Annotated in this window: 49 protein-coding genes (1 of these 49 only partly in view); 43 read left to right on the top strand and 6 right to left on the bottom strand. The window is 27.0% G+C overall.

Annotation, left to right across the window (positions count from 1 at the left end):
• Window positions 1–75 precede the first annotated feature (75 nt).
• The 5 genes from JNUCC81_RS16195 (at window position 76) to JNUCC81_RS16175 (ending at window position 5069) form a co-directional block, all read left to right on the top strand.
• Window positions 76–2097, top strand: a complete 2022-nt coding sequence (locus tag JNUCC81_RS16195; RefSeq protein WP_454094410.1) for a beta-galactosidase — start codon at window positions 76–78, stop codon at window positions 2095–2097.
• Window positions 2098–2320: 223 nt separating this feature from the next.
• Window positions 2321–2536 carry a DUF3955 domain-containing protein gene (locus JNUCC81_RS16190; RefSeq protein ID WP_454094409.1) on the top strand — a complete coding sequence of 72 codons (216 nt, stop codon included), beginning with the start codon at window positions 2321–2323 and terminating at the stop codon, window positions 2534–2536.
• A gap of 112 nt (window positions 2537–2648) precedes the next feature.
• A complete protein-coding gene (locus JNUCC81_RS16185) occupies window positions 2649–2780 on the top strand; it encodes a hypothetical protein (protein WP_454094408.1) in 132 nt (43 codons plus the stop codon).
• A gap of 259 nt (window positions 2781–3039) precedes the next feature.
• Entirely contained in the window at window positions 3040–3750 is a 711-nt protein-coding gene (locus JNUCC81_RS16180; protein ID WP_454094407.1) for a LytR/AlgR family response regulator transcription factor, read from the top strand.
• A gap of 257 nt (window positions 3751–4007) precedes the next feature.
• Entirely contained in the window at window positions 4008–5069 is a 1062-nt protein-coding gene (locus JNUCC81_RS16175; RefSeq protein ID WP_454094406.1) for a GHKL domain-containing protein, read from the top strand.
• An 88-nt stretch (window positions 5070–5157) separates the two neighbouring features.
• Here JNUCC81_RS16175 and JNUCC81_RS16170 read toward each other — a convergent pair whose 3' ends face one another.
• On the bottom strand, window positions 5158–6051 hold the full coding sequence (locus tag JNUCC81_RS16170) for a LysR family transcriptional regulator (RefSeq protein WP_454094405.1): 894 nt from the start codon (window positions 6049–6051) through the stop codon (window positions 5158–5160).
• Between the two features lie 128 nt (window positions 6052–6179).
• Here JNUCC81_RS16170 and JNUCC81_RS16165 point away from each other — a divergent pair, with 128 nt between their 5' ends.
• Complete coding sequence (locus JNUCC81_RS16165) at window positions 6180–7103, top strand: carbon-nitrogen hydrolase family protein (protein ID WP_454094404.1); 924 nt, start codon at window positions 6180–6182, stop codon at window positions 7101–7103.
• Between the two features lie 168 nt (window positions 7104–7271).
• Here JNUCC81_RS16165 and JNUCC81_RS16160 read toward each other — a convergent pair whose 3' ends face one another.
• Window positions 7272–8543 carry a sensor histidine kinase gene (locus JNUCC81_RS16160; protein WP_454094403.1) on the bottom strand — a complete coding sequence of 424 codons (1272 nt, stop codon included), beginning with the start codon at window positions 8541–8543 and terminating at the stop codon, window positions 7272–7274.
• 8 nt (window positions 8544–8551) lie between these two features.
• Window positions 8552–9253 (bottom strand): LytR/AlgR family response regulator transcription factor, encoded by a 702-nt coding sequence (locus JNUCC81_RS16155; protein WP_454094402.1) that lies wholly within the window; start codon window positions 9251–9253, stop codon window positions 8552–8554.
• Window positions 9254–9487: 234 nt separating this feature from the next.
• Between JNUCC81_RS16155 and JNUCC81_RS16150 the strand changes: the two genes are divergently transcribed.
• The 3 genes from JNUCC81_RS16150 to JNUCC81_RS16140 all read left to right on the top strand — a co-directional run bounded on the left by JNUCC81_RS16150 (window position 9488) and on the right by JNUCC81_RS16140 (window position 12966).
• Window positions 9488–10243, top strand: coding sequence for an ABC transporter ATP-binding protein (locus JNUCC81_RS16150; protein ID WP_454094401.1), 756 nt, complete (start codon window positions 9488–9490; stop codon window positions 10241–10243).
• Window positions 10236–12335 (top strand): FtsX-like permease family protein, encoded by a 2100-nt coding sequence (locus tag JNUCC81_RS16145; RefSeq protein ID WP_454094400.1) that lies wholly within the window; start codon window positions 10236–10238, stop codon window positions 12333–12335. The genes JNUCC81_RS16150 and JNUCC81_RS16145 overlap by 8 nt, the downstream gene beginning before the upstream one ends.
• 157 nt (window positions 12336–12492) lie before the next feature.
• Entirely contained in the window at window positions 12493–12966 is a 474-nt protein-coding gene (locus JNUCC81_RS16140) for a L,D-transpeptidase (protein WP_454094399.1), read from the top strand.
• A gap of 579 nt (window positions 12967–13545) precedes the next feature.
• Here the strand turns inward: JNUCC81_RS16140 and JNUCC81_RS16135 are convergent.
• On the bottom strand, window positions 13546–14499 hold the full coding sequence (locus JNUCC81_RS16135; RefSeq protein ID WP_454094398.1) for an ABC transporter substrate-binding protein: 954 nt from the start codon (window positions 14497–14499) through the stop codon (window positions 13546–13548).
• A 138-nt stretch (window positions 14500–14637) separates the two neighbouring features.
• On the opposite strand from JNUCC81_RS16135, the gene JNUCC81_RS16130 reads away from it, so the two are divergent.
• From JNUCC81_RS16130 to JNUCC81_RS16100, 7 genes are all read left to right on the top strand, one after another.
• A complete protein-coding gene (locus JNUCC81_RS16130; RefSeq protein WP_454094397.1) occupies window positions 14638–15642 on the top strand; it encodes a FecCD family ABC transporter permease in 1005 nt (334 codons plus the stop codon).
• Window positions 15642–16667, top strand: a complete 1026-nt coding sequence (locus JNUCC81_RS16125; protein WP_454094396.1) for a FecCD family ABC transporter permease — start codon at window positions 15642–15644, stop codon at window positions 16665–16667. The genes JNUCC81_RS16130 and JNUCC81_RS16125 overlap by 1 nt, the downstream gene beginning before the upstream one ends.
• Window positions 16668–16669: 2 nt before the next feature.
• Complete coding sequence (locus tag JNUCC81_RS16120; protein WP_454094395.1) at window positions 16670–17440, top strand: ABC transporter ATP-binding protein; 771 nt, start codon at window positions 16670–16672, stop codon at window positions 17438–17440.
• 228 nt (window positions 17441–17668) lie between these two features.
• Window positions 17669–17929 (top strand): pirin-like C-terminal cupin domain-containing protein, encoded by a 261-nt coding sequence (locus JNUCC81_RS16115; protein WP_454096412.1) that lies wholly within the window; start codon window positions 17669–17671, stop codon window positions 17927–17929.
• Between the two features lie 20 nt (window positions 17930–17949).
• Window positions 17950–18672: a DUF434 domain-containing protein gene (locus JNUCC81_RS16110; RefSeq protein ID WP_454094394.1), complete on the top strand. Its 723-nt coding sequence runs from the start codon at window positions 17950–17952 to the stop codon at window positions 18670–18672.
• 87 nt (window positions 18673–18759) lie between these two features.
• Window positions 18760–19356: an FMN-dependent NADH-azoreductase gene (locus tag JNUCC81_RS16105; protein WP_454094393.1), complete on the top strand. Its 597-nt coding sequence runs from the start codon at window positions 18760–18762 to the stop codon at window positions 19354–19356.
• Window positions 19357–19460: 104 nt separating this feature from the next.
• Window positions 19461–20327: a GNAT family N-acetyltransferase gene (locus tag JNUCC81_RS16100; protein WP_454094392.1), complete on the top strand. Its 867-nt coding sequence runs from the start codon at window positions 19461–19463 to the stop codon at window positions 20325–20327.
• A gap of 89 nt (window positions 20328–20416) precedes the next feature.
• Here JNUCC81_RS16100 and JNUCC81_RS16095 read toward each other — a convergent pair whose 3' ends face one another.
• Window positions 20417–20854: a hypothetical protein gene (locus JNUCC81_RS16095; protein WP_454094391.1), complete on the bottom strand. Its 438-nt coding sequence runs from the start codon at window positions 20852–20854 to the stop codon at window positions 20417–20419.
• 283 nt (window positions 20855–21137) lie between these two features.
• Here JNUCC81_RS16095 and aspD point away from each other — a divergent pair, with 283 nt between their 5' ends.
• The 17 genes from aspD to JNUCC81_RS16010 all read left to right on the top strand — a co-directional run bounded on the left by aspD (window position 21138) and on the right by JNUCC81_RS16010 (window position 43150).
• On the top strand, window positions 21138–22766 hold the full coding sequence (gene aspD, locus JNUCC81_RS16090) for an aspartate 4-decarboxylase (protein ID WP_454094390.1): 1629 nt from the start codon (window positions 21138–21140) through the stop codon (window positions 22764–22766).
• 192 nt (window positions 22767–22958) lie between these two features.
• Window positions 22959–23345: a hypothetical protein gene (locus tag JNUCC81_RS16085; RefSeq protein ID WP_454094389.1), complete on the top strand. Its 387-nt coding sequence runs from the start codon at window positions 22959–22961 to the stop codon at window positions 23343–23345.
• Window positions 23346–23622: 277 nt separating this feature from the next.
• On the top strand, window positions 23623–24465 hold the full coding sequence (licT, locus tag JNUCC81_RS16080; RefSeq protein WP_454094388.1) for a BglG family transcription antiterminator LicT: 843 nt from the start codon (window positions 23623–23625) through the stop codon (window positions 24463–24465).
• Between the two features lie 28 nt (window positions 24466–24493).
• Window positions 24494–24991 (top strand): PTS sugar transporter subunit IIA, encoded by a 498-nt coding sequence (locus JNUCC81_RS16075; RefSeq protein WP_454094387.1) that lies wholly within the window; start codon window positions 24494–24496, stop codon window positions 24989–24991.
• 64 nt (window positions 24992–25055) lie between these two features.
• Complete coding sequence (gene nagE / locus JNUCC81_RS16070) at window positions 25056–26534, top strand: N-acetylglucosamine-specific PTS transporter subunit IIBC (RefSeq protein WP_454094386.1); 1479 nt, start codon at window positions 25056–25058, stop codon at window positions 26532–26534.
• A 207-nt stretch (window positions 26535–26741) separates the two neighbouring features.
• Complete coding sequence (locus JNUCC81_RS16065) at window positions 26742–29240, top strand: heavy metal translocating P-type ATPase (RefSeq protein ID WP_454094385.1); 2499 nt, start codon at window positions 26742–26744, stop codon at window positions 29238–29240.
• 140 nt (window positions 29241–29380) lie between these two features.
• On the top strand, window positions 29381–30898 hold the full coding sequence (locus tag JNUCC81_RS16060; RefSeq protein ID WP_454094384.1) for an FAD-binding protein: 1518 nt from the start codon (window positions 29381–29383) through the stop codon (window positions 30896–30898).
• Window positions 30899–31027: 129 nt separating this feature from the next.
• A complete protein-coding gene (locus tag JNUCC81_RS16055; RefSeq protein ID WP_454094383.1) occupies window positions 31028–33124 on the top strand; it encodes an SNF2-related protein in 2097 nt (698 codons plus the stop codon).
• 102 nt (window positions 33125–33226) lie between these two features.
• Complete coding sequence (locus tag JNUCC81_RS16050) at window positions 33227–33634, top strand: PH domain-containing protein (RefSeq protein ID WP_208333710.1); 408 nt, start codon at window positions 33227–33229, stop codon at window positions 33632–33634.
• Between the two features lie 294 nt (window positions 33635–33928).
• Window positions 33929–34759, top strand: a complete 831-nt coding sequence (locus tag JNUCC81_RS16045; RefSeq protein ID WP_454094382.1) for an ABC transporter permease — start codon at window positions 33929–33931, stop codon at window positions 34757–34759.
• A gap of 1 nt (window position 34760) precedes the next feature.
• A complete protein-coding gene (locus tag JNUCC81_RS16040) occupies window positions 34761–35543 on the top strand; it encodes an ABC transporter permease (protein WP_208333708.1) in 783 nt (260 codons plus the stop codon).
• Window positions 35544–35578: 35 nt separating this feature from the next.
• A complete protein-coding gene (locus tag JNUCC81_RS16035; protein WP_454094381.1) occupies window positions 35579–36610 on the top strand; it encodes an ABC transporter ATP-binding protein in 1032 nt (343 codons plus the stop codon).
• A gap of 17 nt (window positions 36611–36627) precedes the next feature.
• Window positions 36628–37674: an ABC transporter substrate-binding protein gene (locus JNUCC81_RS16030; RefSeq protein WP_454094380.1), complete on the top strand. Its 1047-nt coding sequence runs from the start codon at window positions 36628–36630 to the stop codon at window positions 37672–37674.
• Window positions 37675–37692: 18 nt separating this feature from the next.
• A complete protein-coding gene (locus JNUCC81_RS16025) occupies window positions 37693–39405 on the top strand; it encodes an adenine deaminase C-terminal domain-containing protein (protein ID WP_454094379.1) in 1713 nt (570 codons plus the stop codon).
• A 73-nt stretch (window positions 39406–39478) separates the two neighbouring features.
• Window positions 39479–40813 carry an amidohydrolase gene (locus JNUCC81_RS16020; protein ID WP_454094378.1) on the top strand — a complete coding sequence of 445 codons (1335 nt, stop codon included), beginning with the start codon at window positions 39479–39481 and terminating at the stop codon, window positions 40811–40813.
• Between the two features lie 198 nt (window positions 40814–41011).
• Window positions 41012–41896: a DMT family transporter gene (locus JNUCC81_RS16015; RefSeq protein WP_454094377.1), complete on the top strand. Its 885-nt coding sequence runs from the start codon at window positions 41012–41014 to the stop codon at window positions 41894–41896.
• A 90-nt stretch (window positions 41897–41986) separates the two neighbouring features.
• A complete protein-coding gene (locus JNUCC81_RS16010; RefSeq protein ID WP_454094376.1) occupies window positions 41987–43150 on the top strand; it encodes a class I SAM-dependent methyltransferase in 1164 nt (387 codons plus the stop codon).
• Between the two features lie 47 nt (window positions 43151–43197).
• On the opposite strand, the gene JNUCC81_RS16005 is transcribed toward JNUCC81_RS16010, so the two are convergent.
• Window positions 43198–44013, bottom strand: a complete 816-nt coding sequence (locus tag JNUCC81_RS16005; RefSeq protein ID WP_454094375.1) for a MerR family transcriptional regulator — start codon at window positions 44011–44013, stop codon at window positions 43198–43200.
• Between the two features lie 137 nt (window positions 44014–44150).
• Here JNUCC81_RS16005 and JNUCC81_RS16000 point away from each other — a divergent pair, with 137 nt between their 5' ends.
• The 10 genes from JNUCC81_RS16000 to JNUCC81_RS15955 all read left to right on the top strand — a co-directional run.
• A complete protein-coding gene (locus JNUCC81_RS16000) occupies window positions 44151–45524 on the top strand; it encodes an MATE family efflux transporter (RefSeq protein WP_454094374.1) in 1374 nt (457 codons plus the stop codon).
• Window positions 45525–45726: 202 nt separating this feature from the next.
• Window positions 45727–45921: an aspartyl-phosphate phosphatase Spo0E family protein gene (locus JNUCC81_RS15995; protein WP_454094373.1), complete on the top strand. Its 195-nt coding sequence runs from the start codon at window positions 45727–45729 to the stop codon at window positions 45919–45921.
• A 336-nt stretch (window positions 45922–46257) separates the two neighbouring features.
• A complete protein-coding gene (locus tag JNUCC81_RS15990) occupies window positions 46258–46962 on the top strand; it encodes a LytR/AlgR family response regulator transcription factor (protein ID WP_208333207.1) in 705 nt (234 codons plus the stop codon).
• Between the two features lie 62 nt (window positions 46963–47024).
• On the top strand, window positions 47025–48719 hold the full coding sequence (locus tag JNUCC81_RS15985) for a GHKL domain-containing protein (protein ID WP_454094372.1): 1695 nt from the start codon (window positions 47025–47027) through the stop codon (window positions 48717–48719).
• Window positions 48720–49082: 363 nt separating this feature from the next.
• Entirely contained in the window at window positions 49083–51701 is a 2619-nt protein-coding gene (locus JNUCC81_RS15980; protein WP_454094371.1) for a cation-translocating P-type ATPase, read from the top strand.
• A gap of 117 nt (window positions 51702–51818) precedes the next feature.
• Window positions 51819–52142: a CGGC domain-containing protein gene (locus tag JNUCC81_RS15975; RefSeq protein ID WP_454094370.1), complete on the top strand. Its 324-nt coding sequence runs from the start codon at window positions 51819–51821 to the stop codon at window positions 52140–52142.
• Window positions 52143–52247: 105 nt separating this feature from the next.
• On the top strand, window positions 52248–52493 hold the full coding sequence (locus JNUCC81_RS15970; protein ID WP_208333210.1) for a (2Fe-2S) ferredoxin domain-containing protein: 246 nt from the start codon (window positions 52248–52250) through the stop codon (window positions 52491–52493).
• A gap of 12 nt (window positions 52494–52505) precedes the next feature.
• On the top strand, window positions 52506–54218 hold the full coding sequence (locus JNUCC81_RS15965) for a [Fe-Fe] hydrogenase large subunit C-terminal domain-containing protein (RefSeq protein WP_454094369.1): 1713 nt from the start codon (window positions 52506–52508) through the stop codon (window positions 54216–54218).
• The gene (locus tag JNUCC81_RS15960; protein ID WP_454094368.1) at window positions 54218–55378 is read left to right on the top strand and encodes a SpoIIE family protein phosphatase; all 1161 of its coding nucleotides are present in this window, start codon (window positions 54218–54220) and stop codon (window positions 55376–55378) included. The genes JNUCC81_RS15965 and JNUCC81_RS15960 overlap by 1 nt, the downstream gene beginning before the upstream one ends.
• 156 nt (window positions 55379–55534) lie before the next feature.
• Window positions 55535–57671 carry the 5' portion of a ligand-binding sensor domain-containing protein gene (locus JNUCC81_RS15955; protein WP_454094367.1) on the top strand. It continues 1076 nt past the right edge of the window, so 2137 of the gene's 3213 nt are visible here — the first part of the coding sequence; it begins with the start codon at window positions 55535–55537; the stop codon falls past the right edge of the window.

Raw genomic sequence — 57671 nt, 5'->3', positions numbered from 1 at the left:
TATGGTTAAGGATTTAATTTTAAATAAATTAAAAATCCATTGAAGTTTAATTAACTATATAAGGGAGAATAAAGTATGAATAATATTATAAATAAGTTTTTGCACGGTGCAGATTATAATCCAGAACAATGGCTAGATTATCCTGAAATATTTAAGCAAGATATAGATTTAATGAAAAAAGCTAAGTGTAATGTTATGTCAATTGGGATTTTTTCATGGGCCAAACTTGAACCAAAAGAAGGATTTTTTGATTTTGAATGGTTAGATAATGTTATAAATACACTTTATGAAAATGGAATAAATACTATATTAGCAACACCTAGTGGGGCAAGGCCAGCATGGTTATCGCAAAAGTATCCAGAAGTTTTAAGAGTGGAAGCTAATAGAGTTAGAAACTTACACGGATTTAGGCATAATCATTGTTATACATCTCCAATTTATAGGGAAAAAATAAAAATATTAAATGAGAAATTAGCAAAACGATATGCAAATAATCCAGCAGTTATAATGTGGCATATATCTAATGAGTTTGGTGGTGAATGTCATTGCGAGCTTTGCCAAGAAGAGTTTAGAAATTTTCTTAAGAAAAAATATAAAACATTAGATAATTTAAATAAAGAATGGTGGACTACTTTTTGGAGCCATACATATACATCATGGTCACAAATTGAAAGTCCATCTCCTATTGGAGAAAATCAAATACATGCACTTAATTTGGACTGGAAGCGATTTGTAACCAATAGAACTATAGATTTTATGAATCATGAAATTAGTGTAGTCAAAGAGTATAACCCTAATATTCCAGCTACAACTAATTTTATGTTATACTTTGAAGGTTTAAATTATTTTAAATTTAAAGATCATATTGATATTATTTCAATCGATTGCTATCCAGAATGGCATAGTGAAAATAATATTGAGGTTGGATATAAAACAGCTGCATATTATGACATTATGAGAAGTATAAAAGATAAACCTTTTATGCTTATGGAAAGTACACCAAGTATGACAAATTGGCAAAGAGTTAGCAAACTTAAAAAGCCTGGCATGCATAAACTTTCATCTCTTCAAGCTATTGCACATGGATCTGATACTGTTCAATATTTTCAATGGAGAAAAAGTAGAGGTTCTAGTGAAAAGCTTCATGGTGCAGTAGTAGATCATTATGGAAAAGAAGATACTAGAGTGTTTAAAGATGTTGCGAATTTAGGTGAGATATTAGAAAAGTTAGAATTAGTTTGTAATAGTAAAACAAAATCTAAAATAGCCATTGTTTATGATTGGGAAAATTTATGGGCTTTAAATGATGCTCAAGGCCCAAGAAATATTGGATTAAATTATAATGATATAGTTATGGAGTACTATAAGATATTTTGGGAATTAGGTATAAATGTAGATTTTGTAGATATGGAATGTAATATAGATAAGTACGATTTAGTAGTTGCACCTATTTTATATATGACTAGGAATAGATATCAAGATAAAATAAGAACATTTATAAGTCAAGGGGGGAATTTTGTATTAACTTATTTTTCAGCTATAGTTAATGATACAGATTTATGCTACTTAGGTGGATTTCCTGGAGATTTGATGGATGTATTTGGAATAAGAAGTGAAGAGGTAGATGCACTTTATGATAATGAAGTAAATACCATAAAAAGATATAAAGACAATAAATTATATAAATGTACGCATATATGTGACCTAATTCATGCAAATGAAGCAAAGGTATTAGCGGAATATAGTAGTGATTTTTATAAAGGAAGGCCGGCGCTTACTGAAAATGAATATGGGAAAGGTAAGGCATATTATATTGCTTCTAGGAATGAAGATGAATTTAATAGAGATTTTTTAACAAACTTAGTAGATAAAATAGGGATTGAACAAAATTTAGATACTGCAATTCCAGAGGGGGTTACTATTTCTAAAAGAGAAGATGATAATAATGAGTATTTATTTATACAGAATTACTCGGATAAGGATAAAGAAGTATTATTAAACAAATCTAAATACTTAAATATAATTACAGGAAGATATATTGAAAAAAGTATTATAGTTCCAAGCTATGGAATAGAGATTATAACAAGGAAAAAGTAATAAAAACATAAGATATATAGAAAGCTATTGAAATTTAATCAATAGCTTTTTATATTATGATGATATTAAATTGAAATGTATGATTAATAATAAAATATTATTGAAAAACGATAAAAAAATATTGACTTATATAAAAAAAGATATTATAATTAATTCAAATATAAACATTGTTTATGAAATAAATAAAACTTAAAATATAAATTTTATTAATGGAGGAAATGAAATGAAAAAATATATTTTAGCTTTAATGCCTTTTATAATAGGGATAGGATGCTTTATAGCTTTTAGTATAATAGGAAGTGAGGTTGCTCCTGATGGGACTCTTGTTGAACCATTCTTCTTAGTTCCAATTGGATACTTATTCCTTTTTACCGGAATAGTTGGACTAATAGTTACTGGGATAAAATCTTACTTTAGTTATAAGGCATCTGATAGATAATTAAAATAAAGTTTTTTTATTATAAAATTAGATATAAAAATACAAAGCTTACCATATATTTTAAAAAGGATTTACAGGAACTAATGGTAGAAAATATGGTAAATCAACTGGTATGGGGTTATATATATGTAAAAAACTTGTAACTAAGTTAGGTTTAGGCATAATATTAAGTTCTAGAGAAAATATAGGAAGAAAAGTTAATATAGTTTTTCCACTTGGAAAAATAACTATATTAGAGTCATAATTATTTATGGCTCTTTTTTATTTTAAGATATAAATTATATAAGTATATAATATTTAAATGAAATGATAACGTATTCCAGCTACTATAAATTTAAAATCTATGCAGTTTTATGGAAAAATATGGTAAAAATGTTAAAATAGTGTTAAATTTTGTTATAATTTAAAATAGAAACTTTATAAGTCTGGAGATTTAATATAAATAATATACTTACGTATATTTATTAAAAGGGAATAATTGTTTGTTAGGAGGGTATATTTTTATGGTCCTTAATATAGCTATTTGTGATGATGAGCCTATACATAGGCAGATTATATCAGATTATTTAGATAGAGCATTTCCTAATAGATGCTATAAGTTAATGGAATTTGATAGTGGGGAAGAATTATTAGAAGATTATCCTGAAAAACTTGATATATTATTACTAGATATTCAAATGGTGGGGATGAATGGGGTTGAAACTGCAAAGAAAGTAAGAAGATTTGATACAAATGTAGTTATAATATTTACTACTGCTATTATAGATTTCATGCAACAAGGGTATGAAGTAAGAGCATTTAGGTATTTGTTAAAACCTATAGAGTATAGTGATTTTTCAAAACATTTATTAGAATGTGAAAAAGACATCATAAATAATAATAAAAATTATTTGACTATTAAGGATGATACAGAAGGAAATATTATTATCATACCGATAGAGTCTATATTATATATGGAGACAGAATCTAGATGTGTATTAATACATACAGATACTCAATCATACCGGACAAAAGTAAAGATTAATAAATTTGAAAATGATCTAAAAGATAAAAAGTTTTATAGGTGCCATAGATCGTATTTAATAAATCTAAATAAGGTAAGATGTATAAGTAAGGATTCGGTTTTAATTAAAAATAATGAAATATTAGTTAGTAGATATAAAATAAAAGACTTAAGAATAAAAATAACTAATATATTAGGGGATTTATTATGATAGACATACATGATTATTTTACATGTATCATAAGTTTTATGAATATATTTACATATTTAATTTTATTTAAATATATATTGGACTATTTCAGTCAGAAAAAGTTTGATAATAAGATTATTTATGGGGTAATGATTGCAATTTCTATAGTTATATTTATATTTGAGTTTGAGAGTCCTATAGTATTTGTATTAATCTGTTTTATTTTTTATAAAATTAATTATAATGAGAGTATTTTAAAGTGTATTTTAGTTAGCTGTATGTATTGGTTTTGTGTATATATACCTATTGAATATATTAGTTTGGATTTAGCTTTTATTATAAATTTTAATGATTTAACTAAAGACTACTATATAAACCCTAATAAAGTTGAGTTAGAAAGTATGATAATTCAATTTGTATTTATGTTATCGTCATTATATACTTTCATATATGCACAAAACTTTTATAAATTTAAAAAAATATCAGATATATTTATATGTATCCCAGTCATAATAAATATTTTGACTTTAATAGTAGCTTTTAGACTAATTGCAATAGATAGAATATTTTTTAAAGTTGATATTTTAATTTTAGTATGTATGCCTGTTCTAATATTAATTTCTAATATATATTTCCTTAATATGATGAAAAAAATTATAAAAGGTTACAAAGTAGAACATGAAAATAAAACTCTTAAAGAAAATATATTTAAAGAGTATAATTATTATTTAAATATAAATAAAGAAAAGGATAAAGTTAAAAGTTTATATCATGATACTAAAAACCATATGATATGTATAAGGCATTTATGTAAAACTAATGATACAGAAAAGATAATAGAATATATAGATAGTATGAAAACTAATATAATAAAATATAATAAATATAAAGAGGAGTTTAATACAGGAAATATGATATTAGATTCAATATTGATAAATAAAAAATCAATATGTGTTGAAAAACAAATTGATTTTGATATTAATATAGATTTTTCAAAAAATGATTTTATGGATATGATGGATGTATGTACCATATTTTCTAATTTAATAGACAATGCCATAGAGGCTTGTGATAAGATAAATAAATCTAATATAAACAAAAAAATAAAGCTAGAAAGTAAATATATAGACCAATTTTGTATTATTTTAATTGAAAATACTAAAATAAATGAGATTAAAATAAGAAAAAATTTATTTATAACTAGTAAAAAGAATTCATATATCCATGGAATAGGCTTAAATAATATAAAAAGTTCAGTTGAAAAGTATTTAGGAGAAATGGTTATTAATCATTCTGAAAATAAATTTATTGTTAAGATTATGATACCTTGCAAAGGATGAAAATAAAATAAAGGTTAAAAATATTAATAAAAAACTGACAATTAATTCTTGTCAGTTTTTTTATCAATAAATAATAATATAGGTTAACTTAAATATTATTACATAGAACTTTATTACTCAATGAAAAGAATGCTTGCATTGATGGAGACAGCCATTTATTTTTTTTATAAATTAACTGAGTATACATAGGAATACTACAATTTGGTACAGAAAGTATATGAATATCATTTTTATATACAGACTCTACAAGAGTTACCTTAGGTAAGAATGATATGCCAAGATTTTCTTTTACATATTTTATTATAATATCTGTATTTTCAATTTCTAAAGAGGAAGTAACCGAAAGATTTATTTTATTAAGCATTTGTTCAAAGGATTCACGATAGTTACATTCCTTTTCTGTTAAAATAAAGTTTTCATTAATTAATTTTTGTAAAGGGATTTCATCATATTTTGCAAGAGGATGCTTATTAGAGCAAAAGAAAGAAATGGCTTCTTCTTTTTCAAAAACTGTAACCCAATTAGGATTATTAATTTTATTATCTAAAGCTACAATAAAGTCAACTTGGCTTTTATTTAACATCTCCATAATTTCGGATGTAGTACCTATCTTTATTACAAGTTCAACTTTAGGATAGATTATTAGAAATTCTTTAAAAATATCTTTAAATATAGATGTACAAAGTGATTCTACAATACCAATTTTGAGAACACCAGAAGGTTCTTTATTACCAGACATAGCCTCTAGAGCTTCTGAAGTACATTTTGTAATAGCATAAGCATAGTCTAGAAACTCAATACCTTTATTAGTGAGAGATATCCTTTTTCCAATTCTTTCAAAAAGTAAAAATCCAAGTTCATTTTCTAGTTGTTTAATTTGCATAGTAACAGTTGATTGAGCGTATTTTAATTGATCAGCAGCCTTTGAAAAATTCTGAAATTCAGCCACTTTAATAAAGGTTTCAAGATGTCTAAGTTCCATAAGATCTCCTTATCATAATTTATAATAAAACATATCATATAATTCAATTTTACTGATATGAAATTTTAGACTACAATAACTTTAGGATACCGTAGTTTGAAATTTATTTCAAGGAGGAGAAAATAAGTATGAAAGATTTAGAGAAAATATGTAAAATAGCTGTTGTACAAGCATCACCAGTTTTATTTAACAAAGAAAAAACAATAGAAAAAGCAGTAATGCTTATTAAAAAGGCATCTGAAAACGGTTCCAATATAATTGTTTTTCCAGAGGCTTTTATACCTGCATATCCTAGAGGATTTTCTTATGGGTATATTGTAGGAAGTAGAACTATGGAAGGTAGAGAAGATTGGAAAAGATATTATGATAATTCAGTTATTGTTCCAAGTTGTGATACTGATATTATTGGAGAGGCAGCTCGTGAAGCAAATGCATATGTATCTATGGGGATAACAGAAAGAGATCCGATAAATTGTACTTTATATTGTACTCAACTTTTCTTTGGGCCAGATGGGAGTTTATTAGGAAAACATAGAAAGTTAAAACCAACAGGAACAGAAAGATGTATATGGGGAGAAGGAGATGGAAGTGGACTTACTACTGTTGATACTGAATTTGGTACAGTAGGAGCATTAATTTGTTGGGAAAATTATATGCCATTAGCAAGAGTTGCTATGTATCAAAAAGGAGTATCAATATATTTAGCTCCAACGGCTGACTCAAGAGAAGAGTGGCAAGCTACTATGAAGCATATTGCTTTAGAAGGTAGATGTTTTGTAATTGGTTGTAACCAGTACGTTACTAAAAGTATGTACCCAACTGATTTTAAATGCCAAGATGATATCGAAAAATGCCCAGAAGACATGTGTCCTGGTGGTAGCTGTATTATTGATCCATTTGGTAAATATATCGCAGGGCCTGTATGGAATAAGGAAGAAATTTTATATGCTGAGTTATATATGGACCAAGTTGTATTAAGTAGAATGGATTTTGACCCAACTGGTCATTATTCTAGACCAGATGTATTTAAGCTAAGTATTAATGAAGATTAGAGAAAATCGTTTTTATAATAATTTAATATCGTTATAAAAATAAAATGAATAATATATAAACAATTTGAAAAATTAACATAAACAGACTATTATTTATAAATCATGCAAAACCTATATTAAGATACGATGATATAAAGGTATCTTAATATAGGACTTTTTTATTTTTGCCTAAATTTTTATTATAATTAATACACTAAATTCAAGGTCAGAATAAGTAATATTAAGTGTACCATTATATCTTCTTACTATGTCACCTATATTTTCAAGCCCAAAACCGTGCATTTTATTATCTGATTTAGTTGAGATATACTTTTCATTATTAAGCTTAATATCACCGTTGTAATTATTAGTAATAGAGTAGCTAAAATATCCTTTATCACAGCGTGCTTTTAAAGAAATTTTTCTGCTTGATATATCACCTATTTTTTGTGAAGCTTCAATAGAGTTATCAAGTGTATTTGCAAAAATAGAACACAAATCAATATCTTCTATTGGAAGAATATTATTTATATCAATATTAAAAAAACAATCAATCTTATTTTCAATTGCTAAATTATACTTTGAATTTATTACTGCATTTACTATACTATTTTTACAAAACACCCTATTACTTAACCTAAACTTATTTGAAAGCCCATTAAAATAATCCTTAGCACCATCTAAATTATCATATTCTAAAAACGAATATATTACAGATAAATGATTATTCATATCATGATGAAGTTTTCGTATTCCAAGTTGGTTTTCTTCAAGTTCTTTATAGTAGCTATATTCAAGTTTAAAATTTTGAATTTCAAGTTTATTTTTAACGCTTTTAACAATGTACTCAATAAGAAAAATCATACTAAGGCTTGTTGCTATACATGCAATTGCAATTGGGTATGCTTGAAGTACATTTGAATTAGGAGTATTTATAATTGTTACTATAATCGAAATGAAAGGGGCTATGCATATAATATCAATCATAATCCATGTTTTTATATCAATGTATCTGCTTATATTATTAAGCTTATCTTTTGAAAAATTATAAATTAAACACCATGTAAGAGCAATAATGCCCATTTCAAGAGTAGTAGTAAAGTAATCTATAAACAATGTTTCGTCTAAAAAAAAGTATATTTTTCCATGAATATCTTTTACAAGCAAGTTTAAGGATACTACAATAGGATAAAAAATCATTACAACAGAAATATTTTTAATATAGCTACCTTTATAAAAAATAACCATCATTAAAATAAAACCAATCATAGTATAACCTACATTTACAATATCAGAAGCATAAATAATTACATTTGGAATAAAATAAGCTCCAATTAAAGAAACTAATTTAGCAATTTTACTATCTTTAACATCACAAAAGCTATTAATTACTTTATAAAAGTAAAAACTTGTAATAAAATAAGATACTAACCAATTGAGATTTTCAATTATAAGGTTCATAATTACACCTACCTTAACATTATTTTTGCAAACTCAACCATAAATGAATTATACCTACCACGACTTATAGGTAAGTTTTCACCGTTTATAGTTAAACTATTAGATTCAACAGAAGAAACAAAGTTAATGTTTACAAGATAACGTTGATGTATTCTTACAAAGAAAGAAGGTAGACTATTTTCAAGAGCATCTAACTTATCATAAAAATCTATATTCTCAGTTAAAGTAAATGCGTTTACTTTACGTTTATCACTTGTAAAATAAATAGTATTATTTAAATTTATTTTTTTAGTTCCTGATTTTAATTCAACAATATAAAATTTATCTTTAATATAATCTAATTCTTCAAGAGCAGATTCTAAAACTTGTCCTATTTTTTCAGACTTATAAGGCTTTAATATATAATTAAAAGCTTTAACATCATATCCTTGGAAAACAAAATCAGGATATGCAGTAACGAATATAATGACAGACTTTTTATTGTGTATTCTTATATTTTTGGCTGTTTCAATACCATCTAAATTTTTCATTTCTATATCTGAAAATATAATATCGTAGTTTTCATTATTTATAGAATCAATAAGATCTTCCCCAGATTCAAACTCATAAATTTTATAATCTAACCCCTTTAAGTCCATATGTATAGATAATATATTTTTTAATAAATTAAGCTGAGACTTTTCGTCATCACATATTGCAATTTTTAGCATTAACTCTACCCCCTTATATTTTAAATTATATCATTTGAAATAGTAGCTTTCTATTATAGATGAATTCATTTACCGAAAATTACAATATAAGTACCAAAGATTACATTTAGGCTAATATTTAATTTATATAGATTACCTTACAATTAATATATAAAGAAACTCAGTAAGAATTATTTTAAGTGATGACTTATTTGAGATACATAATAAAAATTATAAATATTAGGAGGTAAATTTATGCTTAAAGTAAAGAATTTATATAAAAGCTATAAAACAGGAAATGTAACTTATGATGTATTAAAAAATATATCTTTTGAGGTGAAAAAGGGAGAGTTTGTAGCGGTTATGGGACCATCAGGAAGTGGTAAGACAACTCTTTTAAATAGTATTTCTTGCTTTATACCATTTGAAGAAGGCGAAATATTACTGGGAGGAGAAAACATATCTGGACTAAATGAAGAAAAACTTGCAGATATTAGAAACCAAAAACTTGGATTTGTTTTTCAAGATTTTATGTTATTAGATGGATTAAGTGTAATAGAAAATATATGCTTACCACAAATTATAGCAAATAAAGATGTTGTTAAAATGGAAGTACTTGCAAATAAGCTTTGCAATACTTTTGGAATTTCACATATTAAAGATAAGTATCCAGCAGAAATTTCAGGTGGAGAAAAGCAACGTAGCGCTGTTGCAAGAGCACTTATTAATAATCCATATGTTATTTTAGCTGATGAGCCAACAGGAAACTTAGATAGTAAATCGGCTAGAGCAGTTATAGATTCATTTGTTCAAGCTAAATGTAAGCTTGAAGCAACTGTATTTATGGTAACTCATGATAGTTTTGCAGCATCATTTTGTGATAGGGTTATAGTTCTTAAAGATGGGAAAGTATACACTGAGCTTACAAGAAGCGGAAATCGTATAGAGTTTATGGATAAACTTCTTGATACATTAAAAAAACTAGGAGGTGATGATAGTGACAATGAATAAGATTATATCAAAGCTTAGAAAAAACAGTATAAAAAATTACTATATACTTGTATTTTGTATAACTTTATCAGTGTTACTTGTTACTTCATATGCTTTAATGTTTTTTAGCCCTACGGTATTAAACATTTTACCAGCAGGTGGAGACAGTAGAAAACAAGGTTTTATGATATTTTCCATAGCTATTGTTGGATGTGCAGTATTTACAACTTATGCATCTTCTTTATTTTTTAAATATAAAAGCCGTGAGTTTGGAATTTTAATGGCATTAGGAGAAAGAAAATCAAAGCTTAAGAAATTACTTCTAAAAGAACTTATATTTATTATTCCTTTATGTTTGGCTTTAGGAGTAATTCTTAGTATTCCAACATCATATGGAATATGGAAACTTTTCCAAATATTTATTGTAGACACTAAAGAAATGGCATATCAGTTTGGAGCTACAGGTCTTGTATTTGGAATTGGATTTTGTATTTTTGTAACACTTTGTATTTTTATAAATGGAACAAAGTTTATAAAAAGAAGTAATATTATGGATGTTATATATGAACAACGTAAATCTGAAGTTGTTAAAGATATTAAACCTTGGTGTGGTATAGTTGGTTGGATTCTAGTTATTAGTGGTATATTTTTAGGATATTTAGTTCCAAGTATAGTAGTTAGGGTGTTTGGATATCTTATGCCGTCTATATGGAATGTAGTATACATATTATCACTTGTAGGTATTTATATGATAATGCTTCATGCAGTAACTTATAGTAAAAAAGGAAAGAATCCAAAAAAATATTATAAAAATATTATATCAACAAATATGATGAGATTTTCAGGAAGACAAACTGTTAAAAATATGTGTGTTATCACATTTTTAATTGCAGGAGGATTGTTTGCATCATTTTACGTACCAACAATGATTTCTAACTTAATTGTAGACATTAAAAATAACCCAATAGATTATTCTTTTTATTATAAAGGAAGTGAAAATCAAATAAGTAAAGATGAGATATACTCACTTGCTAATGATAATAATGTTTCAATAACTGATTATTATGAAACAGATGCAATATCACTTGTTACAAATGGTTACTATAGAGAGTCTGATGAAAATAATATGCTTACAAACGATTATGTTGAAAAAAGGCAGCACAATGAGTTTTTTAAAGAAAGTGAATTTAATAGAATTTCAGGACAAAATGTTGATATAAAACAAGGAGAATACAAAAGAATTATACTTGATGGAGATTCAGAAAGTATTTGGAATAAATGGGATGACCTAGACCTAATAACTCACCCAGTTACAGGAAAATCAGAAAAAGTAAAATTTGCAGGAACTACATCATTTAGACCTTTTGTATCTGAATATTATAAAGAAAAATATATAATATCAGATGAAGATTATGAAAGACTTTCGAAAGATTTGCCAGACCAAAAATATGATAAATATGTATTATTTAATGTAAAAAATCCGGAGGAAACATATTTATTTGCAAAAGAATTAAAAAATGAAATTCTAAAAAGAAGTTCAGATGATGTTGCTTTTGATACAATTTATGATGAATACAAAGAGAAAGTAGCAAAAGAAAAAGGTGATGAATACTACTATGGAACTAAGATAGATCTTTCGCCTGATAATACTCAACTTTTTAATGATTGGGCGTATTATCCTAGCTTTAAACCTTTAGAGAGTCAGGATATACTGAAAAATATGGCAGTATTTCTTATGTTATTTACTTATATATCTATAATTTGTTTTGCGGCTGTGGCAATAATAACTTATACTAGAGCAGTAACTATTGGTCTTGATAATAAGCAATTATTTTCAGATATTAAAAAGCTTGGGGCAAGTAATAAATATATTGAAAATAATATAAAGAAACAGCTTGCTAAGGTGTTTATATATCCTACAGTAATAGGAAGTGCTTTTATATACATGATGTTCTTTATGATATTTTATGGAAATGGTGGAGATGGATCTATAACATATGGAGAGATGTTAGGTCTTTTAGTTGGACTATTTATTATATTAGTAACAATATTATTTATGTTTATAACTTATAAGTTTTCACTTTCAAAAGTTAAACGTATAGCAGATATTTAATATTATATATTTTAATACCTCAGATAATATTCTGGGGTATTTTTATTTGCTAATAAAATGTAAATGGTTTAGTAACCAATTTTATAATAGAAAGTATTATATACTATGAAGCTATATGAGTGGAATTACTTCATTAAAAAAGTAAAGGAGAATTTTTATGAAAAACTATAGGAATCTAATGTACAATAGAGCATTAAATTATAGTAAATTTAATACGAATATGACCGAATTCGTAAATGATAATAATATCAAAAGTCCAACGGATTACTTAATAATTACATCTACCCAAAATAAGCTTACTTATATATATATAAAACAAAATAACGCATGGGAATTATTATATAAATGGAGTTGTACAGTTGGGAAGCCTTCAACACCTAGTCCAAAGGGTGTTTTTTCTGTAGGAGTTAAATATCCAGCTATAGGGGATGAAAATACTTCAGTAAAATATGCTACTAATATAAAAGATGATTACTATTACCATTCAATACTATATGATGGAAAGGGTATATATATAAAAGATGGTAGGTTAGGGGTGGCAATAAGTCATGGATGTATAAGATTAGCTACAGAGAATGCTAAGTGGATATATGATAATGTACCTGAAGATAGTACAATAGTTATTAATTAAATTACAATTTAGATAAATTATTTTTAAGAAGGTATACAGAAGAATAATAGAACTTATGAAAAATTAACGGAGATCGGTATATACATATATAAGAACATTACAACTAAGATAGATTTAAGAATAAACTCAAGTTCTATAAGTTATATTTGTTCCAAGGTAATAATGGAGCTGCAATTAAGAATGTAGTATAAGACTAGATACTTTTTTGTTCAACAAAACATTTTATTTAAAAATTGAAAGGCTAATGAAAACTGAATCAATATGAGCAAATTACAAATTAGGTTAAAATTATTTTATAAAACAAGGTGACTCTAGTGATGTTCTTAGATTTATCAATAAAGAATGTAAAAAGAAGCTTTTGAGATTATGCTATATACTTTTTAACATTGATATTTGTAGTAGCGATATTTTATGCATTCAATTCTGTAGAATCTCAGAAATTTGATGATTATAAATGGAATACTTGGTATAAATATATTTTTCTATGAATCTATTGTATGAGGGGTTATAGGGAGTTTATTATTTTTATTCAGATTTGAAAAAGACACCTGTAAATATAGGTGTCTTTTTACTTAAGGTTTAGAATTCACCTTCTTTTAATGTATTAGTTAAATCATCAATCATTAAGTTAGCAGCTTTTATACCACCAGCTGTATTCCATATAGTATCATTTACTTTGATTGCTTTGTTATTTTTAACTACATCTAAAGATTTAAATAATGGATCATTTATCCATTCTGTTTCTCTAGCAAGTCCTTTACCATCACCTAATTCATAAGTGAAGTAGAACATTACATCTCCCTCAGCTTCTTTTAATCTTTCTTTACCGATTTCGTTAACAAACTCTGTTCCTTGTTGAGCTTTTGGTCTCTTAAATCCTATCTCTTTAAGGATAGTTCCTGCGAAAGTATCTCCAAGATATATTCTAGTTTTTCCGTCCATAAATCTAACTAGTGATACTTCACTATCTAATTTATCTTTGTAATTATTTTGTATGTAAGTTACTTTATCTTCATATTCTTTTATAGCTTTTTCACCTTCAGCTTCTTTATTTAAAACTTTAGCATAGAATTTGAAATTATCTTTCCATGCACCTCTTATAGTATCTGAGTAAACAGTTGGAGCTATTGATTTTAATTGATCATATATTTTTTCATGTCTCATTTTATTACCGATTATTAAATCTGGTTTTAAAGCAGCAACAGCCTCTATATTTATAGATTTTTCTTTTCCAAGAGGTTTAACACCTTCTAATTCTTTTTTAGTATGGTCATACCATTCACCAGTAACACCAGTTACAGCTCCTACTGGTTTAACTCCAAGAGAAAGAAGAGCTTCAGTACCTTCGTTAGTTAATATAACAACTCTCTTAGGATCTGTAGGAACTTCTGCTGTTCCCATAGCATCTTGTATAGATAAAGTCTTTCCTTTTGATGTATCTTCAGCTTTATCTGAAGATGGGCTTGAGCATCCAGCAAGTAAGCCCATAGTTATTACGCTTAATGAAATTATAGATAGCAATTTTTTTTGCATATGTAATAATCCTCCTATTACTTTATGTTTTTTGTCGAATACTGTAGATATATCGATGCAGTTATGATATCATAATTGAAAAAGAATATCAATAAAAAATGATAATTTTTATCAATAAAATAAAATGGAGGAAAATGTATGAAAAATTTTTCAAAAAGTAATAAAGGTAAAGCTGTATTACTTCTGATGTTAACAGCACTAATTTTTATATTATGTTATCTAAGCATTACTAAAGGTTTTATACATACATCTTACGATATGGTTATAGATGCATATAAAAACTTCAATAATTCTCAAGAGCATATAATTATAAAAACATCTAGAGTTCCAAGAACTTTAAATGCTCTTTTAGTTGGAGGTGCCCTTGGAGTAGCAGGGCTTTTAACTCAAGGACTAACAAGAAATAAATTAGCCTCTCCAAGTATACTGGGGATAAATTCTGGAGCAGTATTTGCTTTAGTTATAGCTATGACTTATATACCACAAATATCTACGATGGGTCTTGCATGGGTAGCTTTCTTTGGAGCATTATTTGCTTCAGCATTAGTTTTTATATTATCAGGAGGTCTTTTTAAGGATGTAAGGCCTATGGATTTAACGCTAGGAGGAACTGCTTTAGCTGCATTATTATTTTCTTTGACACAAGGTATTTTATATAAAAATGACGTTGCCCTAGAACAAGTTGTATACTGGATGACGGGTTCTGTCGAAGGTAAAAAAATAGAGCTTATTCTTCAGTTTGCACCAATAATATTAATAGCAATAGCATCAACATTATTAATTGGAAAAAAGCTTAATGTATTTTCATTAGGAGAAGAAATGGCTAGGTCTTTAGGGATGAAAACACTACATTTAAAAATAGTTATAATAGCCATGGTTGCAGTTTTATCAGGCGTATCAGTAGCACTTGCAGGTCCTGTAGCTTTTATTGGGCTTGTAACTCCACACATAGTACACAAATTTATTGGGACGGATTATAGATGGCTTATACCTTTTTCTGTACTAACTGGTTCAGCTATATTATTACTTGCAGATATAATGTCAAGATTTATAATTTATCCAAAAGAAGTTCCAGTTGGTGCATTAACTGCACTTATAGGTGGTCCATTCTTTATATATATTGCGAAAAGGAGGAATAATTAATGATTAATGTTAGCAAAAAAACTATTAAGCTAAGTTGTATTTTACTATTCATTACAGCTTTACTTATTACATTTTCTTTAGGATTTGGAGAAGTAATGGTAAATCCATTAGATGTATTAAAGAGCATAGTAGGAATAGATACGGGATTTTCCTCTGTTTTAGTAATGAATATAAGATTACCAAGAGTTCTTGTTGCATTTTTTGTTGGAGCATCTTTAGCATTAGCTGGAGCTATACTTCAAGGAGTAGTTAAAAATCCTTTAGCATCACCTGATATATTAGGAATAGTAAATGGTGGGTCTGTTGGTGCATTAGTATTTTTAACTATTTTTACAGATCCTAAAAATAACTCATTAACAACATCAATACTGTATATGCCAATATTTACTTTTGCATTTTCATTTTTAGCGTTAATATTTATTTTTTTCATGTATGGAAAATCTACTTCAACAAGTAAATTAATTATAATAGGAATTGGAGTTTCGGCTATTTGTAAAGCTTTAACTAATATCCTTATTATAAATGGACCAGTAATATTTATAAAAGAAGCAACAACTTGGATAACAGGTACTATATATGGGTCAAACTGGAGTCATGTAATAATGATAACGGCAACATTCTTTGTTTTCGCTATAATGGCAGTAATATTTATAAAAGATTTAAATCTACATCAATTAGATGATGATGTAGTAACAGTTCTTGGAAATAACTTACGTAAAAGTAGATTAATACTTTTATGTATTTCAGCAGGATTAACAGCAGGTGCTGTGACTATTGGAGGAGGTATAGGCTTTGTAGGTTTAATAGCACCTCATATTGCTAGAAAACTTGTAGATTCAAAGTTTGAGAATTTAATTCCCCTTTCAATACTTATAGGTGGAATAATAACTTTAGTAGCTGATTTTGCTTCTAAATGGTTATTCTACCCACAAGATTTACCTATAGGTATTTTTACAGCTTCAATAGGAGCACCTTACTTTATATATCTTTTAATAAAAAATAGAAAATATTCAAAGGGGAGATAAAAATGATAAAAGCAAAAGACTTAAAATTATGTTACGATGAAAAAGTTATATTAGATAATATAAATTTAGATATAGAAAAAGGAAAGATTACAGCATTAATTGGTTCTAATGGATGTGGAAAATCTACATTAATAAAGGCTATAGCAAGAATACTTATGCCTAAAAATGGATCTATAGAAATGGAGAATAAAGATATTCTTAAAATGCCTTCAAAAGAAGTATCTAAGATATTAGCAATGCTTCCTCAAAGTAGTAATGCTCCAGAAGATTTAACTATTTATGATTTAGTAAAACAAGGAAGATATCCATACCATAATTTACTATCATTTTGGAGTAAGAAAGATGAAGAAATAGTACTAGATTCTATAAAAAAAGTTGGCCTTATAGATGATAAAGATAGAACTTTAGATAGCTTATCTGGTGGACAAAGGCAAAGGGCTTGGATTGCATTAGCATTAGCACAAAATACAGATATAATACTTTTAGATGAACCTACAAATCATTTAGATATAAAATATCAATTAGAAATTTTAAATATTTTAAAAGATTTAAATGAAAAAGAAAACAGAACTATAGTAATGGTTATCCATGATATAAATCATGCTTTAAAATATGCTGATAATATAGTTGCAATAAAAAATGGAAATATACTTGCTAAAGGCCATAAAGGTGATATTATAAATGAAAATCTTATAAAAGATGTATTTGGAGTTAACTGTAAACTTATAGATTCACCTATAGATAATTGTAAATTATGTGTACCTTTTATATAAATTTAGAACGAGAAGATTGATATGGAGACAGAGTGAACAAGGAAAAATAACTGAAGAAAGTAAGAATATATATTTACTGATAGATGGACTTAGTAATGTAAATTATTTAAGTATAATAAAAGCTATTAATTATTTAATTAATAGCTTTTTACTTTTATTAAAATTTATATAGTATTACTAGATGAACCGGGTAATTTTAATACAAGATTATTAATTTTAAATTAGGAAATAAAAATTAATGATGGCTCTACATATAAAGAAAGTGATTTTGTATTATTTAATAATGTAGATGGGAATATTATATTAGAATCAATTACTGAAAAATCACTAGTTATTGTATTAAGTGGAGAGCCAATATTTACGCATGGTCAATTTGTAATGAATACAAAAGAAGAAATAATACAAGCATACGATGACTTTGATTTTGGAAAGTTTGGAACCTTTGATTTTAAAATATTTCGTAGTTTAATTAAAACATTATACAAATAGAATCCGGTGGTGAGGGTGGCATGGGCAAAGTATCTAGAAGAGGATTTGATGAAAATGATAAAAGATGGTTTTCTGATAAAGAATTAATACGATTAAAAAAAGCTAAAGAAGAAATTGAGTGGTTAATAAATAGAGATTATAAAATAGACCCAGTAGTAAATTTTGTTGGGGATAGATACCAATTTTCATCTAGGCAAAGGGATGCATTGAAAAGATCAATATGTATAGAGGAAAAAATAATAATAAGAAAGTCAAAAAATCTTTCTATAGATAAAATAAATGATGGATGTTTATATATAGATGGATTTAATTTGATAATAACCCTTGAGGTTGCGTTATCCGGAGGAACTTTAATTTTAGGTAGCGATAATAATATTAGAGATTTGGCAGGGCTAAGAGGAACTTATAAAATTATTGATAAGACAGATGAAACTTTAAACTTAATAGGAAAGTTTTTAGAAAAATATAATTGTAAAGAAATTAAATTTTACTTAGATGCACCAGTTTCTAATTCTGGAAACTTAAAGTACAAAATATTAGATTATGCTAACAGTTGGAAAATTAAAACTGAAGTTGAATTAGTAAATAATGCAGATGTTATTTTAGACAAACTAGAGAGAGTAGTTAGTACTGATGCGGCAATACTTGATAAGTGTGTAAGCTATTTTAATATAGGAAAAAGCATAATTGATGAATATATAAAAGATGCAAATATTATAAATTTAGATGGAAAATATAAGTAAATGGGTATCTATATATTATATAAACAAAATTAAGGCATTTTAAGAAAGATATAAATCTATATAAATTCAATTAAAAGGAGAAATAAAATGAGCAGAGTATTATATATAAAAGCGAATATTAAACCAGAAGGTCAATCAAGAACATTTAAAGTTTCAGATGAATTTGTGGAAGAATACAAAAAAAATAATCCTAATGATGAAGTTGTAACATTAGATTTATATAAGGAAAATATAGATTTTTTAAGACCGGAAGATTTAGAAAAATTATTTGGTTCTAAAGATGAAGAAAGTAAAAATCATCCAAAATTAAAATATGCTTACCAATTTGCAGAAGCTGATAAATACATAATTGCAGCTCCAATGTGGAATTTAAGTATACCGGCAATATTAAAAGCATATATAGATTATGTAAGTGTATCAGGTATAACATTTAAATATACAGCACAAGGGCCAGTTGGACTTTTAAATAATAAAAAAGCTGTTCATATAGTATCTAGAGGTGGAGATTATAATAATTCACCATATGAAATGGGTGATAGATATTTAAAAACTATACTAGGATTTTTCGGAATTACAGATATGAAAACAATAGCATTAGATAATACAGACACTGGTGTTGTGGATATAAATGAAATAATAGAAAATGGTAAAAAACAAGCTAAAGAGATAGCAAGCAAATTTTAATTAATTTTTATAATAAAGTAAAGCTCTAGAAATATTTCTAGAGCTTTACTTTATTATAATATTATATGAAATTTTAGTGGAGACTAATAATAGGGGTGATATATATGATTAAGGGGTATTCAGATTTAAGTAATTTAGAAAAACATGAAGTTTATAAGTTTGTTAATAGAAATGGGGATTCAGAAAAATCATTAGATGAAATTGAGGATTTGTTTAATAATAAGGTAAATGGATATGGGAAGGGAAGTTTATTTTGTTTTATAGATAATAAGGTGGTTGGGAAAGTATCTATAGTTCTAGAGGTTTGTAAAGAACTTGGAACTGTTTATATATATTCGCACGAGATATTAGACGATTTTGAAAATAAGGAATTGGTTGTAATAGATTTAACTAATGCAGCAATAGAAATAGCTAAAAAACATAATCCTACTTCAATATATTTATGCGCAGGTAATAAAGAACGCCTTAGAATACTAGAAAATTTAGGGCATAAAGAAGAGTATATTTCTCTTAGTATGACTTTAGATGATAAATCATTAAGAGAAAAGACTTTAGATTTAATTAAATTAAGTAATGAAAATAAAGAAATATATTTAAATATAATTAATGATTCATTTAGCGATATGCCCCATGGAATATACCATTATATTACAGATATAGAAAAATACATAAATAAATCTGATGAAAATAATCATTTCTTTATGGTGGTTAAAGATAATAATATTATAGGATTTATGAATATTGAAATAGAAAAAGATAGAGGATTATTTGACATTGGGTTATGTAAGGAATATAGGGGAAAAGGATATGGTAAATCTTTATTGGAAACAGCAATAGATTTTTTAAATAAAAAATCTGTAGAAAATATTGAATTAATTGTTATTAAAAAAAATCAAAGAGCCTATAATATGTACAAAAACAGAGGATTTAAAGATAAATCAATTTTAGGATATTGGATGGAAGTTAAGTAACGTATTATTTAAATATATAATTTAATTTGTTTGATTTTATCTATAATAAATAAAACCGTGTCAAAAATAGATGATACGGTTTTATTGATTTATTTTTTTATATCAGATTTTAGTTGTAAAAGTAGAGTATTTGCAGAAACGGCACTTGCACTGGCATCAAGAAAATAATCTAGTTGACTTGTATCATCTAAGTAAACTAATAAACTAGATAAACCTAGTTGATATAAGGAACTAATATACATTATTGAAGAATAAGTCCTCTTTATATGCAGGTTATTTTCTTTAGAATATGCTGTAATTATTTTATTAGAGTTTTCAGATAGTATAGAATCATTAAATGCAACTTGTTTAAAAATATCATCCTTACTAAGATTTTCTTTAGATAAAATAGTTTTAAATAGAACATTCATATTATTATTGACCATATCTAAATCTTTAACTGATTTTTCAACTAGAACTGGATTGGCAAATGAAATATTTGTAAAAAGTAATAAAAAGCAGAGTGTCGAAACCAATAGTTTTTTCATATATACCTCCATAAAAAATAATATTATGTAATCATAAATAGTATATGTTATTAATATTTAACTATGCGAAGATGAGATTACCAATATTTTGGAGACATAATAAGAGGAATTTTAACATAGAAGCTAAATATAATTTATATATAGCTTGGATAATGTATAAATAGTTGGAAACAATAGTTTTGATAGTAACTAAAATATGAGTTTAATAGTTTGAAGTTAAGTAATTATATTATTTTTCGCATAAGATCTTGATAATTATTAAAAGAAAGAGTGTGTAAAATTTATGGATGATAGAGAACTTAAAAGAGAGCAACTAATAGAAAAAGTCAAGACATTAAGCCCTTTTGAATTAAAGGATGAATTAATAAATTTAGCTAAAAAGTCAGAGCGAAAAGGTGTAAGGGTTTTACTTAATGCAGGAAGAGGAAATCCGAACTGGACGGCATCGACTCCAAGACAATCATTTTTTACATTAGGACAATTTGCAGTACACGAAAGTCAAAGAGTTTGGTGTGATGGTGATTTAGCTGGTATGCCAGAAAAACAAGGTATATATGATAGATTTAAAGCTTATTACAATGAACGTAAAGATGTAGAAGGGATTGAATTATTAGATAAAATTATAGATTATGGTATAGAAAAACATAACTTTGAACCAGACTCATGGGTATTTGAATTAGTAGATGGTATTATTGGTGATAACTACCCAGTACCGGATCGTATGTTAATTAGAATTGAAAAAGTAGTAAGAGAATACTTAATTAAAGAAATGGGTGGCAACTCAAAAGATGCAACACAAGATCTTTTTGCAGTAGAAGGTGGTACTGCTGCAATGTGCTACATATTTGATTCATTAATAGCGAATTATTTAATGAATAAAGGTGATAAATTAGCGTTAATGGTTCCAATTTTCACGCCATATATAGATATACCAGATTTACCTAGATATAAATTTGATGTGGTAGAAGTTCGTGCATCATCAATGAGTGAAGAAGGTAGACATACTTGGCAATATCCTAAAGAAGAATTAGATAAACTTGCCGACCCTAGTATAAAAGCCCTTTGCATAGTTAACCCAAGTAACCCACCATCAGTTGCAATGGACGAAGAATCAATGAATTACTTAAAGAAAATTGTTGAAGAAAAAAATCCAAACTTAATAATTATAACAGACGATGTATATGGAACATTTGCAGATAATTTTAAGTCTTTAATGGTTACAATGCCATTTAATACTTTGGGTGTATACTCTTTCTCAAAATATTTTGGAGTAACTGGTTGGAGGTTAGGCGTTATAGCACTTGCTAAAGATAATATATTTAATAAATTAATATCAGAACTACCAAATGATAAAAAAGATATAATTGCAGAAAGATATTCATCTTTAACTACTGAACCAGAAAAAATTAAATTTATAGATAGAATAGTAGCTGATAGTAGGCAAGTGGCTCTAAATCATACTGCGGGATTATCAACTCCTTTACAAGTTCAAATGGCAATCTTTTCAATATTTGCATTATTAGATAGTGATAACCGATATAAAGAAAAAACAAAATCTATTTGTAGAAAGCGTAAGCAATTATTATATAATAACTTGATTGGATTGCCAATTAAAGTAGACCCGCATAGTACTTCCTATTATAATCAATATGATTTATTAATTTGGGCTAAAATGAAATATGGAGAAGATTTTGCAAGATACCTAGAAAAAGAGCGAGATGTTATAGAGTTTTTATTTGAATTAGCTGAAAGACATAGTATAGTATTATTAAATGGTGGTGGATTTGAAGGGCCAACTTGGTCAATTCGTGTTTCTCTTGCAAATTTAAAGGATGAACAATATATTGAAATAGGAAAAGCCATAAATAATTTATTTGATGAGTATGCTAGAGATTGGAAAGAATCTAGATAGATTTAAAATATTAAATTGTAAATTAATTAGAAAAAATATCTTTTTAAATTAAATAAATTTAATATATAAATAAGTCACAAATCCTCTCTTAATATCGTTATATATTATAGTGATATTAAGAGAGGATTTTATATTTATCTTTGAAAACATATCACAACTAAAATAAATTTAAATAGCTTGGGAGATATAAAGTTGAATAATAAAATAATACATATATTAATAACCATAATTTCTATATCAATAGTTTGTGTATTTACAATGAATAAAAATAGGATGGTTGAACTTGTTGGGTATAGTGAAAATTGGGATATAACACTAACAATAGAAAATAAGCAATCCACTTTAAAAATAGACCCTAAAAGCTCAATTTTAAACAATGAAGAAGGTATATATTATTCTTATAATTTATATAAAGGTAAAGATATTATAGCAGCAGCAAGGTTTGATTTTTTTAATAATAAAAATCCATTTATAGAAAAAAGAGTAAGTTTTAGAGAAGTTTATAAAAATGAATTATATGAACTTGAAATTGAATGTAATGATATTAGAGAAGTGATTATTTTAAATAAAACACTATAAAAAGATAAAAATAATTTAGAAAACTAACTAGTTTGGATTTTAACTTTATAAAATATTTTATTTTATTGAAATTTAGTAATAATATTAATTAAAAATATTGACAAACTTTTATTGAAAAGCTATATTTATATTAAATAATAACTGGATATAACGCATTTGGCGTGTTACTGATTATGCAGGCAAGACCAAATTTTATAAAACATTATAGTTTTTATAATGTTTTATAAGGTTTGGTCATTTTTGTTTGAATTTTAAAAGAGGGGGCATGAAAATATTTATGAAAATTACAAAAGTGATTAATAATAATGTTGTTTGTGCTTACAATGCAAATAACAAAGAAGTTGTTATTATGGGTAAGGGAATTGGTTTTAAAGCAGTAGAAGGGGAAGAAATTGATAAGCGTAAGGTAGAAAAGATCTTTACAATGGATAGTCAATCTACTATTGATAAGTTTAAGCAACTTATTGAAAAATTACCTTTGGAACACTTTAAGGTATCTCACGAGATTATTAGTTATACAAGACGTACTTTAGGTAAAAGATTGAACCAAAATATATATATTACATTAACTGATCATATTAATTTTGCAGTACAGAGATTTGAAAATGGAATGCAGTTTTCAAATCCACTATTATGGGAGGTAAAACAATTTTATAAAAGTGAATTCTTAATAGGTGAATATGCTGTTAGATTGATTAAGAAAAGGTTGGGAATAAGTATGACTGAAGATGAGGCAGCAAATATTGCCCTTCATATTGTAAATGCAGAGTACAACACAGATATGAAAGATGCCCTTAAAATTACTACATTAATAAGTGATATTTTAAAAATTGTTAAAGATTTTTATAAAATAGAACTAGATGAGGAAAGTTTGCATTATTCAAGGTTTATCACTCATTTAAAATTTCTATCTCAAAGAATATTTGCAGATGAATTATTAAAAGAAAATGATGATGTATTTACAGACATAATTATCAGTAGATACCCTAAAGAATATGAATGTAGTTTAAAAATAAAAAATTATATAAAAGATAAATATAAGAAAAATGTTTCTGGGGAAGAGTTAGCATATTTAACGGTACATATTAAAAGAGTATCTATGCTTACACATGAACTTTAGAAGTAGAATATATATTTGGAGGAATACAATGTTTAAGAAATTAAAAGAAAAACTAGGAAAAAAAGAAGATAATGGCATATTAATTGGATCACCTATAGAAGGTGAAGTAGTTTCTATAAAAGAAGTTAATGACCCTACTTTCTCAGAAGAGATACTAGGTAAGGGTATTGCAATAAAGCCAAGTAATGGTAGAGTCGTAGCTCCAGTAGATGGAGAAGTAACTATTATGTTTAAAACAAAACACGCATTATCTTTAGTAAGTGAAGATGGTGTAGAAATTTTGATACATGTAGGTCTTGAAACTGTCAATTTAAAAGGAGAGCATTTCAAATCTCATGTAGATGTAGGAGATAAAGTAGAAGCTGGGGATTTATTAGTTGAGTTCAATATAGATAAAATTAAAGAAGCTGGATATGATATAACTACTCCAGTTGTAGTTTGTAATACAGCTGAATTTAGCAATGTATTAGAAAGTAAAATAGGAAAAGTAAAAGAACTGGATAAAGTTATTGAAGTTATCAAATAAATATAACAATGTATTTTAAGGATGAAATCCTTTAAATAAAAATTATGAGGGGGGTATATTTATTATGATGAAATATTTACAAAGACTAGGTAAGTCATTAATGCTTCCAGTTGCATGTCTACCAGTTGCAAGTATCTTTATGGGTATTGGTTACTGGATTGACCCAACAGGTTGGGGAGCAAATAGTGTATTAGCAGCTTTTTTAATAAAAGCAGGTAGTGCATTAATTGATAACATGGCAATTTTATTTGCTATAGGTGTTGGAGTTGGAATGTCTGATGACAATGATGGAACATCTGGTCTTGCAGGTCTTGTTTCATGGTTAATTATTACAACATTATTAGCACCAGAATCAGTAGCATTCTTCAAAGGTATACCAGTTGAAGAAGTAGCAGTAGCATTTACTAAAATACAAACTCAGTTTACAGGTATTATATCAGGTTTAATAGGAGCTAGTTGCTACAATAAATTTAAAAAGACTAAGTTACCAGACGCATTATCATTCTTTAGTGGAAAACGATCAGTTGCAATCGTGACTGCAGGTGCATCAGCTTTAGCAGCATTAGTGTTATTCTTTGTATGGCCAGTAGTTTATAATGCATTAGTAGCATTTGGAGAGTCTATACTTTCTACTGGAGCAGTAGGTTCTGGTATCTATATGTTCTTTAATAGATTATTAATACCAACAGGTCTTCATCATGCGCTTAATTCAGTATTCTGGTTTGATGTAGCTGGAATAAATGATATAGCTAAATTCTGGGGAACAGCAGGAGCAGTAGGAACTAAAGGTGTTACAGGAATGTATCTTACAGGTTTCTTCCCAGTAATGATGTTTGGACTACCAGCAGGGGCACTTGCAATGTATCATACTGCAAAAGATAAGAAGAAAAAAGCTGTATATGGATTATTATTAGCAGCAGGTATATCTTCATTTTTCTCAGGTGTTACAGAACCTTTAGAATTTGCATTTATGTTCTTAGCGCCAGGATTATACTTTATACATGCAGTTTTAACAGGTATATCAGGAGTAGTTTGTGCATTATTACCAGTAAGATCAGGATTTAATTTTAGTGCAGGATTTGTAGACTGGTTTTTAAGTTTTAAAGCTCCAATGGCTGAAAACCCATGGATGTTAATACCAATAGGTTTAGCATTTGCTTTAATTTACTATGTAGTATTCCGTTTTGCTATAGTTAAATTTAATTTACATACACCAGGTAGAGAAGAAGATGAGGTCGAAGTAGACAATACTTCAAATGTTTTAAACAATAACCCTAGATTTTCAAATAATAGCTTTACTGAAAAAGCAGAAATTATATTAAGAGGTCTTGGCGGAAAAGAAAATGTAATATCTATTGATAACTGCATAACTAGACTTCGTTTAGAAATAAAAGATCAATCATTAGTAAACGAAAAAGTTATTAAATCATCAGGTATATCAGGTATAATTAGACCAGGTAAAAATAGTATACAAATTATTGTAGGAACACAAGTACAGTTTGTAGCTGATGAACTTGAAAAATTGTATAACTCAAATATATAATAAGGTTTAAGTAAAAAAGATATTGTGGACTCACAATATCTTTTTTTATTTTTGAAAATATTATTGACAAATAAAAAAAATGAGCTATACTATAGCTATAAGATACCCGTAGGGGGTATTGAAAATATAAATTAAAGCGGCTGAAATATATATATAATTCGGTTTATAGATATATAGCATCTATAAAAATATGAAAGGAGATACAAAATGAGTAATACAGTAAAAAGAAGTTTTAAAGTAACTGGAATGACATGCTCAGCTTGTGGTAAGGCTGCAGAAAGAGCTGTAAAAAAAGTTGATGGAGTAGTTGATCAAAGTGTAAATATGGCTACAGAAAAAATTCAAATAGAATATGATAATAGTAAAGTTAAATTTGAAGATTTAGAAAAAGCGGTAAAAAAAGCAGGGTACAATTTGATAGAAGATGTTAGTTATAATAAGATAGATTTCAAGATAGGTGGAATGACTTGTGCGTCTTGTGCAAAAGCAATAGAAAGAGCAGTTAAAAAGTTAGATGGGGTAGAAAATATTAATGTAAATGTAGCTACAGAAAAAGCTACTATAAACTATGATACATCTAAATTAAAATTAACTCAAATAAGAAATACTATAGAAAAAGCAGGATATAAAGTATTAGAAAAGAGCACAACTAAAGATTCAAATGTAGATGAAGATAAGTTGAGAAAAGAAAAAGAAATGAAAATACTATTTACAAAGTTCTTAGTTGCAGTAGGATTTTCTATACCGCTATTTTATATAGCAATGGGACCTATGATATCAAAACCATTTGGACCATGGCCAGTGCCAAATATTATAGATCCAATGGCAAATCCATTAAACTATGCTTTAATTCAATTAGTATTAGTAATACCAGTAATGGTAGCTGGAAATAAGTTCTATACAAATGGATTTAAAGCATTAATTAACAAAAGTCCAAATATGGATTCATTAGTAGCAATAGGAACACTAGCAGCATTTTTATACAGTGTATATACAACAATTCAAATGGCTACTACAGATATGGTAGCAGGTCATGGACATCATCAATTGTACTATGAGAGTGCAGGTATAATAATAGCACTTATATTACTTGGTAAATATTTAGAATCAAAATCAAAAGGTAAAACAAGTGAGGCTATAAAGAAACTTATGGGTCTTCAGCCTAAAACGGCAATAGTTATAAAAGATGGAAAAGAAATAGAAATACCAATAGAAGAAGTTGAAGTTGGAGATATAATAGTAGTTAAGCCAGGTAGTAAGATACCTGTAGATGGTATAGTAATAGAAGGTCACACTTCTGTAGATGAGTCGATGCTTACAGGAGAAAGTATACCTGTAGAAAAGAATATAGGAGATAAAGTTACAGGAGCAAGTATTAATAAAAATGGTATCATAAAATTTAAAACAGAAAAAATAGGTGCAGATACTGTACTATCTCAAATTATAAAATTAGTTGAAGATGCACAAGGTAAAAAAGCGCCAATAGCAAAATTAGCAGATACTGTATCAGGGTATTTTGTACCAACAGTTATAGCTATATCTTTATTATCAGCACTACTTTGGTTTGTAGTTGGAAGTAAGGACTTAGAATTTGTTCTTACAATATTTATATCAGTACTTGTAATAGCTTGCCCATGTGCCCTAGGTCTTGCAACTCCTACAGCAATCATGGTAGGTACAGGTAAAGGTGCAGAAAATGGAATATTAATAAAAGGTGGAGAAGCTCTAGAGTTAGCTCATAAGATAGATACGATAATATTTGATAAAACTGGAACGATAACAGAAGGAAAACCTCAAGTCACAGATATAGTAGTAAGTAATGGTGTAAATGAAGATTATTTATTATGCATAGCATCAAGCGCTGAAAAAGGTTCAGAACATCCACTAGGAGAAGCCATAGTAAGATTTGGTGAAGAAAAAAATATTGAATTTATGAAGGTAGAAAAATTCAAAGCTATACCAGGATATGGTATAGAAGTAACTATAGATAATAAAAATGTTTTACTTGGAAATAAAAAGCTTATGGATGATAGAAATATAAGTCTAGGAGATTTAAAAGATAAATCAGATGAATTAGCTACACAAGGTAAAACACCTATGTATATAGCTATGGAAAATGAGCTATCAGGAATAATAGCAGTAGCAGATGTAGTTAAAGAAAGCAGTAAAAGAGCTATAGAAAAACTTCATAGTATGGGAATAAAAGTAGCTATGGTAACAGGAGATAATAAAAAGACTGCTGATGCAATAGCAAAAGAAGTTGGTATAGATATAGTACTTGCAGAAGTTTTACCACAAGATAAATCAAATGAGGTTAAAAAACTTCAAGAACAAGGAAAGTTTGTTGCTATGGTAGGGGATGGAATAAATGATGCTCCAGCTTTAGCTGAGGCGAATATAGGTATAGCAATAGGAAGTGGAACAGATGTAGCTATGGAATCTGCTGATATAGTTTTAATGAGAAGTGACTTAATGGATGTTCCAACAGCTATAAAGTTAAGTAAAGAAACTATAAAAAATATTAAACAAAACTTATTCTGGGCATTTGCATACAACACAGTAGGAATACCAATAGCAGCAGGTGTACTATACATGTTTGGTGGTCCGTTATTAAATCCAATGTTTGCAGCAGCAGCTATGAGCTTAAGTTCAGTATCTGTAATTAGTAATGCACTTAGACTTAAAGGATTTAAAGCATATAAGTAATAGATTAAAAATAAAGCATAAAAAGACTGTGGATATAAATTTATATTCATAGTCTTTTTTATGTATTTTTATAAAGGAATATAGAGTTTTTTGTAGAAATTTAATTAATCACTAAATTTTAATATAAGGAGAAATTTTATATGAATAGCACAGTATTTGATGTAATAGTTATAGGTTCAGGACTTGGTGGAATACGTTGTTCACAAGAACTTTTAAAAAATAATTTAAAAGTATGTATGGTAACTTCGAAAGAATTTTGTTCTGGAGCTAGTTTTTACCCTGGGACTTGGGGACTTGGAATGATTGGACCTAAAGATGAAAAAGATAAGAAGGACTTATTAGAAAATATAAATAGAGTTGGATGTAACTTATCCAATCCACAATTAAGCTCTATTTTGGTGGATAGTGTGAATAATGAAATCGATTTACTAATCGAACAAGGGATAAATTTAAAAGAATCTGTGGATAAAGATGGAGTTGTTCCATGTTTTGATTCTAATAAAAGAAGATGGTTTGGTTTTGATTTCAAAAGTGCAAAAGAAGTATTTAGTAATATGTTAGATAATGAAAGCTTTACATTACTATCAAAAACTAAAGTTATTGATATTTATAATAAAGGAAAGAGCTCTAAGGGAGTTTTAATAGAAAATAAGGATAAATCAATAGATTTAATAAAATCAAAATCAATAGTAATAGCATCTGGAGGCTATACTTCTTTATTTAAACATAACTTTTCTCTTGAGCTTGATTCTCCTATAGTTCAGTACTTGGCTAATAAAATAGGATGTGAACTTATTAATCTAGAATTTGTTCAATTTATACCAGCGTATATAAAACCTATGTATAAAACTATTTTTAATGAAAGAGTTTTCAAATATATAAATCTTAAGGATAAAGATGGAAATGACATTTTAGAAAATATAGATGATATAGAGACTATAATGAATGAAAGGTCAACGTATGGTCCATTTACCACACGTCTTAGATCAAGTATAGTTGATAAAACATTATTTAAATATTATCAAAAAGATAATAATAGTGCTTGCTTTGAGTATCCAAAAAATATAGATAGTATAAATGATACTTTAATATACAATTATTTTAAGTGGATTAATGAATCGAAAAAAGATATCAATGATAAAATACATATAGTACCATTTGCTCATGCTTGTAATGGTGGACTTAAAATAGATGAAAAAGCTTGTACTACGGTAGATGGGATATTTGCATGTGGAGAGGTAACTGGTGGAGTTCATGGTGCCGATAGAATCGGTGGATTATCTACTTGTAATGCATTAGTTTTTGGTGCTATAGCAGGAAGAAGTGCCAGTGAATATTGTAGATCAAATAATTTTGAAGATTTTAATATAAATAGTAATTATAGTGCAGAATATAATTTAGATGATTATAATAAATTTAAAAATGCTATATCTGAAATTAGAGAAGTGTTATATACCGAAGTTTCTATATTAAGAAGTGAAAAGAGTATTAAAAATGCTAAAAATAAGATTAATAGATTAAAAGTAAGTATCTCTAATATTAAACTTTCAATAAGTGATAAATCTATGCTTGATAGTTATATAAATTTTTCACTTATACTTTTAGATGCTATGATTAAACAAGATAAATCTATTGGATGCCATTGTAGAATTGATTAATAGTTAAGATGTTAGTAGAAATACTAACATCTTTTTTATAGTTATAATGTATAATAGAAGTTATTAAAAATAGAGTAATTAAAAAATAATATTAGATAGATAAATTAAAATAGGAAGAAGGGTTATAACGTGGACTTAAATATAATAGAAGACATATTAAAATTTAATACAGATAGAACAAAATTCAACAGTGGATTTACTATGTATAAAAGAAATAAAATTATTAACGATTATTCAAAAATAGAAGGAGATAATGTTATATTTTATGCAACTATTATAGATGAATATCATAGACAAAATTATACTGCTATGATAAGTATTAATTTAAAGACTAGAGTCGTATCAAATATAAGTTGTGATTGTAGTGGATCAATATCAAAAGATCATAAGGCTCAAATATGTCCACATATGGTTGCAATAGCTCTTAATGGTGTTAATAATCTAAAAAATGTAAAAATGCAAGAATCTTATAATGAAGGAATAACAATAAATCCTCAAGTAATAGTAAATATAACTCAGTCAAGAAATGGTCATATGGGTATAAATTTAAATATTGATGGAGTTGATAAAATAAATTATAGAAGAATATTTAATTCTTTTAAAGAAAATAAAAAGTTACATAGACTTTCAAATGGAGATTACTTAGATTTAGAAGATGAAAATTTAGTAAAAGCCCTTAAATTAATAGATGTATTAGGGATATATAATGATTTTGAAAATATGAAAATACCTAATAATAAAGCTTTATATTTAGATAATTTCATAGAAGAAGAAAATATAGACTTTATAGATGGAAGACAGTACGTAAGTAATGTAATTAAAAAGTTTAAAAAGAACTCAAAAATAGAATGTAGAGTACCTAAAAATTTAAATGCTAAACTTAGAGACTATCAAGTTAGAGGATTTGAATTTTTTACAACATTATCAAACTATGAATTTGGATGTATATTAGCGGATGAGATGGGGCTTGGTAAAACTATTCAAGCAATAGCATTTTTACTATCTCAAGTAAATAAAAAAAGTATAGTAATAACACCGACAGCTCTTATATATAACTGGAAAAATGAGTTTGATAAATTTGCTCCAGATTTGAAAATAGGAGTAGTACATGGAAATAAATTAGAAAGAGATAAGATAGTAAATAATATTGATAATTATGATGTTATATTAACTACTTACACAACATTTAGAAATGATTTAGATAAATATGAAAATATAAGTTTTGATTACTGTATTATAGATGAAGCTCAGAACATAAAAAATCCAGATTCTATTATTACGAAAACTATAAAAAGTATAAATTCCAAAGTTAGATTTGCATTAACAGGTACACCAATAGAAAATAATTTATTAGAGTTATGGTCAATATTTGATTTTATAATGCCAGGTTATTTATATCATAAAGAGAAATTTAAAAGTATATTTGTAAATAACGATAAAAGTACAAGTGAACTTAAAAAACTTATAAAACCATTTATGCTTAGAAGAACTAAAAAAGAAGTTATATCAGAACTTCCAGATAAAATAGAGCAAAAATTCTTTGTACAATTAGATAAAGACCATAGAAAATCTTATAATGGATATATAAAACTTATAAAAGAGAAGATAAAAGAAGATAATCAAAATAATATAACTGTATTTTCTTACTTAACTAAAATAAGACAGTTATGCTTAGCGCCAGAGTTAATGGTTAAAAATTATATTGGTAAAAATTCTAAAATAGATATATTAGTAGATATAATAAATGATTCAGGGGATAAAAAGATACTAGTATTCTCTCAGTTTACAAAAGTACTAAGTATAATAGAACAAAGGTTAGGTAAAGAAGAAGTTTCATATAGCTATCTAGATGGAAAAACTAGTGCAGAAGATAGAATTAAATTAGTTGATGAATTTAATAATAAAGAAGATAAAAAAGTATTTTTAATATCTCTAAAAGCTGGAGGAACAGGCCTTAATTTAACTAGTGCAAGTATGGTTATTCACTTTGACCCTTGGTGGAATCCTGCTGTTGAAGACCAAGCAAGTGATAGAGCCCATAGAATAGGACAAAGAAATGTGGTTAACGTTATAAAGCTTATTGCTAAAGATACTGTTGAAGAAAGAGTAATTGGCTTACAAGAAAATAAAAAGGAGCTTATTGAAGATATTATAGATGGTAATTTAGATAATAGTAATATACTTAAAAATTTATCTAAAGATGAGGTGATAGATTTATTTATGTAAAAAATAAACTTTGTATTTACCAATAATTCTATAATATACAAAATAATTAATGAAATGATATAATTATTGTAACAAATAATGATTTAAAGGAGTTTTTAGACTATGTCATTTTTTAATAAGATAGCAGGTTATGGATCAGTAGACAATCAATGTGAGGATAAGATAAGAGAATATTTACTAGATGATGAAGAGGTTATCATTGGATTTACATTTATAAGAGATTCTATAATACTTACTAATCATGGGCTTTATAGAGTAGATGTTCAAGGATTAAGTGGGAAAAAAGTAGAAGTAAAGTTCTTCCCTAAGAAGAACATTAAGAGTATCTCTTTTGAAACAGCATCAACAATGGATTTAGATGTTGATATAAAAATAGGTGTTGATGGAAATACAGTGGTTACTCAAAATACATCATACAATGCTCCTATATCATTTAAAGTACCTAAAGCTCAAACAGAAGAAGCCAAGCAAATAGTAAGACTTGTAAAAGAATATTATCTTTGTAAATAAGATAAAAGAGATTGCAATTAATATTGCAATCTTTTTTTATACCTTAAATTAATTATCAAACTTTAATAAATATAGAGTATGTTTGAATTTATTGTCCATAATAAGGTTAGGATTAGTTAGATTTTGAATGAATAAATAAACAAAATTTATAATTAAAGTTTATAAAAGAGCGAAATATAAAATTTATAATATTGACAATGTTCGATAATGTGAGTAAAATGTAAATATAAAATTAAATTTCGACAAAAATATTCGTTTTTTTAATAAATTATCTAGAGAGGGAGTTTACACATTATGAAAAAGAAAGGTTATTATATATTATTTATACCATGTGTAGTATTAGTAGCATATTTTATGATAGTGCCCTTAATTGGAACTATATTACCTACATTTACTAATACGGCAGGTGGTATGTTTAGTGCGTATACGTCATTTTTTAAAGATGAATATATGATGAGCATATTTATTAGAACTATAAAAATATCATTATTATCGTCAATAATATGTATGTTTGTAGGGGTGCCAGTAGCATATTTCATATCAAGAACATCTAAAAAGTTAAGAGGGTTATTTATTGCATTGACAGTATTTCCAATCTTAACGAATTCTGTTGTTCGTTCGTTTGCATGGATGAGTATCTTAGGAAAAAATGGAGTTATCAATAGCTTACTTATTAAGCTTAATTTAATAACAGAGCCATTATCGCTTTTATATACTGAAGGAGCTATTATAATAGGTACTGTATACATATTCTTACCACTAATGATAATATCTCTTGTTGGAGTTATGGAAAATGTTGAAAATGATTTATTAGAAGCAGCTGAAAGCTTAGGAGCTAACAGATTAAAAGCATTTTTCAAAGTTATATTCCCATTAAGTTTACCAGGATTAATAGTTGGAACTGTACTAGTCTTTACAGGTTCTTTAACTGCATATACAACACCTCAATTATTAGGTGGAAATAAAAATACAGTTTTAGCTACATTAATATATCAAAAGACTATGACATTAGGAGATTGGCAAGGAGCTGCAGTAGTAGCAACTATAATGATTATAGTTACATTAATAGTTATAAAAGGAATCAACTTCCTAGCATCAAGATTAGATAAGAGAGGTGTTTCTTAAGATGAAAAAGAGTAAATTTTTAACGGCATTTGTTGTATTAGTATATATATTCTTATTTGCACCATTAGCTATAATTGCTATGACAAGTATAGGAACGGAAAATTATATAGCATTTCCTCCGAAAGGATTTAGTTTACAATGGTTTACAACTGTATTTAAATCAGAAGCTTTTGTTAGCTCTATGATAACAAGCTTAACGATATCAGGTATAGCTACATTAGCTGCATTAGTTATAGGTATGCCAGCAGCTTATGGGTTAAGTAGATATGATTTTAAGGGCAAAGCAGCTATTAAAAGTTTCTTCTTCTCACCGCTTATAATACCAGGTATAGTAGTTGGGTTTTCATTATTCCAATTCTTACTAGTAAAGTTAAATCTTTCAGTAAATATGAGTTTATTTATTGGACATACATTAGTAATAATACCATACATTATAAGAGTTGTAGGCTCTAGTTTAGAAGTATTTGATTATTCGATAGAAGAAGCAGCCATGAGTTTAGGATGTAAAAAATCACAAACTTTCTTTAAGGTAGTATTACCAAACATAACATCAGGAGTAATGGCAGCATTTATGTTAGCTTTTATAAATTCATTTAATAATGTTCCAGTATCAATGTTTTTAACTGGTCCAGGTGTGTCTACATTACCTATAACAATGATGAACTATGTTGAATATAACTATGATCCAACAGTATCAGCATTATCAGTAATACTAATGATATTAACTATTGGAATTATGTACATCTTAGAAAAGACATTAGGTCTTAACAACTTTGCAGGATAAAGTTATAACTAATAAAGACTTGGAGGATTAGTAAAATGGATTTAATAAAATTACAACATATAAATGTTTCATATGATAAAAAAAATAATATATTAGAAAACTTAAACCTAAATGTTAAAAAGGGGGAACTAGTATCTCTTCTTGGTCCAAGTGGATGTGGAAAAACTACAACACTAAGAGTTGTTGCAGGGTTTATAGAGCCAACAGCAGGGAAGTTTTTATTAGGAGATAAAGATTATACAAATATACCAGTTCACGAAAGAAACTTCGGACTAGTATTCCAAAGTTATGCATTATTCCCACACTTAACGGTTGAAGAAAATGTTGCTTTTGGATTAAACATGAAAAAGGTACCAAAGGATGAGATAAAAGTAAAGGTTGCTGAGATTTTAGAAACTGTAGATATGTCTCATTTAGCAAAAAGATATCCTAAAGAACTATCAGGTGGTCAAAGACAAAGGGTTGCTATAGCAAGAGCTTTAGTTATAGAACCGAGCTTATTACTTTTAGACGAACCATTAAGTAACCTTGATGCTAAGTTAAGACTTAAAATGAGAGTTGAAATAAGAAAACTTCAACAAAAACTTGGGATAACAACATTATTTGTTACACATGATCAAGAGGAATGTTTTTCAATATCAGATAGAGTAGCAGTACTTAATAAAGGAGTTATAGAACAATTTGATACTCCTGAAAATATTTACTCAAATCCAGCTACTGAATTCGTTGCAAGATTCGTAGGGTTTGAAAACTTTATTGATTTAAAGAAAACTTCAGATAACACTTATGTTAATGAAAGTGGAGTTAAATTTAAGGTTGATAGAGATAAGTATAAAACACAAGTAAAAGCAACTATAAGACCAGATGATATAAAAATAGTTGATGAAGAATTAGAAAACATGATAGAGGGCACTATAGAAATAAGAACCTTTTTAGGTAAGGCTTATCAATATGATGTTAAAACATCTATGGGTAGTATAATTGTAAATAGTGAAAATAGTGTTATATATGAAAAAGGAAATAAAGTAAGACTTCAATTACCATCAAATAAAATAGTTATATTATAGGATAAAGGAGAAAAACTATGAACAAGAAAATTTTAACATTATTATTAACAGGTGTGATTTCAGCGACAGCTTTAGTTGGATGTGGAAAATCAGAAGAATCTGCATCAAACAAAAAACTTATAGTTTCCACTTGGGGATTAAATGAAGATGTATTAAAGAAAGAAGTATTTGAGCCATTTGCTAAAGAACATGGAGTAGAAGTAGTTTTAGAAGTTGGAAATAACTCTGAAAGATTAACTAAAATGAAAAATAATCCAAATTCAAATATAGATATAACTTATTTAGCAGAATCATTTGCTGAGCAAGGAATAGAAGCAGGAATATTTGAAAAAATAGACTATTCAAAAATACCAAATTCTAAAAGTATAAATGAAAAAGCTAAAGCTACTGTAGAAAGAGGATATGGTCCAGCTTATACATTAAATAGTATAGGAATAGTAGTAGATCCATCAGCAGGTATAGACATAAAATCATGGGAAGATTTATGGAAGCCTGAGTTAAAAGGAAAAATAGCTATACCAGATATAACAACTACTAATGGTGCTGCGATAGTAAGTATAGCGGCTCAAAAAGCAGGTGTAGATATAACTAAAGATAAAGGTGAAGCTGCATTTAAAGAATTAGAAAAATTAAAGCCAAATGTTGTTAAAACTTACTCTAAATCATCAGATTTAGCTAATATGTTCTCAAGCGGAGAAATAGTAGCAGCAGTAGCTTCAGATTTTGCATTTGAAACAATAGCAAAAGCTAAGCCAGAAGTTAAAAATGTAATACCTGAATCAGGAACCTACTTAAACTTCAATACAATAAATATTAACAAAAATTCAAAGAATAAAGATTTAGCTTATGAATTTATAAACTATGCTTTAAGTCCAGAAGTTCAAGAAAGAGCAGCTAAAGCTTTAAGTGAAGCTCCAGTTAATGGCGAAGTTAAATTAAATGAAGAAGATGCTAAGAATTTAACATACGGAAAAGTATTAGAAAATGCAAAAGTAATAGACTTTAAATTTGTAAATACATTAATGAATGAATGGATTAATACTTGGAACAGAATAATGAACTAGTGTTAAATAGGTGAGACTATGGAAGTACAATTAATTATAAAAAACTTAAAAGTATATAATAGTTACTTTAAACAGTTTATATTAGGTGATGTTATAATACATGAAGGTAAGTTTATTCATATAGGGGAAAACTATGACGACAGACTAACATCTAATAATATTATAGACGGTAATAATAAGTACATGATTCCAGGACTTGTAGATATACACATGCATATAGAGAGCTCGATGACGATTCCAAGTGAATTTTCAAAGGCTGTCATAAAACAAGGGGTCACTACAGTTGTAGCTGACCCTCATGAAATTGCAAATATTTTTGGGGTTGAAGGAATTAAAGAATTTTTAAAGGAAGAAGAAAAGGTAGACATATTTTATGGAATACCAAGCTCAGTTCCATCAACATCGTCAGAACTAGAAACTACTGGGGGACAAATAGGAGTAAAGGAAGTAAGAGAATTATTAAATTATGATAAAGTTTTATGCTTAGGAGAAGTAATGAACTTTAAAGATTTAATAGATGATAAAACTTCTAAAATTAATAATATAATAAACTATGTTAAATATAATAATAAAAATATGCCTTTAGAAGGTCATTGTCCCAAAATAGAAGGTGTAGATTTATCTCTTTATTTATGTAGTGGAGTTAATGGAGACCATACTCAACAAAGCGTGAAATCTCTAGAAGAAAAAATTAGGAATGGTATGTTTATAGAAGTTCAACATAAATCTATGACTAAAGACAATATGAATTATTTAATAGAAAATAATTTATATGAGCATTTTTGCTTAGCAACAGATGATGTAATGGCAGATAAACTTTTAGATGGACACCTTAATAAGTTAGTTATAGAAGCAATGAATTTGGGGATGTCACCAGAAAATGCCATATATGTATCAACGTATACTCCAGCTAGAAGAATGGGATTATTTGATAGAGGAAGTATAGCTCCAGGAAAGATTGCAGACTTTATTTTACTTAGTAATTTAGAAGAATTTAAAATAGAAGAAGTTTATAAAAATGGAGAACAAGTATACAGTAAATCGAATGGGATAAAAAGAGAATATTTTAAAAATAAAAGTACTATAAAAAAAGAATTTTATAATAGCATAAAATTAGATAAAATTACTAATGATGATTTATTAGTAAAAGTTCCTAATAAATATTTAGATAATGTTACATGTAGAACTATGAAGGTGTCTGAAAATACAACATTTACACAGGAATGTGAAAAAACTTTAAAAGTAGATAATCAAATACTTAAGTGGGAAAATAATGATTGCGCATTAATAGCTGTATTTGAAAGATATGGAAAAAATAATAATGTATCCTTTGGATTAGTAGAAGGTAGTATATTAAAAGAGGGTGCAGTTGCAACTACATGGGCTCATGACCATCATAACCTTATGGTAATGGGAAATAATGTAGATGATATGGTATTAGCTGCAAATAAAGTTATTTCACTAGGTGGAGGATATGCAGTAGCTAATAAAGGTAGTATATTAGCTAATTTAAGTCTACCAATAGGTGGAATAATTAGTGATGAACCTATTGAAATACTAGGAGAAAATTTAGGTAAAGTAAGAAGTGCTATGAAAGATTTAGGATATAATCATATGAATGAGATAATGTCATTTAGTACGTTATCATTACCGGTAAGCCCGGCGCTTAAAATCACAGATAAAGGATTAATAGATGTGGGTAAAAATAAGATTATCTCTTTATTTAAGTAATAGTTAGAACTATAAGAATTAGACTATGTATATACATAGTCTAATTTCATATACTTATACTTTGGAGGATAATATGAAAGCAAAAGATAAAGTAACTATATTAAAAAATATTACTATACTTACAATGAATGAAAATAGAGATATTATAGAAAATGGAGTAGTAGCATTTAAAGATAATAAAATAATATCTGTTTCAGATAAGAATATAGAAGAAGAACTTAAAAATGAATATGATATTGAAATTATAGATGGAGACGAAGGGATATTAATGCCGGGTATGATAAATTGTCATACACATATTTCAATGGTTCCCTTTAGAAGTTTAGCAGATGATTATAAAGATAGGTTAAAAAGATACTTGTTTCCACTAGAGCAAAAATTAGTAGATAAGGAACTAACTTATATAGGAGCAAAATATGGTATAGCTGAAATGTTGTTAGGAGGAGTCACAACATTTTGTGATATGTACTATTTTGAAGATGAAGTGGCAAAAGCTGCTAAAGAAATGAATATGAGAGGTATATTATGTGAAACTATAGTAGACTTTCCTTCACCAAATGCCAAAGAGCCATTTGGAGGATTAGAGTATTCAAAATGGTTTATAGAAAAATGGAAAGATGATAATTTAATAACTCCAGGGATAGCTCCTCATGCACCGTATACAAATACTGATGAATCTTTAAAAGAAGCATACAATATAAGTAAAGAATACAATGTTCCATTAACTACTCATTTAGCAGAAATGGATTATGAATTAAATGAGTATAAAGAAAAATACAATTTAACACCAGTTGCTTATATGGACAAATTAGGGATTTTAGATTCTAATTTTATATCAGCGCATACTGTTCTAGTCGATGATAATGATATACAAATATTAAAAGAAAGAAATGTTAAAGTATCTCATAATATAGGAGCGAATTCTAAGGGAGCAAAAGGAGTAGCACCTATTATAAAAATGAGAGAAAAAGGAATTGATGTAGGATTAGGAACTGATGGACCGATGAGTGGAAATACATTAGATATAATAACTCAAATGTCTCAAGTGGGAAAAGTACATAAATTATTTAATAACGATAGAACACTAATGCCATCAGTAGAATTGGTAGAAATGGCAACGATTGGTGGGGCAAGAGTTCTTGGAATTGATAAGTCAGTTGGTTCAATTGAAGTTGGAAAAAAAGCTGACTTAACTTTAATAGAAACAAATTCTGTTAATATGCAACCTATATACGACTATTATGCTGCTATAGTGTATTCGGCTAATCCTTCTAATGTGGATACTGTTATAGTGGATGGAAAAGTAGCGGTAAAAAATAAGAAATTAGTAACCGCAGACTTTAAAGAGATTAGAAAAAATCTCATAGATTTGAAAGAAAAAATAAATAATGTTGCTAAAATACTTTAAATTATTAAAAATAGATATTGATTTCAATCAATATCTATTTTTATAGGGATTATAAACCGTATAATTTGTGTATAAATTATAATAACTATCATGTATTTGTAACTATCCATATTTTAGGATATACTAAATTATTGGATATTTAAATTGATAAATATATCCTTGCATAAGGATTAAAGTAAGTAAAAGGAGGTTGAAAGTATGAGTGAAATAATTAAATCAAATAGAACAAAAGGAATAATATGTATAATAGCATCGGCATTAGGATTTGCTCTTATGTCAGCATGCGTAAAATTAGCTGGTGATGTACCAAATTTTCAAAAAGTATTTTTTAGAAATTTAGTATCAGCATTAGTAGCGCTATATTTAATAATGAAGCATAAAGGAAGTTTAACTGGTAAGAAAGAAAATAGGAAACTTTTAATTCTTAGATCGACTTTTGGAACTCTAGGTGTAATTCTTAACTTTTATGCTATTGATAAATTAGTTTTATCAGATGCAAATATGTTAAATAAACTTAGTCCATTTCTTGTAGTGATACTTTGTGCAATATTTTTAAATGAAAAGATAAATAAAATACAAATAGGATCAATTATAATAGCATTTATAGGAGCGTTATTTATAATAAAACCTACATTTAGTATAGAAGTAATACCTTATATTATAGGGGTTATGGGAGCTTTATTTGCAGCATCTGCATATACTTGCTTAAGGGCTATTGGAAATAAAGAAGAGCCTTATACTATAGTATTTTTCTTCTCAATGTTTTCATTAATTACAATTTTACCAGCATTTATATATGTATACGAACCAATGACATTAGCTCAATTATCATATTTAATTTTAGCCGGAGTATTTGCTAGCTTAGGTCAATTTGGAATAACTTTAGCATATAGATATGCACCTGCTAAAGAAATATCTATATTTGATTATAGTAATATAATTTTCTCTGCAATTTTAAGTATATTTTTATTTAATCAAATACCGGATATGCTAAGTATAGTAGGATATTTAATAGTATTTTCTGCAGCATTTTATATATTTTTATATAATAAAAAATTAGATAAAATAGAAAATAGTAAATAAGTATTAAAAAAGCGTTTGAATTAATTTAATATATATAATAATATTGATGTGTAAAAAATTAACTTAAAATAAATGATAAGGTGTGAATAAATGGACGATTTAAAAAAAGCAATTGATGAAATAACTAGCCAAGATATAATTAAAATAGTTATAAGTAACAAAATGAATAAAGATGTTGAGTACAATAAAATAGCATTTGGATTAAAAGAAAATAATAAAGGAAAGTATTATCAAATAGAAAAATACACAGATAAGCAAGTATTTCACGAAAATATTGACAAAGATGATTTAAAAGAGAAGGTTGAAAAGTACTTATCAGGTAATTACAAGAACTTAGCTGCTTGGTCAAATGATAGTACATTTGACTTAAAAATATCTAAAAAAGGTAAAGTATTTTTAGGGAAAAAGAAAAGTGATAATGAAAACATTGTAAATAAAGGACACAATAAAGAAAAAAATTATATTCTTAAAGAAGGTATGATAATTCAACCTCTTATAGATTTAGGTGTATTTACTAAAGAAGGTAAAGTAGTTAATTCTAAATATGACAAGTACAAGCAAATAAATAGATTTGTTGAAATTATTGATGATGAAATTAAAAAAAATGATTATAAAGAGCTTACTATACTGGATTTTGGATGTGGAAAATCTTACTTAACATTTGTACTATATTATTACTTTGTAGAAATTAAAAAGATTAATGTAAAAATGATAGGTTTAGACCTTAAAGCTGATGTAATTAAAAAATGTAATGATATAGCTAAAAGATATAATTATGAAAATCTACATTTTGAAATCGGAGATGTTAATGGGTTTAAATATAATAATAAAGTAGATATGGTAATTACGTTACATGCATGTGATACAGCGACTGATTATGCTTTATACAATGCGATAAAATGGAATAGTAAAATGATTTTTTCTGTTCCTTGTTGCCAACATGAGTTTAATCATCAAATGAAAGCTAAATATTTAGATATATTAACTAAATATGGAATAGTTCAAGAAAGAGTAGCAGCACTTATGACTGACGCAGCTAGAGCTAACTTATTAGAAAGCGCTGGATATAAAACTCAGCTTTTAGAATTTATAGATATAGCACATTCTCCTAAGAACATACTAATTAGAGCTTCAAAAGGAAATATATCTAAGGATAAAAAAGAAAAATCATTAAATGAAGTTAAGACTTTAATGGATCAGTTTAACTTTGATCCTACATTATTTAACTTGTTAAAAGAAGATAATTTGATTTAATATATAAAACCCTGTATCTATAAAAAATTAGTTACAGGGTTTTTTATCTATATTAATTCAATTGATATTTTTAGTATATATCCTTCTTTATTTGCAGAAGTTAATTCATTTAAAATTTCTTTTATATAAGAATGATTTCCTATTTTCAGATCATTTTTTTGTATATAATCATACATTTTATCAATGGTAGATTCTACTGTTACATAATATCCTTTATGGTATCCAACTAAATATAGACCTTTTTTCTTAATATGCATTTTAGAAGTAGGAGTATTTTTATCTACTAATTGTAATGCATGTTCACGCTCTAGTTTATATCCATTACTTGTATGAGCAATATCTAATAATAAGCACATTGAATCACTAAGATCATAGTGGTGAACATACTCACTAAGATTATCTTTAATAATTTCATACATATCCTCATCTGTAGAAACCTTTAGGGATCTACCTAAAATATAGTATTCTTCATTATGATATTCAATATTAAATGTGGAAAAGTCAATATTAGAAGCAAATCTAATTTTATCAACTCTATTTTGTAGTGTATGTTGAAGGTTTTTTAACTTATTAATTTCTTTATCGATATCATTAATTTTATCTACAAAGATTTCTTCTATTTGCTTAGGAGTACGATTGTCTAGATGATACTTTATTTTAGATAATGGCATTCCTAAGTCTTTCATAATAGATATAAAGTAAAATAAGGTTAGTTGTTCATGGGAGTATAGTCTATATCCATTATCATCAAAAGCTTCAGGTTTTAAAAGATCAATATCATCATAATGAAATAATGTATGCTTTTTTACGTTACAAAGCTTTGCAAATTCTCCTGTTGAAAGATATCTTAATTTTTTTCTCATATTTTTAAATCTCCTATTGACTATAGTGTTACCCTATATCTTATTATATCATAATAGAATAATAAGAATTCAAGGAAGTGAAAATATAATTTATTAGCTTTATACGAATTAATATTTAAGAAGAGGAGAATGTAAAAATGGATAATAAAAATGTTGCACTAGGAAGTGGTAGCATTGGTAAATTACTTTTAAATTTAGCTGTTCCAACAATAGTTGCACAAATGGTAAACCTACTATATAACATAATAGATAGAATATTTATAGGTAGAATGCCAAATGGAGAATTGGCAATGGCAGGTATTGGAGTGGCAATGCCTATAATAATGCTAGTTTCTGCATTTAGTGCATTAATTGGTAGTGGTGGAGCTCCATTAGTAGCAATTAAAATGGGAGAAAAAGATAATGATGAAGCTGAAAAAATAATGAGTAATAGTTTCTCTACCCTTATTGTACTATCATTAATTTTAACGACAATATTTATAGTTTTTAAAGAACAAATACTTTGGGCATTCGGTGCAAGTGAAGCTACTATAGGATATTCTATGGATTATTTAACAATATATATAATAGGTACTATATTTGCACTAATATCTGTAGGTATGAATCCATTTATTAATACTCAAGGATTTACAAAAATAGGAATGTTTACGGTATCTATAGGTGCTTTAATAAATATAATTCTTGACCCTATATTCATATTTGGATTTGGAATGGGAGTTAAAGGTGCAGCGCTTGCTACTATAATAGCCCAAGCAGTTTCTGCAATTTGGGTATTAAAATTTTTACTTGGAAAGAAAAGTACTCTAAAAATTAGAAAAAAATATTTATTACCAAGTAAGAAGGTAATATTACCTGTATTGGCTTTAGGTATAGCACCTTTTATTATGCAAAGTACAGAAAGTTTAGTATTAATTAGTTTAAATAATCAATTATCAAAATTTGGTGGAGACTTAGCTATTGGTGCTATGACTATAATGAGTAGTATAATGCAAATAATTACATTGCCACTTATGGGTCTTACCCAAGGTGCACAGCCAATTATAAGTTACAACTACGGAGCTAAAAATTTAGATAGAGTTAAAAAAGCATTTAAGTTATTAATAATAAGTTGCTTAATTTACACAGTTACAATGGTTACATTAATAATGCTGTTCCCATCTGTATTTGTAGGAATATTTAATAATAAACCAGAGCTTGTTGAAATAACATCATGGGCGATGAGAATATACTTCCCAGGTATGGCAATATTTGGGGCTCAGATAGCTTGTCAACAAACATTCTTAGCATTAGGGGAAGCGAAAATTTCTTTACTATTAGCATTATTAAGAAAGGTTGTATTATTAGTACCGTTAATATTTATACTTCCAGCTATATTAGAAAATGGGTTCCAAGCAGTACTATTAGCTGAGCCAATCTCTGATATTTTAGCAGCAACAACTACTCTAATTTGTTTTATGATATTTTATAAAAAGACATTAAATTCTAATCTTGAAGGTCAACAAGATATATAGAAATATAAAAAAGAGTATCCCTTAATAATTAAATTATTGAGGGATACTCTTTTTTATCTTATAAAAAGTACATAAAATTTATCGTATTGTCGCAAAAACTAATCAATTTTACAAAGCTAATTGAAAAATAGTATAAAAAATTATAAATTTTATTAGTACATTATTGAATTTAATTGAAATTATAAGGGGGATAATGTTTTATATGTCGATTATGGATGATATAAAAAAGTTAAAAGCTAAACTAGAATTCGAGATAGAACAATATGATTTAGCTAAATTAACACATAATAATATAGTTGGGATAAGTCAAGAACTAGATGAATTAATTATAGAGTACATGCAAATAGAGCGCGATGATTTATATAGAAAAAATAAAATGGAAACTTCTAATAGCTAACAAGATATGATTTAATTTAAATATCACTAATGGTCGATTTATCAAAAAAAATAATCGTTTTTGTAAAGTGTATTGATTATTTATATTAAAAAAATTATTATTATAATAATGGGTTTTATTATAATATTTACTTAAAGGCTTAATATGTATTATAAAATAACTCTAAATGGGGAAGTATAGTATAAATTAATAATTATAAATATTCGTAGAAATAGAATTCACTAATGTGTTAGTGAATTCTATTTCTGTAATTACATATGCTTTACATTTATTGGGGAAATGTAAAGCATATGTAATTACAGAAGTATAAAATTGAACTTTGGTTGGTGGGGAGATATGTACAATATAGCAATTTGCGAAGATGAAATAATTCAAGCAAATCAATTAGAACGTCTATTTAGAAAATACGAAGAGATTGAAAAGGTAGTATTTAATATAGATAAATTTTCATCTGGAGAATTATTGATAGAAAATGGATATGATCAATATGATATTATAGTTTTAGATATAAAGATGGATCAAATTAATGGGATAGAAGTTGCTAAAATAATTAGAAAAACCAATGAAAATATTAAACTGATGTTTGTAACGGCAATAGAAAAATATTGGCCAGAGGGGTATAATGTAAATGCTTTTAGATACATAGTAAAGCCAATAGATGAAGATAAATTTTATGAAGAAATAAACAATATAATTAATGCGGTTAATAAAACAAAAGCCTTTATAACTATTACTAGTGATGGAGATTTAAAAACTATATCAATTCAAAATATAAGATATTTAGAAATATTGCATCGGAAAGTGCATATAAATACAACTTCGGGGGTATATACTAGTAATCAGACCTTGAGGTATTGGAATAAGAAACTATATCCATATGGATTTGCAAATCCTCATAGTAGTTATTTAGTGAATATGAACTATGTGACGGGTATATCTAAAGAAAAAGTAACATTAATAGACGGAGAAACAATCTATGTTTCACAGAGGAAATATAAAGATTTTAAAACTAGATTTATAAAATATATAGGTCAAATATAGATTACAAAAAGTCACCTTGTATAGGTGACTTTTTGTTTTAAAATGGAGTGATTAAATACTATATGAAAAAAAAAATACTCGGAAGTACATCATATATGTTTGTTATGGCATTTTGTATAGTTTTTATAGTTATGCTTTCAACGAGTTATATTTTAAGAATAAATAAAATTCATGTTAGCAGTATAAATGAAATATATAGAATAGTTGAAGAATCTAAAAAAGAAACTATAAAGGAAATCATAGATAATACTATAAATGAAATAGATATTGAGCGAGAATATATATATATTGAGGCTAAAAAGTCTATTAAAGCTTTAGAGAAAATAGTAGATGTATTGTCAGAAGAAGATTTAAAAGACTATATTAAAGGATTATCTATTATAGAATCATTTGTTTGGGACAAAGAACAATCAAAAGTAGTTTATTCTAAAAATACTCGTATAAATGAAAAATCTATAAATAGCAGTGAAGATTTAGAAAATTATTTAAAAAACTACGAATTTTATATAGATAAAGAATTAAATAATTCTAAACAAATACTAATAGCAGGAATATCAAAAGAAAATTTTGAGAAAAAAACAAAAACTATAATAGAAAGAAAAATAAGAAACACAGAATTGAAGGATAATAAATATATATGGATAAAAGAAATAGTAAGTTATGAGGGAGGAAACAATTATGCAAAAAATATTGTACATCCAGACAATAGAAAACTAGAAGGTAAGTATAGATCAACAAATGATGAAGATCATGGTGGTAATTTAATATTTAAACAAGAATTAGATGGAATAAAAAAAGATGGAGAATCATTTTATAAGATTTACTATAATTCACCTTATGATGTTTCTTTAAAAAGAAATGAAAATAAAAAAGATAAAGATATCGTTTATTCAAAATTATATAAAGATTATAATTGGATTATATCTACATCAGCAAGTATAGATAATATAAATGACATATTTTACAAGGAAATAAAATCTTTTGAAAAAGATGTAATATATCAGATAAATATAACTATAATAACTGCTATATCATGTTTTATTATAGCTGGAATACTTGCAGTTACTATTTATAATTCAAAAAAAGTAAGACGAGTAGAACTTGATAAACAAAAGAATAAAATAATATTACAACATTATAATATAGTAGAAAATAAGTATGAACAAACAAAACAGATTATACATGACATAAAAAATCACTTAATATGTATTAAAGGATTAGCAAAAGATTTAGACGCCAAAAAGGTAGTTGAATATGTAGATAGTATAAATAATGATATAAGTCAGTTATCCTATTCTACCATAACAGGAAATAGATTAGTAGATATTATTATAAATGAGAAAGTATTACTAATGAAAGAAAATAATATAAACTTTACTCATGAGATACAAAATATAAATATGGATTTTATAGAAGACAAAGATGTATGCACTATAATAACTAACTTATTAGATAATGCTATTGATAGCTGTAAAAAAAGTGAATCTAAGGATATTTTATTAAAAATTCATTGTTTCAATAAAAGTTTTATTGTTATAAATCTTTTAAATAGTTGTGATAATAGTCCTATATTTAAACTAAATAAGTTTATTACGAGTAAAAAAGAGGTTGAACTTCATGGTTATGGCATAAGAAATATTAATAAATCTATAAAAAAATACTCTGGAAACTTAGATTGGGAATATAACGATAAAACAAGAGAGTTTCATATGGTCATAATGATACCTATCAAAAAAAATTGCAATAAATATTTATAAAAATATGCATAAACAAAAATATGTAACGTATAAATATATTAAAGCATATATAAATTATATACACCTTATTGAAACTAGTCATAAATATAATTATATATTGCGAGAATTTCAGTAAAGGTGTATAATATTTATACAAATAAATAAAGATTCCCTTGAAGGGGAGTAGCTTTCACAAAAGTGATAATCAATCGTCATTTCGGATATAATTCCCGGTTGATTAGCGAGTACATAAGCTTGTTAGCAAGACCTTCTAAGTAGATTAAAAATTCTACTTTGGAGGTCTTTTTTATTTTCAAAAATTTATAATTAAAATAATTATAAGAAAATTGGAGAAAATAATAATAGAAAAATTGGAGGATAATTATGTTTTACAAAAAAGAGTTTAAAGATGTAGTAAATGAACTTGGAAGTAATTTAGGTGGATTATCAGAAGCAGAAATAAAGACTAGATTAGAGAAATATGGATATAATGAGTTGGATGAAAAAGGAAAAACACCAACGTGGAAACTATTTGTAGATAGTTTTAAGGATCCATTAGTTATAATTCTTTTAATTGCAGCTTTGGTTCAAGTATTTTTAGGAGAAAGGTTTGAGTCAGCAATAATATTTACAGTTTTAATATTAAATTCAGTATTGGGAGTTGTTCAAACTAGAAAAGCTGAAGGATCACTTGCAAGTTTAAAGCAATTATCAGTTCCAAATGCTAAGGTAATGAGAAATAATAAAAAGATTACAATACCATCAAGAGAATTAGTACCAGGGGACATAGTTATTTTAGAAGCAGGAGATTATGTACCTACAGATGGTAGAATAATGGAAGCTCAAACTTTTAAAGTTGTAGAAGGTATGTTAACTGGAGAATCAGAACCAGTACTTAAACATGAAGAAAAAATAGACAAAGAAGTTCCGCTAGGCGATCAAAAAAATATGGTATTTAGTGGTTCTATGGTAGTATACGGAAGGGCTACGTATATAGTAACTGAATGTGGTATGAAAACAGAAGTTGGTAAAATAGCTAATTTACTAGAAAGTGCTGAAAATAAACAAACTCCACTTCAACATAAACTAGATGATTTTGGTAAGAAGCTTGGAGTAGGAATTGTTATATTAGCAGCTATAATATTTGGAGTTCAAGTATTTAGGGGTGCTCAGTTAATCGATTCATTTATGTTTGCAATAGCAATCGCGGTAGCAGCTATACCAGAAGCATTATCTTCAATAGTTACAATAGTTTTAGCAGTTGGAACTAATATAATGGCAAAAAAGCAAGCTGTAATAAGAAAATTACCAGCAGTTGAAACTTTAGGTTCAACAAGTGTTATATGTACAGATAAAACAGGTACACTAACTCAAAATAAAATGACAGTAGTAAATTCTTACATGTATGGAATCAAAGAAGGTGTATTAGATGAAAATATATCTGGTAAAGAAGTAGCACTAGATAATATGGCAAATCAAGAGTGGGATTTATCTTTAGCTTCTATACTATGTAATGATTCAGATGTAACTAATGAAGGTGTAGAAATAGGAGATCCAACAGAAGTAGCGCTTATAAATTATGCAGATAAAAATAATTTAGATTATAAAAAACTAAGAGAAAAATACAGTAGATTAAATGAATTACCATTTGATAGTGATAGAAAACTTATGTCTACTATAAATAAGATAGACAATGAAGTGGTTATGTTTACTAAAGGAGCACCAGACGTTGTATTTAGTAGATGTAAACATGCATTAAATAATGGAGAAATAGTTCCAATAAGTGAAGAGATAATAAATAAATATAAAAGTGTAAATGAAGAGTTTTCAAATAAAGCATTAAGAGTCTTAGCATTTGCTAGTAAAGATATAAAAGATGAAAACTTTGTACCATCAATCAAAGACGAATGTGATTTAACACTTATAGGTATTATGGCAATGATAGACCCTCCAAGAGAAGAGGTATATGAAGCAGTAGCTGAAGCTAAAAACTCAGGAATAAAAACTGTAATGATAACAGGAGACCATAAAACAACAGCAGCTGCAATAGCAAAAGATATAGGTATTATGGTAGATGGAGACTTAGCACTTACAGGTCAAGAGCTAGATGCTTTAAGTGATTTAGAACTAGATGAAAAATTAGAAAAAATATCAGTATATGCTAGAGTTTCACCAGAAAATAAAATAAGAATAGTAAAAGCATGGCAAAGAAAAGGTAAAGTTTGTGCTATGACAGGAGATGGAGTAAATGATGCTCCAGCTTTAAAACAAGCAGATATAGGTATAGGTATGGGTAGTGGTACTGAAGTTGCAAAAGATGCATCAGCAATGGTACTACTTGATGATAACTTCTCAACAATAGTAAATGCTGTTGAGGTAGGTAGAACAGTTTATAATAATATTAAAAAATCAATAACATATCTTTTCTCAGGTAACTTAGGAGGGATAATAGCTATATTATTTGCAGTAATGGCTGATTGGGCAAATCCATTCACAACATTACAATTATTATTTATAAACTTAGTAACAGACTCTCTACCAGCAATAGCTCTTGGACTTGAAAAGCCAGAAAAAGGTGTTATGAATAATCCTCCTAGAGACCCTAATGAGAGTATATTAGCAGGAGGAACATTAAAAACTGTATTAATTAGAGGTAGTATAATAGGTATAGTTACAATAATAGCTCAGTATATAGGTATGAAGCATTCACCACAATTAGGTACAGCAATGGCTTTTGCGACTCTTACTTTATCTAGAATACTACAAACATTTGCATCAAGATCTAATAGTGAGACTATATTTAAATTAGGAATTACAAGTAATAAATATGCATTAGGTGCAGTTGTAATATGTTTAGGAATGTTTTCAGTAACATTAATACCATTTATGAGAGAGATATTTGCTATTCCTCAATCATTTGAATTAACAAGTGCTGTTACATGTTTTGCTTTAGCAATAGTTGCAGGTTTATCAATGGAAATAAGCAAGTCAATAACAAAATAATAATATATAAATAAAATAAGCAGAAGTATTTTACTTTTGCTTATTTTTTATGCTCTTATATAAGTTATAATTATAATATATAATTAGTAAAATACAAAAAATAGAAGGGATATAAATATGAATATAGCGATAATGGCCTGTAGAAAATTAGTATCTAAATGCTCTGGTTCAGGATGTTTTAAAGCATATAATAATTCAGAAAAAGCTTTTGAAATTTATAAAGATGAAAACTGTGAACTTAGTAGTTTCTTCTACTGCGCTGGATGTAATGAAGCAATCACACAAGATGAGGACTGGAGTCACAAAATTAATCAACTTAAAAATAATAACGTAGAAGTAATTCACTTGGCTTATTGCATTAAAGTAGAATGCAAACATTATGAAAAACATGAAGATATGTTATCTAAAGAAGGATTTAAAATAGTTCATGGAAGTCACTAAAATATAAGTAAATCGTATTGTTTTGTGGTTTACTTATCATAAATTAAATATAAAATAAATAAAAATAATAGAAGTATTTATTATAAGGATGAGAGGGTATCTATAATGAAATCTATAAAGATATGTATAGGGAGTGCATGTCACATAAAAGGTTCAGAAGAAGTAATAGAAATATTTAAAAACTTAATTAGTGAGTATAATCTTGAAGATGAAGTTGAACTGCTTGCATCATTTTGTCTTGGAAAATGTACGCAAGCAGTTTCGGTTATGAGATGGGATGGAGAAGTTTTATCTGTATGTCAAGAAAATGCAAAAGATATATTTGAAAAAAACATAATTCCATATATTTAAGGGGGGATTTATTTGTGGTTTGTAAATTTTTCTAAAACAAATTGCAAGAATTGCTATGCCTGTGTAAGAGTATGTCCTGTAAATGCAATTAGAGTTAAAGATGAAAAAGCAAGAATTATTAAAGAAAGATGTATTGTATGTGGAAGGTGCTCAAAGGCATGTCCACAAAATACCAAAGGGATTAGATCGGAAAAAAGTATAGTAAAACATTTCTTAAAAAGTGAAGAAAAAGTGGTAGCATCTATTGCTCCTAGTTTTATATCCATATTTGGGGAGCATAGTTTAAAAATACCTAATGCACTTAAAAAATTAGGATTTGATTATGTAGAAGAAACAATATCAGCTGTAGATCCTATAATAAAAGAATATAATATATATGCAAATAAAGACGAAGAAAATACTTATATAACAAGTTTTTGCCCATCAGTAAATAATCTTATTCAAAAACACTATCCAGAAATTATAAACAATTTAATACCAGTTGTATCCCCATTTATATGTCATGGTAAAATACTAAAAGAAAAGTATGGTAAAGATGCAAAGGTAGTTTTTATAGGACCATGCTTAGCTAAAAAGGTAGAAGCCTATGATGATGAATCTATAGACGCAGTGCTTACATTTGAAGAGTTAAAAAAATGGATTAAAGAAGAAAATATGAAATTAAATGATTTAGAAGAAAGTATATTTAATAATATATCACTTCACAAACGATTATTTCCAATAGTAGGTCAACCAATTAAAGACATTAGTAATCAAAATACTGAAAAAAATATTATACCAGTAGATGGAATAGAACAATGTATTCAAGTTTTAGAGTCCATAAAAAGTGGTAAATTCAAAAATACACTATTTGAAATGAGTTGTTGTAGGCATAGCTGCATAGGTGGATCTGGAATGCCTGAAGATGGTATAAGTTGTTATGAACGTAAAGAAAAGCTTAATAGATATGCAAATAATTTATTAATTAAAAATGAAGAAGAACCAAATGAAGAAGATAGATATTTACCAAATATATGCGTACATAAAGAGTTTCAATCATTAAATATACCACTTAAAATTCCGAGTGAAAAAGAAGTAATAGAAATACTTAATACTATGGGAAAATATAAAAAAAGTGATGAATTAAATTGTGGAAGCTGCGGATATAAAACTTGCAGAGAAAAGGCAGTAGCAGTATACAATAACATGGCAGAAATAAACATGTGTATGCCATTTATGAGAGAAAAATCAGAAAATATAACAAATATAATTTTTGATACAACACCTAATATGATAGTAATAACTAATAAGGATTTAGACATTATTCAGTTAAATCATGCAGCTAGAAAATTTTTTAATATGGAAAGAGAAGTAGTAAAAGGCCTGCCAATATTGATGTTTTTGGAAGAAGAAAGATTTTATAGTGTGAAAAAAAATAATAAAAATATATATAAAGAAAAAGTGACTCTTAAACAATACGATTCAACAATTATACAAAGTATAATTTGGGTAGAACATAGTCAGCTTATGATATGGATTGCAGACGATATTACTAGAAATGAATATATGGAAAAGAAAATTCAAAATATGAAAATAGATGCTATTAATATGGCCCAAAAGGTTATTAATAAACAAATGACTGTAGCGCAAGAAATTGCAAGCCTTTTAGGTGAGACAACAGCTGAAACTAAAGTTACTTTAACTCAGCTTAAAAATCTTATTCAGGAGGAAGAGGGAAATATATAATGGAATTCTTTGTAGATTTTTCAAGTGGTAGTTTAAATAAGTATGGAGAAGAGTTATGTGGAGATAAGGTTGAGTTTTATAATGGGGAAGATAGTTTTATTGCAGTATTATCTGATGGATTAGGAAGTGGAGTTAAGGCAAATATATTAGCAACATTAACATCAAAAATAGCTATTACTATGTTAAAAGAAGGTTTACCAATTGAGGATGTAGTAGATACAATCATTCATACATTACCAGTATGTTCTGTTAGAAAACTAGCTTACTCTACATTTACAATTATAAAGATAGACAAAGATGGAATGACATATGTGGTCGAGTTTGACAATCCGAGTATATTTTTTCTAAATGATAGACATATAAAAAAATTGGAATGGAATACTACAGAAATAAATGGAAGAAAGATAAAAGAAAGTAAATTTAAATTAGAAGAAAAGGACGTCCTTGTATTTGTAAGTGACGGGGTTATTCATGCAGGTGCAGGAATAGTACTAAATCTAGGATGGAAATGGGAAGATATAGATAAGTATTTAAGACAATATACAAACAAAGATATGTCATCTAAGACAATTACTAATATGCTATTAGGAGCATGTGATCAACTTTATATACAAAAGCCAGGAGATGATGCAACGGTAGCAACGATAAAAGTAATTAGACCAAGTAAAGCTACTTTATTTTCAGGCCCCCCCATAGATCCTAATATGGATAAAGAAGTAGTAGAGGTACTTATGAATACTATTGGTAAAAAGATTGTTTGTGGTGGTACAGCAGGTAATATAGTAGCTAGAGAACTAGATGAAGATATAAAAGTAAGTTTTGAGGTAATTGATAAAGAGGTACCTCCTATGGGATATATAAAAGGAATTGATCTTGTTACAGAAGGTGTATTAACGATAAAAAGGGCAACAGAAAAGTTAGAAAAGCTTAAAGTGGCAACAGATTTAAATTTTATATATAAAGAAGATGGGGCATCTAAGCTTGCTAAAATACTATTTGAGGATTGTACACATATAAAAATGCTTATTGGAAGAAGTATTAATCCTGCACATCAAAATCCAGATTTTCCTAATGAACTAAGTATAAAATTATATGTATTAAATAAACTAAAAAAAACACTTCTAGATTTAGGAAAAATAGTTGAAATTGAATATTATTAAAAAATATAAAGAGCCTAATAGTTTAATTATTAGGCTCTTTATATTTTTACAGAGTGTAAAAACTATAAATATTATTCTATGGCATAGTTATAAGTTATTAAATATAGTATAATTATTTAGAGAAAACAAGGGGAATTTGTCTAAAAGGAGTAAAAAATGATAAAAATAAATAAGTACAAAATTGTACTCATTGCAATATTATTTATATCATCAATTTCAATAAATAGTATATATGCATATGATAACGTAACTTTCAAAAATATTAATATCGAAGATGGTCTATCACAGTCTACAGTACAAGCAATACTTCAAGATAGCAAAGGCTACATATGGTTGGGAACAAATGATGGGCTTAATAGATATAATGGTTACGATATGAAAGTTTATAAAAATGATGATAGTAAAGAAAGTATATCTGATAATTATATATTAAATATAGCTGAAGATAAAAAGGGAAACGTATGGATCGCAACTTGCTATGGGTTAAGTAAAATAAACATTAACACCGGTAATGTAAAAAATTATTACGATGGTGAAGATAATGGAAATTTATCTCATTATTATACGAGTTCAATTTTAATAACTGAAAAAAATGAAGTATTAGTCGGAACATCTGATGGAATAAATATTTATGATGAAGAAACCGATAGTTTTAAAAGGATATTAGATGAAAATGGAGATATAACTAGCCAAGATATATCTAATATGAAAATGGATGTAGATGGTAATGTGTGGATAGCCACTAGAGATGGATTAAATAAGATTAATATAAATAGCAAAAAAATAGATAAATACTATTCTGGACATGAAAATGGTATAAGTGGAAATGATGTATATGGACTTCTTAGTGACAAGAATGGATACATGTGGGCGTCAACTAGAGGCTATGGATTAAATAGAATAAATATAAAAACTAATGAAATAAAAATATACAAACATGATGAAAAAGATAAAAAATCAATACCAGAAAATTATACTAGAAATATGCTTCAAGATAAAAGGGGAGATATATGGATAGGAACAGATAAGGGATTAGCTAAGTATGTAGCTAGAGAGGATAACTTTATAACATATACAAATAAACAACATGATGTTAATAGTTTAATAAATAATACTGTATATACGGTTATAGAAGATAAAAGTGGATTAATATGGGTTGGGACTTACGCGGGGATAAGTATATTTGATCCAAGTCATAGAATAAGCCACTATAAAAATGACCCATTTAATACAAACTCTCTTAGTGATAATGTAATACATGGAATTTATGAAGATGAAGAGGGTTTAATATGGGTTGGTACTAAAGATAATGGTGTAAATATAATAAATAGAAAATCAAATGAAATTAAACATATCAATAAGGGAAATAGTAAGTTTGATTTAAATAGCAATTCAATAAAGGTTATAACAGGTAAAAATAATATAATTTGGATAGGTAGTAGAGAAGGATTAAATAAAGTAAATAAAAAAGATATGACTGTTAAGTCATATACAAAAAAAGATGGACTAGTAGGAGATAATATAAAAAGTTTACTTTTAGATAGTAAAGGATATTTGTGGATTGGAACTCCTGATGGACTTAATATTTTAAATACGAAAGATGACAGTATAACAGACTTAACTCCAATACTTAAAGATTATGGAATAGAAGATATATATATTGAAGAAATTTATGAGGATAGGGATGGAAATTATTGGATAGGTACGTTTATAGGTGGTGGACTAATAAAAATAGATCCAAACTCTACTAGTGAGCCATTAAAAAATTATAAAAATACTGATGGAGAAAATGGAAGAAATAATAATAATATAAATACTATAAGGTCTATAGTAGAAGATAAGTATGGATACTTATGGATAGGAACTAATTACGGATTAAATAAACTTGATAAAACTACTGGAAAATTTACTACGTATACTCAAAAGGATGGATTAGCTAATAATACAGTTTATGGCGTCTTACTAGATAATAATAATAATCCTTGGGTTAGTACAAATAATGGTATATCAAAGTTAGATGTAAACACCAAGGAATTTAGAAACCTAAGCATTGTAGATGGTTTACAAAATAATGAGTTTAATGGTAAGGCAGCATACAAAGGAAAAAATGGAGAATTCTTATTTGGTGGAATTAGTGGACTAAATATATTTAATCCAGATGAAATTGTAAATCTAGAGTACTGCCCAGATGTTGTTTTTGATGATTTTGAAGTTCAAGGTAAAGAATATAAAAATATAAATAATAATAAATTTGATTATGATTCAAATACAGTAAGAATAAAGTACTTTATAC

Source organism: Faecalimicrobium sp. JNUCC 81 (genome assembly GCF_053667625.1).
The sequence above is the reverse complement of the archived record's forward strand: the minus strand, read 5'-3'. Positions and strand labels throughout refer to the sequence as shown.

What these genes read in the sequence shown, in the direction of transcription:
- aspD (WP_454094390.1), top strand. Translation starts at nt 21,138, where the DNA reads ATGGATGATAGAGAACTTAAAAGAGAGCAACTAATAGAAAAAGTCAAG.
- JNUCC81_RS16050 (WP_208333710.1), top strand. Translation starts at nt 33,227, where the DNA reads ATGTCATTTTTTAATAAGATAGCAGGTTATGGATCAGTAGACAATCAA.
- JNUCC81_RS16040 (WP_208333708.1), top strand. Translation starts at nt 34,761, where the DNA reads ATGAAAAAGAGTAAATTTTTAACGGCATTTGTTGTATTAGTATATATA.
- JNUCC81_RS16010 (WP_454094376.1), top strand. Translation starts at nt 41,987, where the DNA reads ATGGACGATTTAAAAAAAGCAATTGATGAAATAACTAGCCAAGATATA.
- JNUCC81_RS15985 (WP_454094372.1), top strand. Translation starts at nt 47,025, where the DNA reads ATGAAAAAAAAAATACTCGGAAGTACATCATATATGTTTGTTATGGCA.
- JNUCC81_RS16135 (WP_454094398.1), bottom strand. Translation starts at nt 14,499, where the DNA reads ATGCAAAAAAAATTGCTATCTATAATTTCATTAAGCGTAATAACTATG.
- JNUCC81_RS16030 (WP_454094380.1), top strand. Translation starts at nt 36,628, where the DNA reads ATGAACAAGAAAATTTTAACATTATTATTAACAGGTGTGATTTCAGCG.
- JNUCC81_RS16025 (WP_454094379.1), top strand. Translation starts at nt 37,693, where the DNA reads ATGGAAGTACAATTAATTATAAAAAACTTAAAAGTATATAATAGTTAC.
- JNUCC81_RS16130 (WP_454094397.1), top strand. Translation starts at nt 14,638, where the DNA reads ATGAAAAATTTTTCAAAAAGTAATAAAGGTAAAGCTGTATTACTTCTG.
- JNUCC81_RS15975 (WP_454094370.1), top strand. Translation starts at nt 51,819, where the DNA reads ATGAATATAGCGATAATGGCCTGTAGAAAATTAGTATCTAAATGCTCT.
- JNUCC81_RS16140 (WP_454094399.1), top strand. Translation starts at nt 12,493, where the DNA reads ATGAAAAACTATAGGAATCTAATGTACAATAGAGCATTAAATTATAGT.
- nagE (WP_454094386.1), top strand. Translation starts at nt 25,056, where the DNA reads ATGATGAAATATTTACAAAGACTAGGTAAGTCATTAATGCTTCCAGTT.
- JNUCC81_RS16150 (WP_454094401.1), top strand. Translation starts at nt 9,488, where the DNA reads ATGCTTAAAGTAAAGAATTTATATAAAAGCTATAAAACAGGAAATGTA.
- JNUCC81_RS16075 (WP_454094387.1), top strand. Translation starts at nt 24,494, where the DNA reads ATGTTTAAGAAATTAAAAGAAAAACTAGGAAAAAAAGAAGATAATGGC.
- JNUCC81_RS16015 (WP_454094377.1), top strand. Translation starts at nt 41,012, where the DNA reads ATGAGTGAAATAATTAAATCAAATAGAACAAAAGGAATAATATGTATA.
- JNUCC81_RS16185 (WP_454094408.1), top strand. Translation starts at nt 2,649, where the DNA reads ATGGGGTTATATATATGTAAAAAACTTGTAACTAAGTTAGGTTTAGGC.
- JNUCC81_RS16005 (WP_454094375.1), bottom strand. Translation starts at nt 44,013, where the DNA reads ATGAGAAAAAAATTAAGATATCTTTCAACAGGAGAATTTGCAAAGCTT.
- JNUCC81_RS15980 (WP_454094371.1), top strand. Translation starts at nt 49,083, where the DNA reads ATGTTTTACAAAAAAGAGTTTAAAGATGTAGTAAATGAACTTGGAAGT.
- JNUCC81_RS16195 (WP_454094410.1), top strand. Translation starts at nt 76, where the DNA reads ATGAATAATATTATAAATAAGTTTTTGCACGGTGCAGATTATAATCCA.
- JNUCC81_RS16105 (WP_454094393.1), top strand. Translation starts at nt 18,760, where the DNA reads ATGAGCAGAGTATTATATATAAAAGCGAATATTAAACCAGAAGGTCAA.
- JNUCC81_RS16145 (WP_454094400.1), top strand. Translation starts at nt 10,236, where the DNA reads ATGAATAAGATTATATCAAAGCTTAGAAAAAACAGTATAAAAAATTAC.
- JNUCC81_RS15970 (WP_208333210.1), top strand. Translation starts at nt 52,248, where the DNA reads ATGAAATCTATAAAGATATGTATAGGGAGTGCATGTCACATAAAAGGT.
- JNUCC81_RS16120 (WP_454094395.1), top strand. Translation starts at nt 16,670, where the DNA reads ATGATAAAAGCAAAAGACTTAAAATTATGTTACGATGAAAAAGTTATA.
- JNUCC81_RS16125 (WP_454094396.1), top strand. Translation starts at nt 15,642, where the DNA reads ATGATTAATGTTAGCAAAAAAACTATTAAGCTAAGTTGTATTTTACTA.
- JNUCC81_RS16035 (WP_454094381.1), top strand. Translation starts at nt 35,579, where the DNA reads ATGGATTTAATAAAATTACAACATATAAATGTTTCATATGATAAAAAA.
- JNUCC81_RS16155 (WP_454094402.1), bottom strand. Translation starts at nt 9,253, where the DNA reads ATGCTAAAAATTGCAATATGTGATGACGAAAAGTCTCAGCTTAATTTA.
- JNUCC81_RS16160 (WP_454094403.1), bottom strand. Translation starts at nt 8,543, where the DNA reads ATGAACCTTATAATTGAAAATCTCAATTGGTTAGTATCTTATTTTATT.
- JNUCC81_RS16065 (WP_454094385.1), top strand. Translation starts at nt 26,742, where the DNA reads ATGAGTAATACAGTAAAAAGAAGTTTTAAAGTAACTGGAATGACATGC.
- JNUCC81_RS15995 (WP_454094373.1), top strand. Translation starts at nt 45,727, where the DNA reads ATGTCGATTATGGATGATATAAAAAAGTTAAAAGCTAAACTAGAATTC.
- JNUCC81_RS16175 (WP_454094406.1), top strand. Translation starts at nt 4,008, where the DNA reads ATGTATTGGTTTTGTGTATATATACCTATTGAATATATTAGTTTGGAT.
- JNUCC81_RS16060 (WP_454094384.1), top strand. Translation starts at nt 29,381, where the DNA reads ATGAATAGCACAGTATTTGATGTAATAGTTATAGGTTCAGGACTTGGT.
- JNUCC81_RS15990 (WP_208333207.1), top strand. Translation starts at nt 46,258, where the DNA reads ATGTACAATATAGCAATTTGCGAAGATGAAATAATTCAAGCAAATCAA.
- licT (WP_454094388.1), top strand. Translation starts at nt 23,623, where the DNA reads ATGAAAATTACAAAAGTGATTAATAATAATGTTGTTTGTGCTTACAAT.
- JNUCC81_RS16045 (WP_454094382.1), top strand. Translation starts at nt 33,929, where the DNA reads ATGAAAAAGAAAGGTTATTATATATTATTTATACCATGTGTAGTATTA.
- JNUCC81_RS16180 (WP_454094407.1), top strand. Translation starts at nt 3,040, where the DNA reads ATGGTCCTTAATATAGCTATTTGTGATGATGAGCCTATACATAGGCAG.
- JNUCC81_RS16190 (WP_454094409.1), top strand. Translation starts at nt 2,321, where the DNA reads ATGAAAAAATATATTTTAGCTTTAATGCCTTTTATAATAGGGATAGGA.
- JNUCC81_RS15960 (WP_454094368.1), top strand. Translation starts at nt 54,218, where the DNA reads ATGGAATTCTTTGTAGATTTTTCAAGTGGTAGTTTAAATAAGTATGGA.
- JNUCC81_RS16000 (WP_454094374.1), top strand. Translation starts at nt 44,151, where the DNA reads ATGGATAATAAAAATGTTGCACTAGGAAGTGGTAGCATTGGTAAATTA.
- JNUCC81_RS16100 (WP_454094392.1), top strand. Translation starts at nt 19,461, where the DNA reads ATGATTAAGGGGTATTCAGATTTAAGTAATTTAGAAAAACATGAAGTT.
- JNUCC81_RS16110 (WP_454094394.1), top strand. Translation starts at nt 17,950, where the DNA reads ATGGGCAAAGTATCTAGAAGAGGATTTGATGAAAATGATAAAAGATGG.
- JNUCC81_RS16170 (WP_454094405.1), bottom strand. Translation starts at nt 6,051, where the DNA reads ATGGAACTTAGACATCTTGAAACCTTTATTAAAGTGGCTGAATTTCAG.
- JNUCC81_RS16020 (WP_454094378.1), top strand. Translation starts at nt 39,479, where the DNA reads ATGAAAGCAAAAGATAAAGTAACTATATTAAAAAATATTACTATACTT.
- JNUCC81_RS16095 (WP_454094391.1), bottom strand. Translation starts at nt 20,854, where the DNA reads ATGAAAAAACTATTGGTTTCGACACTCTGCTTTTTATTACTTTTTACA.
- JNUCC81_RS16165 (WP_454094404.1), top strand. Translation starts at nt 6,180, where the DNA reads ATGAAAGATTTAGAGAAAATATGTAAAATAGCTGTTGTACAAGCATCA.